This window comes from Streptomyces sp. NPDC005799, from assembly GCF_040630525.1.
Lineage (GTDB): Bacteria > Actinomycetota > Actinomycetes > Streptomycetales > Streptomycetaceae > Streptomyces > Streptomyces griseorubiginosus_B.
In genome coordinates this window covers 113,041-170,035 of record NZ_JBEXXQ010000016.1, presented here as the reverse complement: position 1 = coordinate 170,035, position 56,995 = coordinate 113,041, and the positions used below count along the sequence as shown (strand labels likewise).

50 protein-coding genes (1 of these 50 cut by a window edge) are annotated in these 56,995 nt (G+C 71.7%); 27 read left to right on the top strand and 23 right to left on the bottom strand.

Translation table 11 applies throughout. The annotated features are described in order from the left end of the window. Positions 1-198: 198 nt before the first annotated feature. On the top strand, positions 199-381 hold the full coding sequence (locus ABZ453_RS18220) for a hypothetical protein (protein ID WP_207929857.1): 183 nt from the start codon (positions 199-201) through the stop codon (positions 379-381). 20 nt (positions 382-401) lie between these two features. On the opposite strand, the gene ABZ453_RS18215 is transcribed toward ABZ453_RS18220, so the two are convergent. Continuing rightward, positions 402-2,051 carry a DNA repair helicase XPB gene (locus ABZ453_RS18215; protein WP_359015958.1) on the bottom strand — a complete coding sequence of 550 codons (1,650 nt, stop codon included), beginning with the start codon at positions 2,049-2,051 and terminating at the stop codon, positions 402-404. Positions 2,052-2,244: 193 nt separating this feature from the next. Between ABZ453_RS18215 and fxsA the strand changes: the two genes are divergently transcribed. The 5 genes from fxsA (at position 2,245) to ABZ453_RS18190 (ending at position 10,794) form a co-directional block, all read left to right on the top strand. Continuing rightward, the gene (fxsA, locus tag ABZ453_RS18210; RefSeq protein ID WP_359015957.1) at positions 2,245-2,427 is read left to right on the top strand and encodes an FxSxx-COOH cyclophane-containing RiPP peptide; all 183 of its coding nucleotides are present in this window, start codon (positions 2,245-2,247) and stop codon (positions 2,425-2,427) included. Positions 2,428-2,552: 125 nt separating this feature from the next. Further along, positions 2,553-3,863 carry an FxsC protein gene (fsxC, locus tag ABZ453_RS18205; RefSeq protein ID WP_359015956.1) on the top strand — a complete coding sequence of 437 codons (1,311 nt, stop codon included), beginning with the start codon at positions 2,553-2,555 and terminating at the stop codon, positions 3,861-3,863. Further along, the gene (gene fxsT, locus ABZ453_RS18200; protein WP_359015955.1) at positions 3,853-7,863 is read left to right on the top strand and encodes an FxSxx-COOH system tetratricopeptide repeat protein; all 4,011 of its coding nucleotides are present in this window, start codon (positions 3,853-3,855) and stop codon (positions 7,861-7,863) included. The genes fsxC and fxsT overlap by 11 nt, the downstream gene beginning before the upstream one ends. Positions 7,864-8,007: 144 nt before the next feature. Next, on the top strand, positions 8,008-9,216 hold the full coding sequence (locus ABZ453_RS18195; protein WP_359015954.1) for an FxsB family cyclophane-forming radical SAM/SPASM peptide maturase: 1,209 nt from the start codon (positions 8,008-8,010) through the stop codon (positions 9,214-9,216). 513 nt (positions 9,217-9,729) lie between these two features. Continuing rightward, positions 9,730-10,794 (top strand): HEXXH motif-containing putative peptide modification protein, encoded by a 1,065-nt coding sequence (locus ABZ453_RS18190; RefSeq protein WP_359015953.1) that lies wholly within the window; start codon positions 9,730-9,732, stop codon positions 10,792-10,794. Positions 10,795-10,800: 6 nt separating this feature from the next. On the opposite strand, the gene ABZ453_RS18185 is transcribed toward ABZ453_RS18190, so the two are convergent. Beyond that, positions 10,801-11,700, bottom strand: coding sequence for a UTP--glucose-1-phosphate uridylyltransferase (locus tag ABZ453_RS18185; RefSeq protein WP_359015952.1), 900 nt, complete (start codon positions 11,698-11,700; stop codon positions 10,801-10,803). 151 nt (positions 11,701-11,851) lie between these two features. Beyond that, complete coding sequence (locus tag ABZ453_RS18180; RefSeq protein WP_359015951.1) at positions 11,852-14,386, bottom strand: helicase C-terminal domain-containing protein; 2,535 nt, start codon at positions 14,384-14,386, stop codon at positions 11,852-11,854. A 164-nt stretch (positions 14,387-14,550) separates the two neighbouring features. Between ABZ453_RS18180 and ABZ453_RS18175 the strand changes: the two genes are divergently transcribed. Both ABZ453_RS18175 and ABZ453_RS18170 read left to right on the top strand, forming a co-directional pair. Further along, positions 14,551-15,519: a hypothetical protein gene (locus tag ABZ453_RS18175; RefSeq protein WP_359015950.1), complete on the top strand. Its 969-nt coding sequence runs from the start codon at positions 14,551-14,553 to the stop codon at positions 15,517-15,519. A 73-nt stretch (positions 15,520-15,592) separates the two neighbouring features. Further along, positions 15,593-16,234 carry a haloacid dehalogenase-like hydrolase gene (locus tag ABZ453_RS18170; RefSeq protein WP_359015949.1) on the top strand — a complete coding sequence of 214 codons (642 nt, stop codon included), beginning with the start codon at positions 15,593-15,595 and terminating at the stop codon, positions 16,232-16,234. Here ABZ453_RS18170 and ABZ453_RS18165 read toward each other — a convergent pair. Continuing rightward, complete coding sequence (locus tag ABZ453_RS18165; RefSeq protein WP_133045638.1) at positions 16,213-16,461, bottom strand: hypothetical protein; 249 nt, start codon at positions 16,459-16,461, stop codon at positions 16,213-16,215. The genes ABZ453_RS18170 and ABZ453_RS18165 overlap by 22 nt on opposite strands. A gap of 164 nt (positions 16,462-16,625) precedes the next feature. Here ABZ453_RS18165 and ABZ453_RS18160 point away from each other — a divergent pair, with 164 nt between their 5' ends. Further along, positions 16,626-17,009 carry a cold-shock protein gene (locus ABZ453_RS18160; protein WP_133045637.1) on the top strand — a complete coding sequence of 128 codons (384 nt, stop codon included), beginning with the start codon at positions 16,626-16,628 and terminating at the stop codon, positions 17,007-17,009. 18 nt (positions 17,010-17,027) lie between these two features. Further along, positions 17,028-17,516, top strand: a complete 489-nt coding sequence (locus tag ABZ453_RS18155; RefSeq protein WP_359015948.1) for a hypothetical protein — start codon at positions 17,028-17,030, stop codon at positions 17,514-17,516. 34 nt (positions 17,517-17,550) lie between these two features. Here the strand turns inward: ABZ453_RS18155 and ABZ453_RS18150 are convergent, their stop codons facing one another. The 4 genes from ABZ453_RS18150 to ABZ453_RS18135 all read right to left on the bottom strand — a co-directional run bounded on the left by ABZ453_RS18150 (position 17,551) and on the right by ABZ453_RS18135 (position 21,067). Continuing rightward, a complete protein-coding gene (locus ABZ453_RS18150; RefSeq protein WP_359015947.1) occupies positions 17,551-18,408 on the bottom strand; it encodes a 1,4-dihydroxy-6-naphthoate synthase in 858 nt (285 codons plus the stop codon). Next, the gene (locus ABZ453_RS18145) at positions 18,398-19,099 is read right to left on the bottom strand and encodes a futalosine hydrolase (protein WP_359015946.1); all 702 of its coding nucleotides are present in this window, start codon (positions 19,097-19,099) and stop codon (positions 18,398-18,400) included. Before ABZ453_RS18145 ends, ABZ453_RS18150 begins: the two co-directional genes overlap by 11 nt. Continuing rightward, positions 19,069-19,581: a DUF2771 domain-containing protein gene (locus ABZ453_RS18140; protein WP_359015945.1), complete on the bottom strand. Its 513-nt coding sequence runs from the start codon at positions 19,579-19,581 to the stop codon at positions 19,069-19,071. The genes ABZ453_RS18145 and ABZ453_RS18140 overlap by 31 nt, the downstream gene beginning before the upstream one ends. Positions 19,582-19,642: 61 nt before the next feature. Further along, positions 19,643-21,067, bottom strand: a complete 1,425-nt coding sequence (locus ABZ453_RS18135; RefSeq protein WP_359015944.1) for an MFS transporter — start codon at positions 21,065-21,067, stop codon at positions 19,643-19,645. 279 nt (positions 21,068-21,346) lie between these two features. Between ABZ453_RS18135 and ABZ453_RS18130 the strand changes: the two genes are divergently transcribed. The 5 genes from ABZ453_RS18130 (at position 21,347) to ABZ453_RS18110 (ending at position 28,290) form a co-directional block, all read left to right on the top strand. Beyond that, a complete protein-coding gene (locus tag ABZ453_RS18130) occupies positions 21,347-22,273 on the top strand; it encodes a DUF3027 domain-containing protein (RefSeq protein ID WP_359015943.1) in 927 nt (308 codons plus the stop codon). 19 nt (positions 22,274-22,292) lie between these two features. Next, positions 22,293-22,832: a hypothetical protein gene (locus ABZ453_RS18125; protein ID WP_359015942.1), complete on the top strand. Its 540-nt coding sequence runs from the start codon at positions 22,293-22,295 to the stop codon at positions 22,830-22,832. 106 nt (positions 22,833-22,938) lie between these two features. Then, a complete protein-coding gene (locus tag ABZ453_RS18120; RefSeq protein WP_359015941.1) occupies positions 22,939-26,121 on the top strand; it encodes a molecular chaperone Hsp90 in 3,183 nt (1,060 codons plus the stop codon). 196 nt (positions 26,122-26,317) lie between these two features. Then, positions 26,318-27,235 (top strand): hypothetical protein, encoded by a 918-nt coding sequence (locus tag ABZ453_RS18115; RefSeq protein WP_359015940.1) that lies wholly within the window; start codon positions 26,318-26,320, stop codon positions 27,233-27,235. 182 nt (positions 27,236-27,417) lie between these two features. After that, positions 27,418-28,290 (top strand): hypothetical protein, encoded by an 873-nt coding sequence (locus ABZ453_RS18110; RefSeq protein ID WP_359015939.1) that lies wholly within the window; start codon positions 27,418-27,420, stop codon positions 28,288-28,290. A gap of 96 nt (positions 28,291-28,386) precedes the next feature. Here the strand turns inward: ABZ453_RS18110 and ABZ453_RS18105 are convergent, their stop codons facing one another. Continuing rightward, complete coding sequence (locus ABZ453_RS18105) at positions 28,387-30,780, bottom strand: HAD-IC family P-type ATPase (RefSeq protein ID WP_359015938.1); 2,394 nt, start codon at positions 30,778-30,780, stop codon at positions 28,387-28,389. Positions 30,781-30,901: 121 nt separating this feature from the next. Next, the gene (locus tag ABZ453_RS18100; protein ID WP_356763155.1) at positions 30,902-31,168 is read right to left on the bottom strand and encodes a DUF2530 domain-containing protein; all 267 of its coding nucleotides are present in this window, start codon (positions 31,166-31,168) and stop codon (positions 30,902-30,904) included. 111 nt (positions 31,169-31,279) lie between these two features. Here ABZ453_RS18100 and ABZ453_RS18095 point away from each other — a divergent pair, with 111 nt between their 5' ends. Further along, complete coding sequence (locus ABZ453_RS18095; protein WP_359015937.1) at positions 31,280-32,731, top strand: NCS2 family permease; 1,452 nt, start codon at positions 31,280-31,282, stop codon at positions 32,729-32,731. Here ABZ453_RS18095 and ABZ453_RS18090 read toward each other — a convergent pair. Further along, the gene (locus ABZ453_RS18090; protein WP_359015936.1) at positions 32,724-32,906 is read right to left on the bottom strand and encodes a CopG family antitoxin; all 183 of its coding nucleotides are present in this window, start codon (positions 32,904-32,906) and stop codon (positions 32,724-32,726) included. The genes ABZ453_RS18095 and ABZ453_RS18090 overlap by 8 nt on opposite strands. Before the next feature lie 151 nt (positions 32,907-33,057). Between ABZ453_RS18090 and ABZ453_RS18085 the strand changes: the two genes are divergently transcribed. Next, the gene (locus ABZ453_RS18085) at positions 33,058-33,495 is read left to right on the top strand and encodes a MarR family transcriptional regulator (RefSeq protein WP_208782087.1); all 438 of its coding nucleotides are present in this window, start codon (positions 33,058-33,060) and stop codon (positions 33,493-33,495) included. Between the two features lie 154 nt (positions 33,496-33,649). Continuing rightward, positions 33,650-35,005 carry an MFS transporter gene (locus tag ABZ453_RS18080; protein ID WP_359015935.1) on the top strand — a complete coding sequence of 452 codons (1,356 nt, stop codon included), beginning with the start codon at positions 33,650-33,652 and terminating at the stop codon, positions 35,003-35,005. Positions 35,006-35,014: 9 nt separating this feature from the next. On the opposite strand, the gene ABZ453_RS18075 is transcribed toward ABZ453_RS18080, so the two are convergent. Further along, positions 35,015-35,602, bottom strand: a complete 588-nt coding sequence (locus ABZ453_RS18075) for a Uma2 family endonuclease (RefSeq protein WP_359015934.1) — start codon at positions 35,600-35,602, stop codon at positions 35,015-35,017. A 103-nt stretch (positions 35,603-35,705) separates the two neighbouring features. Between ABZ453_RS18075 and thpR the strand changes: the two genes are divergently transcribed. Further along, complete coding sequence (thpR, locus tag ABZ453_RS18070) at positions 35,706-36,278, top strand: RNA 2',3'-cyclic phosphodiesterase (protein ID WP_359015933.1); 573 nt, start codon at positions 35,706-35,708, stop codon at positions 36,276-36,278. A 135-nt stretch (positions 36,279-36,413) separates the two neighbouring features. Here thpR and ABZ453_RS18065 read toward each other — a convergent pair whose 3' ends face one another. The 4 genes from ABZ453_RS18065 to ABZ453_RS18050 form a co-directional block, all read right to left on the bottom strand. After that, positions 36,414-37,406, bottom strand: coding sequence for an aldo/keto reductase (locus tag ABZ453_RS18065; RefSeq protein ID WP_359015932.1), 993 nt, complete (start codon positions 37,404-37,406; stop codon positions 36,414-36,416). Positions 37,407-37,436: 30 nt separating this feature from the next. Next, positions 37,437-38,090, bottom strand: a complete 654-nt coding sequence (locus tag ABZ453_RS18060; protein ID WP_359015931.1) for a 1,4-alpha-glucan branching protein — start codon at positions 38,088-38,090, stop codon at positions 37,437-37,439. 17 nt (positions 38,091-38,107) lie between these two features. Next, positions 38,108-38,692, bottom strand: a complete 585-nt coding sequence (locus ABZ453_RS18055; RefSeq protein ID WP_359015930.1) for a Uma2 family endonuclease — start codon at positions 38,690-38,692, stop codon at positions 38,108-38,110. 90 nt (positions 38,693-38,782) lie between these two features. Then, positions 38,783-39,457 (bottom strand): GDSL-type esterase/lipase family protein, encoded by a 675-nt coding sequence (locus tag ABZ453_RS18050; protein WP_359015929.1) that lies wholly within the window; start codon positions 39,455-39,457, stop codon positions 38,783-38,785. Between the two features lie 118 nt (positions 39,458-39,575). Between ABZ453_RS18050 and ABZ453_RS18045 the strand changes: the two genes are divergently transcribed. Beyond that, positions 39,576-40,550, top strand: coding sequence for a WD40 repeat domain-containing protein (locus tag ABZ453_RS18045; protein ID WP_359015928.1), 975 nt, complete (start codon positions 39,576-39,578; stop codon positions 40,548-40,550). Between the two features lie 142 nt (positions 40,551-40,692). After that, positions 40,693-42,198 (top strand): cellulase family glycosylhydrolase, encoded by a 1,506-nt coding sequence (locus ABZ453_RS18040; protein ID WP_359015927.1) that lies wholly within the window; start codon positions 40,693-40,695, stop codon positions 42,196-42,198. Positions 42,199-42,250: 52 nt separating this feature from the next. Here ABZ453_RS18040 and ABZ453_RS18035 read toward each other — a convergent pair whose 3' ends face one another. The 7 genes from ABZ453_RS18035 to ABZ453_RS18005 form a co-directional block, all read right to left on the bottom strand. After that, positions 42,251-42,733, bottom strand: a complete 483-nt coding sequence (locus tag ABZ453_RS18035) for a hypothetical protein (RefSeq protein WP_359015926.1) — start codon at positions 42,731-42,733, stop codon at positions 42,251-42,253. A 112-nt stretch (positions 42,734-42,845) separates the two neighbouring features. Beyond that, positions 42,846-43,964, bottom strand: a complete 1,119-nt coding sequence (gene serC / locus ABZ453_RS18030; RefSeq protein ID WP_359015925.1) for a phosphoserine transaminase — start codon at positions 43,962-43,964, stop codon at positions 42,846-42,848. Positions 43,965-44,069: 105 nt separating this feature from the next. After that, complete coding sequence (locus ABZ453_RS18025) at positions 44,070-45,386, bottom strand: cytochrome P450 (RefSeq protein ID WP_359015924.1); 1,317 nt, start codon at positions 45,384-45,386, stop codon at positions 44,070-44,072. Positions 45,387-45,480: 94 nt separating this feature from the next. Continuing rightward, positions 45,481-46,632 (bottom strand): cytochrome P450, encoded by a 1,152-nt coding sequence (locus tag ABZ453_RS18020; RefSeq protein WP_359015976.1) that lies wholly within the window; start codon positions 46,630-46,632, stop codon positions 45,481-45,483. Positions 46,633-46,735: 103 nt separating this feature from the next. Then, positions 46,736-47,083, bottom strand: coding sequence for a DUF742 domain-containing protein (locus ABZ453_RS18015; RefSeq protein WP_359015923.1), 348 nt, complete (start codon positions 47,081-47,083; stop codon positions 46,736-46,738). Beyond that, a complete protein-coding gene (locus tag ABZ453_RS18010; RefSeq protein WP_356763129.1) occupies positions 47,080-47,487 on the bottom strand; it encodes a roadblock/LC7 domain-containing protein in 408 nt (135 codons plus the stop codon). The genes ABZ453_RS18015 and ABZ453_RS18010 overlap by 4 nt, the downstream gene beginning before the upstream one ends. After that, positions 47,484-49,196: an ATP-binding protein gene (locus ABZ453_RS18005; RefSeq protein ID WP_359015922.1), complete on the bottom strand. Its 1,713-nt coding sequence runs from the start codon at positions 49,194-49,196 to the stop codon at positions 47,484-47,486. The genes ABZ453_RS18010 and ABZ453_RS18005 overlap by 4 nt, the downstream gene beginning before the upstream one ends. A 226-nt stretch (positions 49,197-49,422) precedes the next feature. Here ABZ453_RS18005 and ABZ453_RS18000 point away from each other — a divergent pair, with 226 nt between their 5' ends. The 6 genes from ABZ453_RS18000 to ABZ453_RS17975 all read left to right on the top strand — a co-directional run. Next, positions 49,423-52,353, top strand: a complete 2,931-nt coding sequence (locus ABZ453_RS18000) for an FAD-binding and (Fe-S)-binding domain-containing protein (protein WP_359015921.1) — start codon at positions 49,423-49,425, stop codon at positions 52,351-52,353. A 178-nt stretch (positions 52,354-52,531) separates the two neighbouring features. Next, complete coding sequence (locus tag ABZ453_RS17995; protein WP_359015920.1) at positions 52,532-52,666, top strand: hypothetical protein; 135 nt, start codon at positions 52,532-52,534, stop codon at positions 52,664-52,666. A gap of 108 nt (positions 52,667-52,774) precedes the next feature. After that, a complete protein-coding gene (locus ABZ453_RS17990) occupies positions 52,775-54,724 on the top strand; it encodes an ABC transporter ATP-binding protein (RefSeq protein ID WP_359015975.1) in 1,950 nt (649 codons plus the stop codon). A 113-nt stretch (positions 54,725-54,837) separates the two neighbouring features. Next, complete coding sequence (locus ABZ453_RS17985) at positions 54,838-55,770, top strand: EamA family transporter (protein WP_359015919.1); 933 nt, start codon at positions 54,838-54,840, stop codon at positions 55,768-55,770. A 144-nt stretch (positions 55,771-55,914) separates the two neighbouring features. Next, entirely contained in the window at positions 55,915-56,802 is an 888-nt protein-coding gene (locus ABZ453_RS17980) for a hypothetical protein (RefSeq protein ID WP_359015918.1), read from the top strand. Next, positions 56,799-56,995 carry the beginning of a bifunctional serine/threonine-protein kinase/ABC transporter substrate-binding protein gene (locus ABZ453_RS17975; protein WP_359015917.1) on the top strand. Its footprint extends 2,029 nt past the window's final position, so 197 of the gene's 2,226 nt are visible here — the first part of the coding sequence; it begins with the start codon at positions 56,799-56,801; its stop codon lies off the right edge, out of view. The genes ABZ453_RS17980 and ABZ453_RS17975 overlap by 4 nt, the downstream gene beginning before the upstream one ends.

Here is a 56,995-nt window from a genome sequence, read left to right as displayed (position 1 = left end):
TAGGTGAGCGGTGCGCGCCGCTGCCAATGAATTTCCGGCGCCCGGAGCCGCCGTAATCCTCGGGTCCTCGGCCCCCCCTAGGGGATCACCCCTCCATCCCCCGGTGGATGCCTCACCCACAAGGCGTACCCAGGTAGCACAGCGAATGGGGACCTTGGGCCGATGCCCCCTTTATGCCCGAAGAGCCACCATGGAGACATGAGTGCAGCGACCATCAACCCAGCCCCCGGTCGCCCGTCCGGTGCGACCCCGCTCTCCGGAGCCCACCCCACCCACCGCCTGGGCAGTGCCCTGCGCGCGATCCGCGTCTTCGCGGGCGCCGCCTTCGATGTCGTCATCCTCGGCGAGTACGGCGAGGAAGCGGGCGTACGCCGCAAGTGACGCACGATCCGCGGTGACTGTCAGCCCTCCTCGGGCTGCAGGATCTCGTCCGCGTCCACGATCCGGTACGCGTAGCCCTGTTCCGCCAGGAAGCGCTGGCGGTGGGCGGCGAAGTCCTGGTCGATGGTGTCGCGGGCGACGACCGAGTAGAAGTGCGCCTGATGTCCGTCGGCCTTGGGACGCAGGACCCGGCCGAGCCGCTGCGCCTCCTCCTGCCGCGATCCGAAGGTGCCCGACACCTGGATGGCGACCGTCGCCTCCGGCAGGTCGATCGAGAAGTTCGCCACCTTCGACACCACCAGCACGCTGATCTCCCCCTCCCGGAACGCGTCGAAGAGCCTCTCGCGCTGCGCGTTGGAGGTCTCGCCCTTGATCACGGGCGCGTTCAGGTGCTCGCCCAGCTCGTCGAGCTGGTCGATGTACTGGCCGATGACGAGGATCTGCTGACCGGCGAACCGGCGCACCAGAGCCTCCGTCACCTTCCGCTTGGTCGCGGTCGTCGCACAGAAGCGGTACTTCTCCTCCTGCTCGGCCGTGGCGTACGCCAGCCGCTCGGAGTCGGTGAGATTGACCCGTACCTCCACGCAGTCGGCCGGAGCGATGTACCCCTGGGCCTCGATCTCCTTCCACGGAGCGTCGAACCGCTTCGGGCCGATCAGTGAGAACACGTCCGACTCACGGCCGTCCTCGCGCACCAGGGTCGCCGTCAGCCCCAGCCGCCGCCGCGCCTGCAGATCCGCGGTGAACTTGAACACCGGCGCCGGCAGCAGATGCACCTCGTCGTAGACGATCAGACCCCAGTCCCGGGAGTCGAAGAGCTCCAGATGGGGATAGATCCCCTTCCGCTTCGTCGTCAGCACCTGGTAGGTGGCGATGGTGACCGGCCGGATCTCCTTGCGCGTCCCGCTGTACTCACCGATCTCGTCCTCGGTCAGCGAGGTCCGCTTCACCAGCTCGTGCTTCCACTGCCGGGCCGAGACGGTGTTGGTGACGAGGATGAGCGTCGTCGACTGCGCCTGCGCCATCGCGCCCGCGCCGACCAGCGTCTTGCCGGCCCCGCAGGGCAGCACGACGACGCCGCTCCCGCCGTGCCAGAAGTTCTCCACGGCCTGCTTCTGGTACGGCCTGAGGGCCCAGCCGTCCTCGGCGAGCCCGATCGGGTGCGCCTCGCCGTCCACGTACCCGGCGAGGTCCTCGGCCGGCCAGCCCAGCTTCAGCAGCGTCTGCTTGATCTGTCCGCGCTCCGAGGGGTGCACGGCGACGGTGTCCGGGTCGATGCGGGCGCCGACCAGCGGCGCGATCCGCTTGGACCGCAGCACCTCCTCCAGCACCGGCCGGTCGGTGGTCGTCAGCACCAGCCCGTGCGCGGGATGCTTGCTGAGCGTGAGCCTGCCGTAACGGTCCATCGTCTCGGCGACGTCCACGAGCAGGGCGTGCGGCACCGGGTACCGGCTGTACTGCACCAGCGCGTCGACGACCTGCTCGGCGTCGTGCCCGGCCGCGCGCGCGTTCCACAGGCCCAGCGGGGTCACCCGGTAGGTGTGGATGTGCTCCGGCGCCCGCTCCAGCTCCGCGAACGCGGCGATGGCCCGACGGCACGCGTCGGCCTGCTCGTGGTCGACCTCGAGCAGCAGTGTCTTGTCGGACTGGACGATCAGCGGACCATTCACGCGGGCACCCTTTCCCTGCGGCCGACCTCACCGGCCAAACGTCCAGTGTGCCCCATCCGCTCCGGAGCCGGGCCGTGAGCGTAAGCGGAGGGTGCGCGGGTTGTGGTGCCCGCAAACCGAATCCCATAGGGTTCGGCACGTATCGCGTGCCACGGTTCGCCGTCGCATGCATGTGTGCGTGTGAAGGAAGCCGATGGACGCCAGCACCCGGATCGACTCCTGCCTTCTCGATGTCACCGACCTGGGCATGGACACGCTGGACGGGTTGCTCGACGAGCTCCCCGACACGGTGCTGGGCGCGATGCTGCGACGCGTGGTCGACGAGGCCGTCAACCCGGTCGGCGTGCCGTACGCCGCCTTCGACTCCTCGATCTGACCGGGCCGCCGGTCCGCCCGGGCCGTACCGGCGGCTTGAGGCGCCGACGGCGTGGGTATGACCCGGATGCTCCGGCATGGAGGTGTCACACCGTCAGGTCGGCCAGGGAGGTATCGGGGGGCGACTTGGTTCAGGAGCCGTACTTCTTCCTCAGCTATGCGCGGAAGGACGATCGCGACGAGTTCGTGAAGCGGTTCTACGACGATCTCGCGAAGGAGCTCCGCCGGATCGGCGCGGACCCGTCGGCGCAGCCGCCGTTCCGGGACGTCGAGGGGCTGGGGCTGGGCGCGAACTGGGCCCGGGTGCTGGGCAGGGCGGTCGGCCACTGTCGTGCCTTCGTCGCGCTGTACTCGCCGTCGTATCTGAGCAGCGAGTACTGCGGCAAGGAGTGGACGGCGTTCTACGAGCGGCTCGAGCGGTACCGCCAGGAGACCGACATACCCAACGTCCCGGCGCTGGTCCCGGTCGTGTGGATGCCGGTGGAGGGGGAGCTGCCCGACGAGGTGGCCGGCCTGCAGTACAACGAGGCCGGCATGGGCGACGAGTACCTCACGCACGGTCTGCTGCACCTGCTGAAGTCGGACCCGCTGGGGCAGGCGTACCGCACGGTCGTGGAGAGGGTCGCCGCCCGGGTGCGGCTCGCCGCGGACCGGTTCCGGCTGCCGCACACGCCCGGCCTCGACATCAGTGACGTGCACGGCCTGTTCCCGGTGGCCGGGCAGCGCTCCGCCGCGCCGGGCACCGGGCACGTGCAGGTCTTCCTCGCCGCCGGGGTCGCCGACCCGCTGCCGACGGGACGCAACCGGCCGGAGTACTACGGGCGTTCGCCCCGGGAGTGGACGCCGTACCATCCGCCGAAGAACCCGACGGTCGCCCACCGGGCGCAGAAGGTGATCGTGCAGGAGGGGTACACCAGCAACATCGAGGTCGTCGACGACGGGCTGAGCGGCCGCCTCGACGAGACCCTGCAGAACAACCAGACCAGCATCCTGCTGGTCGACCCGTGGGCCGTGCGCACCGGGACCTACCGGGACGCCCTCGCCGACTACGACGCCCAGAACCGCCCCGCCACCGGGGTCCTGGTGCCCTGCCACGCGGCCGACGAGGAGACCGGCGACGAGGCCATCTGGCAGGATCTGAGCCGGGTGCTGTGGCGCAACTGGCGCCGGCACAACGACCCGAACGACCCGCTGTTCCGGGTGAAGGTCGCCGAGGACGAGTTCGACGGCCGGCTCGCCGTGATGCTGGCGGTGGCACAGAACCGGCTGATGGAGATGGAGAGCACCACCCCCTTCCGGCTCCCCGAGGGCCCGCCCCCGCCGCCGCTGCCCTGGTCCGAGCCCCTGGGCGGCGGGCGTGGCGCCGGTGCCGCACAGGAGCCGCCGGGCAGACCCCCCGTGACCCGCGACCAAGGACTCGACGACGATGACCAGTAGGCCTGACGGACCGGGCAAGATCGTCACCTTCTACTCGTACAAGGGCGGCACCGGTCGCACCATGGCGCTGGCCAACGTGGGCTGGATCCTCGCGAGCGCGGGTCACCGGGTGCTGCTGGTGGACTGGGACCTCGAGGCACCCGGTCTGCACCGCTACCTCCACCCCCTGCTGGTCGACCCCGAACTGCGCTCCTCCAACGGCCTGATCAACATGGTGCAGTCCTATGTGCGCACCGTGATCAGCCGCGCGGAGCCTCCGGTGCGCGCGGGCGTCGGCAGCGGCTCCGGGCCACGGGCCGGGGCGGCGGCCGGGACGGAGGGCTGGCTGCGCGACGCCGCCGACCCGGCGCCGTACATCGTGGGACTGATGCTGGAGCAGCCCTCCGGCGGCCGCCTGGACTTCCTGCCCGCCGGACGGCAGTCGGCCGCCTACTCCGCCGCCGTCACCAGCTTCAACTGGCACACGTTCTACAACGAGCGCGGCGGCGGCCACTTCCTGCAGGCCCTGCGGGAGCGGATGATCGCGTCCTACGACTACGTGCTCATCGACAGCAGGACCGGTGTCAGCGACACGAGCGGGATCTGCACGGTCCTGCTGCCCGACATCCTCGTCGACTGCTTCACCATGAGCGCCCAGAGCATCCGCGGCGGCCTGGAGGCGGCGGCCACCGTCAAGAGCAGCTCCGCGCCCCGCCCCATCAAGGTGCTCCCGGTCCCCATGCGCGTCGAGGAGGCCGAGACCGAGCGGCTGGAGGCCGGACGGGACTACTGCCGCAGCGAGTTCGACCCCTTCCTGGACTGGCTGCCGGAGGAGGACCGCACCCGCTACTGGGGTGAGATCGAGGTGCCGTACAAGGCGTTCTACGCCTACGAGGAGATCCCGGCCACCGTCGGCGACCGGCCCCGCCAGGAACGGACGCTGCTCACCGCGTTCGAGCGGCTCACCGAGTGGATCTCGGAGGGCCGGGTACCCCGGTTCACCCCGCTGCCCGCCGACCGGCGCGCCGAACTGCGCACCGCCTACCTGCGCGCCCCGAAGACCCTGCCCACCCAGATCTACGTCAGCTACGCGCCGCTGGGCCGGATGTGGGCGGAGTGGGCCGAGGAGGCCCTGGAGTCGGTTGGCTACCAGGTCTCCCTGCACAGCACGGTCGGCCCCGACGGCGCCGTGCTGCCCGAGGTGGCCGGCACCCTGGGCGGCCTGGGCCGGGTGCTGGCCCTGCTGTCGCCGGAGTACGCCTCCCAGTCGCGGGCCGCCGCCGTCCGCTTCCAGCTGGCCGGACACGAGACGACCGCCGGTCCCGGCCTGGTCGCCGTACGCCTCCAGGAACTCGACCCGCCCGCCACGGAAGCGTACTTCGACAGCGTCGTCGCCGACCTCAGCCGCAGCGGTGCCGCCGAGGCCTTCGACCAGCTCCTCACCGCCCTCGGGCCACCGCCGGGCCGCCGTGCCTCGGACGGCTCCACGCCGGCCCTGGGCACGGCCCTGCCGATCTTCCCCGGCACGATACCGGCGGCCCTTCGACTGCCCTCCCGCCATCTCGGCTTCGTCGGGCGCGGTCCGCTCCTGGAGCGCCTGCGCGACCACTTCACCGCCGGCCCCACCGCCGCCGTGACCAGCCAGGCGCTCTACGGACTCGGCGGCATGGGCAAGACCCAGACCGCCCTGGAGTACGCCCACCGCTACCGGGCCGCCTATGACGTGGTCTGGTGGATGAACGCCGCCCAGCCCGGCCTGATCCGCTCCGCGCTGGCCGACCTCGCCCCCGATCTGGGCCTGGAGCGCGGGGAGGACGTGGGCAGCACCGCCGAGGCCGTGCTGCGCGCCCTCGCCCAGGGCCGGCCGTACGGCCGCTGGTTGCTGGTGTACGACAACGCCGGCAGCCCCACCGAACTCGACGGGCTCATCCCGGAGGGGCCGCCCGGCGGGCATGTGCTGATCACCTCGCGGGACCGGGCCTGGGTCAACAGCGTGGGCCGGGCCGAGGTCGAGGTCTTCACCCGCGCGGAGAGCGTCGAGGTGCTGCTCAGGTCCAACCCGCGGCTGGCCACCGAGGACGCCGAGCAGATCGCCCACGAACTCGGCGACCTGCCGCTCGCGGTCGGACAGGCGGCGGTCTGGCTGAGCCAGAGCAGCATGCCGGTCTCCATCTACCTCACCCGGCTGCGCGACCGCCCCACGGACATCCTCGAACACACCCCCCTGCCGCCCCGGGAGTACCCCAACTCCGCCGCCCGCACCTGGCAGATCTCGGTGGAGGAGTTGCGCGAGAGCAACCGGGCCGCCGTCGAGATGCTGGAGATCTGCTCCTTCTTCGGCTCCGACCCGATCCCGATGCGGCTCCTCTACAGCCGGGCCGTCACCCGGGCCCTCACCATCGACGCCGCCGAACTCGACGTGTCCGTCGCCAAGTTGCTGCGGGCCCTCAACCGCTTCGGACTGGCCGGCTTCGACCAGGGCAGCGAGACCCTGACCGTGCACCGGCTGGTCCAGGCGGTCGTCCGGGACGGCGTCGACGCCCAGCGCTGGAAGGAACTGCGGGGGGTGGTGCACACCGCGCTGGTGGACGCCAACCCCGGCGATCCGGAGGCCCCCGCCAAGTGGGCCGAGTACGACGCGCTCCTGCCTCATCTGGAGCCCTCGCGCGCGGCCGCCGACCCCGCCCCCGAGGTCCGCAGGCTGATCATCGACGCCGTGCGCTACCTGTATCGCCGCAGTCTCTACAGCACCGCTCACGACCTGGCCGTACGCACGCTGGAACGCTGGGGGCGGCCGGACTTCCCGGGCGGCGAGGACGACATGCACACGCTGATGCTGCGTACCCAGCTCGGCAACGTACTGCGCTCACAGGGAAAGCTGGTCGAGGCGTACGAGCTGGACGTGGACGTGCTGCGCCGGTTCACCGCGACCATGGGGGACGACGACTCCGCCACCCTCGCCGCGGCCGGCAACGTCGGCGCCGACCTGCGCGCCCTCGGCCGCTACCAGGAGGCCCGCGAACTGGACCGCAACACCTACCGGATGGCACTCAGCGAGTTGGGCGAGGACCACCAGCGGACCCTGATGTACGCCAACAACCTGGGTGTGTCCGAGTACCTGGCGGGCGACCGCCAGGCCGCCCTGGAGCTGCACCGCGCGGCCTACGAACGGCAGCGGGAGAACCAGGGAGCCACGAAGCCGCGCACCCTCAACCTGGCCAACAACTACGCCCGCGACCTACGTGAGACCGGTCAACTGCGGGCGGCACTGGAGCTGTTGGAGACGACCACGCGTCTCTACCACCAGGTCCTCGGCGACGGGCACAGCGACACCCTGCGGGCCCGCAAGAACCTGGCCGTCGCCCTGCGCCGGGACGGCCGCTACTCCGACGCCCGGGACATCGACCAGGACATCTACGAGCGCTACCGCGACACCCACGGCCGCGACCACTACGACACCCTCGCCGCCGCCTGCAACCTGGCCAGCGACCTCGCCGCGCTCGGGGACACGGCCCGGGCGCTGGAGCTGGCCGAGAAGGCGCTCGGCCGCTACAAGGACTACCTGGGCGAGGAACACCCGGTCACCCTGGTCTGCGCCAGCAACATGGCGGTGTACCTGAGGACGCTGGGCCGCACCGACGAGGCGCTGGCGTCCTCCAGACGCACCATGGGACAGCTGGTCGAGGTTCTCGGGGCGTCCCACCCCTACATCTACAGCTGTGTCGTCAACCACGCCAACGACCTCGTGGCCGCCGGCCGCGCCGAGGAGGCCGCGGAGCAGGAGAGCCGGGCCCGCGAGGGCCTGTTCCCGTCTCTCGGCGCCGACCACTACGACGTCGTCGCCGCCACCTCCAACCTCTCGCTCACCCTGCGCTCCCTCGGCCGTACGGCGGAGGCGGACCGTTTGCACCGGGACGCCCTGGAGCGGGCGAGACGCACCCTGGGGGCGCAGCACCCGACGACGCAGGCGATCGCCACCGGGACCCGGCTGAACTCCGACATCGAACCGCCGACCATCTGAGCGGGCCGGTCGCGTCCGCCACCCGGCGTGCCCGCCGGCTGACGGGCTGTAGGATGCGGCCACCCGCCACGCCCCGATTCCCGGGCCGCCCCGGCCGCAGGCGGGAGCGGCACGGGCACCGGTGCGATCCAGCGAGGCTGGCCCATGGTTCCCTTCCGGCAGTTCCTGCTGAAGATCCACAGCCGCTGCAACCTCGCGTGCGACTACTGCTACGTGTACGAGTCGGCGGACCAGAGCTGGCGCGACCGCCCCCGTGTCATGGATCCCCGCACCGTGCGGCGTACGGCGGCCCTCATCGCCGGGCACGCCCGGGACCACGGTCTGGGCGAGGTGCATGTCGTCCTGCACGGCGGCGAGCCCCTGCTGGTGGGTGCCGCCCGGCTGGACGCGCTGCTCGGTGTGCTCGCCGACGCACTCGACGGGGTGGCGGACCTGCGGCTCACCCTGCAGACCAACGGACTGCGGCTCGTCGAGGACCCGGCGCTGCTGCCGGTGCTGGCCCGGCACGGGGTGCGGATCGGGGTCAGCCTCGACGGCACCGCCGCCACCCACGACCGGCACCGGCGGCGTCCCGACGGGCGGGGCAGCCACGCGGGGGTCGCCCGGGCCCTGCGGCTCCTCGCCGACGGTCCGTACCGCCCGCTGTACGCCGGGCTGCTGTGCACCGTCGACCTGGCCGCCGACCCGGTGGAGACCTACGAGGCCCTGATCGAGTTCGCCCCGCCGCGGCTGGACCTGCTGCTGCCGCACGGCACCTGGCACACCCCGCCGCCCGGACTGGCCGGCCGCACCGTTGTGCCCCCGACGGCGCCCGGAGCCGAGCCGGCGGAGCCGGTGCCGTACGCCCGCTGGCTCCGTGCCGTCTTCGACCGCTGGTACGGCGCGGCCCGCCGGGAGACCGGGATCCGGCTGTTCGAGGAGATCGCGGCCCTGCTGCTCGGCGGCACCGCCCGCAGCGAGGCGGTCGGACTCGCCCCGGTCGACCTGGTCGTGGTCGAGACCGACGGGACCATCGAACAGGCCGACTCCCTGAAGGTCGCCTACGACGGCGCCCCGGCCACCGGCCTGGACGTCTTCACGCACAGCTTCACCGACGCCGCACGCCACGAGGCCTTCCGGGCCCGGCAGCGGGGGCGGGCCGGGCTGGCCCTCGTCTGCGCGGCCTGCCCGCGTTCGGCGGTCTGCGGCGGAGGCCTGTACGCCCACCGCTACCGCCCCGACGCCACGCCGACCCCGTTCGCGGCGCCGTCCGTGTACTGCCCCGACCTGGCCGCCCTGATCGACCACATCACCACCCGCCTGCACCGAGACCTCACCGCACTGACAGCGGCGACCCGACCGGCCCCGAGATGACCCCACCCCCCGCCGCCCACGTTCGTGCCGCGCGTGTCCGTGCCGCGCGTGTTCGTGGCGCGCGTGTCCGTGGCGCGCGTGTCCGTGGCGCGGGTGTCCCCTTCGCCCGCGTCCCCGCCGCCCGCGTTCGTGCCGCCGGTGTTCGTGCCGCCGGTGTTCGTGCCGTCGGTGTCCGTGGCGCGCGTGTTCGTGGCGCGCGTGTCCGTGCCACCCGCGTTCGTGCCGCCCGCGTCCGTGGCGCCCGCGTTGTGCCGCCGGTGTCCGTGCCGCGCGTGTCCGTGGCGCCCGCGTTGTGCCGCCGGTGTCCGTGCCGCCCGCGTTCGTGCCGCCCGTGTCCGTGCCGCCCGCGTTCGTGCCGCCCGCGTCCGTGGCACCCGCGTTGTGCCGCCGGTGTTCGTGCCGCCGGTGTCCGTGGCGCGCGTGTCCGTGCCGCGCGTGTCCGTGGCGCCGGTGTTCGCGGCGCGCGTGTCCGTGCCGCGCGTGTCCGTCCCGTCCGTGAGGAGTGAGCCCGTCGTGCCTGTTCCGCCCGCCGTCCCCACCCCCGACGTGCCGTCCGCCGCCGGCCCCCTCGTCCCGCTCGACCTGGACCCGGACCTGTTCGACGCCCTCGCCCGGGCCCGGGGCGGGGTCGGGGGCGTGGAGGTGCTGCGGCGCGGGCAGCTCAGCAAGCGGACCCTGCTGGCCGTCGCCGTGCGCCGGGCGCTGCCCGACGACGCCGGCTTCCAGGGCGCGTACCGGCGGCTGGCGCGCATGCAGCGGGAGGAGCCGGGGCGGTGGCGGGAGACCATGCTGCATCCCTACCTCGACGAAGGACTGGCCCGCGCGCTCGCCGAGTGCGCCCGCGGCCACCGCCCCGACCTCGCCTGGTTCGGCGAACTCGTCGACGGAGGGCCGGCCGCGCTGTCGGGACCCCGTCTGCTGACCGCCGAGTGCGACGGCGCCGTGCTGCGCCTGCGGCTCGCCGACCGGGGCCCCTTCCGCGCCGTGCACGGCCATCCGCCGGCCGGAGCGCAGAGCGCGGGCGAGGCGGAGGGCTGGCAGCGGTCACTGGACGGCGCCTGGCGGGTGCTGGTCCGCCGCCACCCCTGGCACGCCCGGGCCGTCGCCGCCTGTCTGTCCGCCCTGGTGCCGCTGCACCCCGCCCCCGGCGGCACCTCGGTGAGCTCGGCGGCCCGCCGGGCGCACGGCGCCGTCGCCCTCTCCCCGCCCGGCGACCCGGTGCTCTTCGCGCTGACCCTGGTCCACGAGTTCCTGCACGTCCAGCTCGCCGCCCTGCTCGACCTGGTCCCGCTGTACGGCCCGCCCTCGGCCGCCCGCTACCGGGCCCCCTGGCGTCCCGACCCGCGCCCCCTGGACGCGCTCCTCACCGGCACCTACGCCCACCTGGGTGTCTGCGACTTCTGGCACACCGAGCACACCACCGCCCCGCCCGACCCCCGGGCCGACCGGGAGTACACCACCTGGCACGGACACACCCGCGCCGCCGTCGGCACCCTCCTCGGCAGCGGCGAACTCCTGCCCGCGGGCCGCCGCTTCACCGAGGAGATGGGCCGCGCCCTCGACCGCGCCGACGCCTGAGCGGGCTCAGCCCCGCTCCTCCGTCAGCTCCGCCAGCCGGCGCAGATGCGGGCCGTACTCCGGGTCCGCCAGAGCGGCCGCGAACTGAGCGGTGAGGTAGGCGAGCGGGTTGCCGGTGTCGTACCAGCGGCCCTGGATGACCTGGCCGTACACCGCCTTGGTGGCGGCGTAGGCGTTGATGGCGTCGGTGAGGTAGATCTCGCCGGTGCGGTGCTCGTACCAGGCCCTGGTCTGCTTGCGGAGTTCCTCGACGATGCCCGGGGTGATGACATAGCCGCCGATCGCCGCGTAGGCGGAGGGCGCGTCCTCGGGCTTCGGCTTCTCGACCAGACCGCTGATGCGCAGCAGTCCCTCGCCGAGATCCTCCCGGACCCGGGGCACGCCGTAGCGCTGCGAGTCGGACGGGTCCATCGGCATCAGGGCGAGCACCGGGCAGCTGGTCGCCTCGAAGGCGCGGATCAGCTGCTGGGCGCGGGGGACGTCGGCCACGAAGACGTCGTCGGGCCACAGCACCAGGATCGGCTCGTCACCGGCGTTGCGGGCCGCGTTCAGCACGGGCGTGCCGTTGCCGTACGGGCCGTGCTGGTCGAGGTAGGTGATGTGGCCGAGCCGGGACAGCTCGCCGACCTCCTCCACCGCGTCCGCGTAGGCGGTCTTGCCGTCGGCGCGCAGCTGGGCGACGAGGGCCGGATTCGGCCGGAAGTGGTCCTGGATCAGGCCCTTGCCGCCCGAGACGACGATCGTGATGTCCGTGATGCCGGACGCCACCAGCTCCCGCACGGTGTGCTCGACGACGGGCTTGTCCCCGACCGGCAGCATCTCCTTCGGGATGGCCTTGGTCAGCGGCAGCAGACGGGACCCCAGCCCGGCTGCGGGGATGACTGCGCGGCGGATCGTCGTGGCCATGGGGCCCCTTTCGTCGAAAGGCCGGTCCCGTCGTCGGAAAGCCGGACCCGGTTCCTGTCCCGTTCAGCAAACGCTGCCCGCGAGCCCGGGCCGGAAGCCCCGGGTGAACAGTTCCGGACATGCCGGTGGGGCCATGGCGAAGAGGCCCGCCTCACGCCTCCTCGGCCAGTTCCGCCACTCCCGTCACCCGGTGCAGCGGGTATGTCCGCACCTCGTCCGCCGTGTGGTCGTACGCCGTCACGAAGCCGCCCTCGACCCGGATCGGGGCGATCACGCGCTGGCTCGCGGCGCCCTCCGCGTTGACGTACCCGATCCACAGTGCCTCCCCGGTCAGGACGGCGGCCTGCATGGTGGCCAGGGTCTCGGCGGAGCTGGTGCGCGGCAGGGCGCCGCCCGCCGCGGCCGAGGGGGGCTGTTTGCGCGGGGCCGTGGAGGCCACGTCACCGGCCCTGATCGCCCGGATCGCCGCCGACAGCAGCGTCGCGTCCGGCGTCGGCGGGCCGTCAGGGACCGGCTCGGGCGCGGTGCGCGGCGGGGTGCGGTGGGCGTCGGCGCGGGTGATCAGGACGTCGCCCTCGGCGGACTCGGCGGCCGGCGCGAAACCCATCGCGCGCAGCCCCTCCAGCAGGGTCGCCGGGTCGGCCTGGGTGGCCAGCACGGTGGGCGCGAGGCGGCGCAGGCGCAGTCCGGCGGCCCGCTTGTCGGCCATGATCTCGTTCAGCAGGGCGTCGTCGTCGCAGCGCACGTACGCCGAGGCCGCGCCCACCCGCAGGTGCCCGTGCCGACGGGCCACGTCGTCGATCAGGTAGGCGAGCGGCTGCGGAACCGGTGTCCGGGAGTGCGCCGCGAGGAAGGCGTGCAGGTCGGAGGCGGTCTTCCCGGCGTCGAGCGCCCGCCGCACCGACCCCGGAGTGAACCGGTAGACGGTCGCCCCGCCCTTCGACTCCACGTCCGCCAGCACCCCCAGCATGTCGGCGAGCGGCCGCTGCAACGGCCCGGGCGCCACCGCCGTCAGGTCGGCCTGCAGCAGCACGTGGTCCAGCGGCTCGGGCAGCAGCGGCGCGAGCAGCCGGGCGGCCGCGGCGGAGGCGGTGGCCTGCTCGACGGGGGAGAGGGGCTCCACGGCGACGGGCGTGTGATGGACGGGGAGCTTGTCGCCGGGGCCCCCGGACTCCGCCTCGGCCGCCTTCCTCGCGCGCGTCGACGACGCGGGCGCCGGCGCCCCCAGCAGCGCCCGCCCATGAGCCGACAGCGCGCCCCGCCCCGTCACGCCCAGCATCTCCGCCTCCGACAGCGTCCAGCGGGCCAGCCGGGCGCGCAGGTCGTCGTCCTGCTGGGGCCCGCGCAGGGGCCGCTCCCAGCGCAGCCGGTCCAGCACGGACTCGGCGGACGGCGCGGTGCCCTCCGGCAACCCGGCCAGCAGCGTCAGCACCCGGTGCCGTACCTCCGGCGCGGCGGACCGGTCGAGGCCGGGCCCGAGCGCCGACAACGTACGGTCCTTCGCGTCCCGCCCGCCGACCAGTCCCGCCGTCCGGGTCGCCGTCAGCCACCTCTCCGCGAGCCGCGCCCAGCGCACGCCCGCGGGCTGCTCCAGCCACTCGTCGTACGCCGGGGTCGCCGCGAACCGCTCGTCCGCCTCCCCGTCGGACGCGAGCAGGCCCGCCGCGTAGGCGAGTTCGACCCAGAAGGCGGCGACCGGCTCGGCCACGTCCAGCGCGACCGCCGTCCGCTTCAGGTCGCGCACGCTCAGCCCACCTGCCCGCAGCACGGCGGGCCCGCCCTCGTGCCAGTCCTTCAGCAGCTCCTCGATCGTCGCCAGCGCGGTGTACGCCTGCCCGGCCGCCGTGGTGTCCACAACCTGTGGACGGTGCGTGGCCGCGGACTCCAGGGCGGGCGGCAGCGGCTCCAGCGCGCGGTGCGCCCGCCCGCCGCGCAGATGCAGGGCCACCTCCCGCGGCAGTACGACCGTGCCGGGCGCCGTCGGCAGCAGCAGCCCGCGGTCCAGCAACTGCCGCAGATGCGCCGCGGGATCCGAGGTGACCTGCCCGTACGGCGGCCCCCACACCAGCCTGGCGAGCACCTCCCGCGACTCCTGCGGCAGCCCGGCGAGCAGCGCGGCCATCCGCTCGCGGTCACCGAACAGCGCGGTGAGCGAGCCCACCGCCGACACCGAGTCGTGCGTCGAGGGCAGCCCGGCCGCCGTCACGAGCTCCTGCACCCGGCCCGGCGACATGCCCGCCGTGGCCTCCTGCACGGTCGGACCGAGCCCGGTCGGGGACGGGTGCTGCGGGGACGGCGCCAGCAGCTCACGGGCCGTGCGCACCAGCCGCAGCCGCTCGTCGTCACCCCACACCAGCGCCTGCTCCCGCAGGGTGCCGAGAGCACGCGGAAGAGCCGCGGCGACCACCGGATCGCCCTCGTCGCCGGTCATCAGCCCCAGCAGCTCCCCGTACGACGCCGGGTCCGCCGCGACCGCCAGCGCCTCCGCCGTCTGCAGCGCGAACCGGTCCAGCCGCTCCAGCGCCCGCACCACGCTGGCCCGGGTACCGGCGCGGGTGGCGAGCTGGGTGAGGTCGGTGGGGACGGGGGTGATGAGATCGGGGCGAGCGCGCAGCAGTGCGGCGAGGGAGACGTCGTCCCTCGCTCGGAGTGCCTCTGCGAGTGAACGCGGGGCCGGGGTGCTCATCCGACTCACGGTACCGGGTGGGCGGGCGTCCCTGGAGGCTGCGCCCTCCGACCCCCGTCGGCCCGAAGGGCCCCGTCCTCGGACGCCGGACGGGCTGTTCGATGCTGACCTGCGATACCTTCGTACCGCGGGCCATCCAACGCAGCCGCCCCGGAGGGGACTTCGTGGGGATCGAGAGCGACCAGGTCGTCTACGAGTATCTGAGCCGTGTCGGCGACGTGGCGCAGCAGCGGCAGCTGCCGTCGGCCACACGCATGCGCCTGGTGTCGGAGCTGCGGAACGAGATCGACCGGCGCCGCGCCACGGGCACCGCCGACAGCCCCGCGGCCGTCCGCCGGATCATCTCCCGGCTCGGCACCCCGGACGAGGTCGTGGACGCGGCCGGCGGCGCACCCGACGCGCCCCCGGCCACCCCCACCCACCTGCCCGTGCAGCGTGACGACGAGCCCGAGGACACCGGCCGGCTGCCCAAGAGCCTGCGGCGCCGCGCCGTACCGGGTCCGCGGCCGGAGCAGCCCGCACAGGCCGAGCGGCCCGCCCGGCCCGCGCCCTCCGACGACCCCGCCTCCGCCGGTGAGCCGGACTGGTGGCGGGTGGACAGCACGCCACTCGCCGAGAGCGTGCCGGGATTCGTGGGCGGCGTGGAGATCCCCAGCCTGGTCAAGCCGCCCCGGCCGAGGACGCCCGAGTCGGCCCCGCCCGCCGCGCCCGCCACGGAGAGGACGGTGGAGGCGGAGGAGGAGACCGTACCCGAGGCTTCCCCCGCCCGGCGCCGCCGTCTCTCCCTCCCCGTCTCCCGCTGGAGCAACCCCCTGCTCCTGATCGCCGCCGGTCTGCTCGTCGTCGGCGCGATCCTCGGGAACTGGTTCGCCCTGCTGCTCGGCTGGCTCATCGCCTACGCCTCCCGGCGCCTGACGCAGAACGAGTCGAAGTGGGCGGTCATCGGGATGCCGTCGGTGGCGGTCGCGGCCGGGATCGTCTGGCTCTGGGGCCGCAACCAGGGCCGCTGGGGCGATCCCATCGCCCAGGGCCACATGAACGACGCGATCGCCCAGACCTGGCCGTGGGTGGTGCGGGGCGCGGCCGTGCTGTCGGCGCTGTTCGTGGTCTGGCGCTCCCAGCGGAAGATGTAGGCGGGGGCGAACCGGCGAGAGTAGGTGTACGTCACACCGGCCCGCCGTCTCCCCGCCACCCGGGCTGGGCACAATGGCCCATATGGCCCTCACCTCCGCACCCGCCCTGACCGTCGGCTTCGACCTCGACATGACCCTCATCGACTCCCGCCCCGGCATCCGCGCCTGCTACCAGGCGCTGTCCGAGCGGACGGGGACCTACATCGACGCCGACCTCGCGGTCACGCGGCTCGGACCGCCGCTCGCGGAAGAGCTGATCAACTGGTTCCCCGAGGACGAGATCACGGCCATGGGCGACCTGTACCGCTCGATGTACCCGGCCATCGCCATCACCGCGACCCCCGCGATGACCGGGGCGCGGGAGGCGATCGACGCCGTACGCGCGGCCGGCGGGCGGGCGATCGTGGTGACCGCGAAGTACGAGCCCAACGCCAAGCTGCACCTGGAGCACCTGGGCATCCACCCGGACGAGGTCGTCGGCAACCTGTGGGCCGAGCAGAAGGCGGAGGCCCTGCGCGAGCACGGGGCGGGGGTGTACGTCGGCGACCACATCGGCGATGTGCGCGGCGCCCGCAGGGCCGACGCCCTGTCGGTGGCCGTGGCGACCGGGCCGTGCAGCGCCGAGGAGCTGACGGCGGCCGGGGCGGACGTGGTCCTCGGCGACCTCACCGAGTTCCCGGGCTGGCTCGCCGGCTACCGTCCCGCGCGCGCCTGACGTCGGCCGGCCGCGATCGACCGCAGCACTCCGGCGGCGGCGATCAGGAAGCCGACCCCCATGAGCATGCTCAGTCCGAACATGTAGGTGGGAAATGGCTTCGCGTGCAGGAACAGCGGAGCCACTGTGACGAGTGTGGCCACGGCACCGAGGAAGAACACGATGGCACCGGCACGGATCAGTCGGTCACCGGGCCCGGCGGAATTCGTTTGGGTTTTGTCACGCACCGGACCAGGGTAGTTCCCAGCGCGAAGGAACAACCCGGCGACGTCTTGTCACCGGCCTGAAGACCATTAGCCTTGGTACCGGCGGGTCCGTGACGACCCGCCCAAGTGCTATCAAGAGCCGTTTCCGAAGCAGTTTTCCGACGAGTACGAGGACGAGGACAGACGTGCCCACCGGCAAGGTCAAGTGGTTCAACAGTGAGAAGGGCTTCGGCTTTCTCTCCCGGGACGACGGCGGCGACGTCTTCGTCCATTCCTCGGTCCTCCCCGCCGGAGTAGACACACTCAAGCCGGGACAGCGAGTTGAGTTCGGGGTGGTCGCCGGACAGCGCGGCGACCAGGCGCTTTCGGTCACCATTCTCGACCCGACGCCCTCGGTGGCGGCCGCGACCCGTAAGAAGCCGGACGAACTGGCCTCGATCGTCCAGGATTTGACGACCCTGCTCGAGAACATCACACCGATGCTCGAGAGGGGCCGTTACCCCGAGAAGACCGCGGGCAAGAAAATCGCGGGGCTGCTGCGCGCGGTCGCCGACCAGCTCGACGTGTAATCCCGTGGAACGGCCGACGTGAGCGACATAAGCACCCAAGCCGGTGGCGGGGCCCCGACCCGGGCCCCGTCCGCCGAACTGCTGGAGCGGATCCGGCGGCAGCGCCGGCACACTCTGGAACTGCTCACCGTGTCCGCCGTCGGCCTCGTCCCGTGGACCGTCCTGCTGTGGTTCACGCTGCCGACCGGATACGCGGTCCGTCAGTGGCGTACGGCCTGGGTGGGGTTCGACGTCCTGCTGGTGGTGTCGATGGCGTCCACCGCCCTGCTCGGCTGGCGGCGGCACCGGGCCGTCCTCGTCGCGGCCACGACGACGGCGGCCCTGCTGGTCTGCGACGCGTGGTTCGACGTGTCGCTCGCCCTCGGGACCCCGGGTGTGTGGCTGTCGGCGGCGCTCGCGGTGTGCGTGGAGCTGCCCCTGGCCGTCTACCTCATCACGAAGGTCCGGGGGATGCTCTCGCTGGCCCAGTGGCCGCCGCGTGTCCCGCTGGGCGAGGACGACCCCTGATCGGCCGACCGGCACGGCTGAGCCGACCGGTGGCTCAGGGGAACGCCAGCGCCTCCGGCCCCAGCGCCGGCACGAGCCCCTCCGCCGCCGCTCGCGTCAACAGCCCCCGGATCGCCGCGTACCCGTCCTCGCCGAGATCCGCGGTGAACTCGTTGACGTACAGCCCGATGTGCTGGTCGGCGACCGCGGGATCCATCTCCTGCGCGTGCTCCATGACATAGGGCCGGGACACCTCGGGTTCGTCCCAGGCCGCTTTCACGGACGTACGGACCGCCTCGGCCAGTCCCGTCAGCGTCCGGGAACCCAGCGACCGCTTCGCGATGATCGCCCCCAGCGGAATCGGCAGCCCGGTCGTCCTCTCCCAGTGCTCACCCATGTCCGCAAGCTTGTGCAGCCCGTAGTTCTGGTAGGTGAACCGTGCCTCGTGGATGACGAGTCCCGCGTCGACCTTCCCGTCCCGCACGGCCGGCATGATCTCGTGGAACGGCATGACGACGATCTCGCCGACACCGGCAGGCACCGTGTCGGCCGCCCACAGCCGGAACAGCAGATACGCCGTCGACTTCTCGGACGGGACGGCGACCGTACGGCCCCGGAGGTCGGCCCCGGGCTCGCGGGTGAGCACCAGCGGCCCGCAGCCCCGGCCCAGCGCACCCCCGCACGGCAGCAGGGCGTACTCGTCGAGGACGTACGGCAGCACGGCGTACGACACCTTCAGCACGTCGAACTCGCCGCGCTCGGCCATGCCGTTGGTGACGTCGATGTCCGCGAAGGTCACGTCCAGCGCGGGGGCGCCGGGGACGCGGCCGTGGGCGAGGGCGTCGAAGACGAACGTGTCGTTCGGGCAGGGCGAATACGCGATCCGCAGGGGCTGTACCGGCTCACTGGTCATGCTGTTTCCAACTCTCCAGGACGGGCGCGAGCTTCCCGAAGCCCTCGGCCAGGGCCGTGAGGGCGTCACCGATGCGCCAGGCGGCGCGGTCGCGCGGCCCGACGGGGTTGGAGACCGCGCGGATCTCCAGGACGGGGAGACGGTGGAGCGCGGCCGCCTCCGCCACCCCGAAGCCCTCCATGCCCTCGGCGAGGGCACGCGGATGCCGGGCCCGCAGCTCGGCGGCGCGCTCGGCGGTGCCGGTCACCGTGGAGACGGTGAGTACGGCTCCGGTGCGCGCGCCGGTCGCGTGCGCGATGTCTCGTACGAGTGATTGCGGCGGACGGTGGCTGACGGTCCCGAAGCCGAGTTCCGTGACGGGGACGAATCCGTCGGCGGTCTCGGCGCCCAGATCGGCCACGGTGATCTCGTCGGCGACGACGAGTGAGCCGAGCGGCGCCTCGGGCTGGAAGCCACCGCCGATGCCGGCCGACACGACCAGGTCGTAGGGGGCGCCTTCGAGGGCGGCCGAGGTGAGGGTGGTGGCGGTGGCGGCGGCCGCGAGCGCGGGGCCGACGCCGACGGCGGTCACCGTCAGGGCCTCGCCGGTGAACGCGCGGGCCACCGCGTCCCGTTCGGCCGGGACCGCGGTGGCCACGAGGACCCGTACCGAGGACGTGGTCAGTCCGCCTTCTTCAGCTTGAAGGACCACAGGCCGGTCACCGTGTTGCTGCTCTTCTTGCCGTCGCCGGCCTTGATGGAGACCAGCGTGGAGTTGCCCTGCGCGCCGTACTGGGCGTTGAAGAAGACGCTGCCCGGGATGGTGCGGTACGTCTTGTCGCTGTCCTCGGTGAGCGGCTGGCCGTTCATCAGGATCGTCCAGCGCTTGTCGGCGATGGCCGGGTCGACGCCGATCCGGACCGTGTCGTCGGGGTCGACCTTGATGGACTGGATGTCCGTGTCCTTCAGGCACTTCGTGAGGTCCGCGGTCTGCAGGGACTTGCCCTCACCACCGCACGTGGCCTCCTCGCTGACGGAGGAGCGGCCGACGGTGATCGTGGAACGCGGGGTCGGCTTGTCGCAGGCCGACAGGACGAGCAGTCCGGCGGAAACGGCGCCGACGACGGCGACGGCGCGGCGCCGTCGCACAGCGGCGTAGACATCTGCGGCTCCGCCGCGTGGCATCGAGGTCATGCCAGAAGGCTATAGGGCGTGTCCTGCACGCTCTTTACGCGGGGGCCGGTGTGGCTGTGTGTTACGCCACGCGGGGCTTGGCCGCGCCGCCGTGCCGGGCCGAGCCGATCAGCGCCCGGGACGTCGTCACCCAGCCGAGGGCGAGGACCGCGGCGGCCAGGCACAGCCCCGCCGTGCCGTTCAGCGGCATCACGATGCCGATCGCGCCGCCCAGGACCCAGGCCATCTGCAGCATGGTCTCCGAGCGGGCGAAGGCCGAGGTGCGTACCAGCTCGGGCACGTCCCGCTGGATCAGCGCGTCCAGTGACAGCTTGGCCAGCGCCAGACAGAAGCCGGTGGTCGCCGTGAGACACGCCACCAGGAACGCGCCGAAGAAGATCGCGGCCGTGACCGCCGCGCCCAGCACGATCGCCAGGACCGTCACGATGATGATCTCCGGCGCCCGGGAGCGCAGCCAGGCCCCGGCCGCCGTACCGAGCGCGTTGCCCGCGCCCGCCGAGACGGCGACCAGGCCGAGGGAGACGGCGGCGCTCTCGCCGGTCAGCGGGTGCTCGCGCAGGAGGAACGCGAGGAAGAAGGTGAGGAATCCGGACAGCCAGCGCAGCGCGGCGTTCGCGCCGAGGGCGTGGGTGACCGCGGTGCCCACGGTCCGCAGTCCCGGGCGTTTGGCCGTCTTGCGGTGCGGGCCGTGCAGATGGGCCTCGTCGGCGGCGAGCAGGGCCACGTCCTCGCCCTTGGCCGAGTCGACCTTCGGGGCCAGGGTGAAGGACAGGAACATGCCCCAGATGTAGATCAGGAAGGCGCCGTACAGCGGCCAGCGCGGCCCGATGGCGTGCAGGCCGGCCCCGACGGGCGCGGCGACGCCGGTGGCGAGCAGGCCGCCGAGGGTGACCCGTGAGTTGGCCTTCACCAGGGAGAAGCCCGGCGGCAGCAGCCGGGGTACGACGGCACTTCGGACCACGCCGTACGCCTTCGACGCGACCAGCACGCCGAGGGCCGCCGGATACAGCTCCAGGCTGCCGGTGGTGACGGCGCCGGCGATGATCAGCGCGAGCAGGGCGCGGGCGAGCATCGAAGCGGCCATCGCGGCGCGGCGGCCGTGCGGGAGCCGGTCCAGGAGCGGCCCGATGACGGGGGCGAGGACCGTGAACGGGGCCATTGTGATGGCGAGGTAGAGCGCGACGCGGCCGCGCGCCTCGTCGGTCGGCACGGAGAAGAAGACGGTGGAGGCGAGGGCGATGGTGATCATCAGGTCGCCGGCGCCGTTGACCGCGTGGAGTTCGATCAGCTTGCCCAGGCCGGACTCGCCGGCGCCGTGCGCGTGCGTGGCCTTTCTGATCCCGCGGGCGGTTCCGGTGACCGGGAAGTGCAGGGCACGGCCGACGGCGCGGACGGACCCGACGAACCGGCCCGAACCGCCATCACGTCTGCTGCCCCTGATCCCACCGACCTTGGTGGCTCCCTGGGGCGTCCTTGCGGCTGCCACGACGTTCATAGTGCCCCCAGAACGTCCCGGGTAGTGCGGTTACCGCGCGTATGAGGCCGACTGGTTCGCAGCCGAGGACCTTTTCCGACCCGTCGGTGTAGGCCGGGAGCACGGGAGAAGGTAGCGTGCGTATCTCAGCCATCCATCAGAATGGATGGAGAGGTGCGCCCCGCGCGAGCGGGCGCGAACGTCGACGCGGTCCTCCGGTCCGCTCCGTCCGCACCCGCCGCCTTCAGGGGCGGCGCACCCGAGTGACGGCGTAGGAGAGAAGCGATACCTGTGAGCGCAGCGACAACGCGAAGCCGCACCCCCGACCGCCTGTGTGCCGAGGCCGTCGACCTCGCCCGCGCCGCAGCCGAGGAGGCCGCCGCGCCCGGTGTGGTCGGTGAGCATGCGGGCGTGCAGAGCGAGGGCGACCGCGTTGTCACGCACTTCTTCGAGTGCAAGGAACTCGGGTACCGGGGCTGGCGCTGGGCCGTGACGGTCGCCCGCGCGTCCCGCGCCAAGATCGTGACCCTGGACGAGGTGGTGCTCCTCCCGGGCCCGGACGCCCTCCTCGCCCCGGAGTGGGTGCCGTGGAGTGAACGCCTGCGCCCCGGCGACATGGGCCCCGGCGACCTGCTCCCCACCGACGCGGAGGACCTCCGTCTGGAGCCGGGGTACGCCGGTGAGGACGAGCCGATGCCGAACGCCGCCGTCTCGGAGGAGATGGCCGAGCTGGTCGAGGCGGAGGACGCGGAGGTCACGGCCGGGACTCCCGCGAACCTGCCCGCCGCACCGACCCGGGGCTCCATCGCCGCCGTCGCGGAGGAACTGGGCATGCGCCGGGCCCGGGTGCTGTCCCGCTACGGCCTGCACATCGCCGCGGACCGCTGGGAGGAGTCGTACGGCGCCAAGACGCCCATGGCGCAGGCGGCCCCGGCGACCTGCGTCAGCTGCGGCTTCCTCCAGCCGATCGGCGGCTCCCTGGGCCAGGCCTTCGGCGTCTGCGCCAACGAGTTCTCCCCGGCGGACGGCCATGTGGTGTCCCTGGCGTACGGCTGCGGGGGCCACTCGGAGGCGGCCGTCATGCCCAGGCCGCCCCAGCCGGCACCTCCGGTGATCGACGAGACGCGGGTCGACCCTTTCCCGCTGCGCCCGGCGGCGGACTCGGGCTCGGTCCCGATCGTCTCCGACGAGGACACGGCGGAGCTGGGGCACTCCTAGCCTCCGCGCGGGCACTCAGATGGCACGGCTCTGGCTGCGCGGCGGATTGGATCCGGAGGCCCCGGAAGCGGTCGTGGTCGCCGTGGTGGTGGATCCGGCGGGGACCGCGGAGGAACGGGCTGTCGCCGCGCTCTTCTCCTACGCGTACGAGGGCGACGGCACCTTCCTGCTCGTGCGGACGGACGGCTGGGCCGCGCGGCGGGTGGACGGTGACGTCCTGACCGTCGAGATCGTCGTCCACCGGGCCGTACTGGAGGTGCTGGGGATCGACGGGGCCGGATTCCCCGAGTGCCCGCGCGTCCGGCCGGACGCGGTCCGGCTGCTGCGGGTGAGCGCGCCCGTCGCCGGGGGCCGGTACGACCAGGCACTCGAGGGGACGGCCGTGCTGTCGGCACCGGCCGGGGCGAGGCCCGAGCAGATCGTGGCCGACCTTCAGTCCGGCGAGGCATGGCCGCTGATCCTGGCCCCGCCGCCCGCCTCCGGCGCCGTCACCCTCGACAGCGCCGACACCCCATCGGTCGACCCGGATCCCGGCCGGTATCCGCCGACGTCCGGTTGACCAGGGGGACTCCGGGCTCCGGCTGGGTCACCGGCCGACCGGCCCCCGGCGCGGAGCCGGGCCGTACGGCGGTACCTTCGTGCTCACGTCGACGAGGAGAGTGAACGTGAGCAAGTTCGTGCGGCCGGCCCCCGAGGGGGCGGACCCCTTCGGCACCGCCCGTCTGCGCCGCGGTGTGCTCGACGCCTGGGCCACCAGTCCCGCCCGTTTCCGTGAGGACGCCAACGCCGAGGAGGACCTCGTCCTCGGCGGCTACCGGGACCGTCTCGTCGTCGAGCTCGCCCAGAACGCGGCCGACGCGGCGGCCCGCGCCGGTGTGCCCGGCCGCCTCCGGCTGACGCTGCGCGACGGCGTCCTCGTCGCCGCCAACACCGGCGCCCCGCTCGACGCGGCCGGCGTCGAGTCCCTCGCCACCCTCCGCGCCTCCGCCAAGCGGGACACCGGGCAGGGCGCCGTCGGCCGGTTCGGTGTCGGCTTCGCGGCCGTCCTCGCCGTCACCGACGAGCCCGCGGTCGTCGGCCGGCACGGCGGTGTGCGCTGGTCGCTGGCCGAGGCGCGCGAGCTGGCCGCCGACACCGCACGCCACAGCCCCGGGCTCGGCGACGAGATCCGGCGCCGGGACGGGCACGTACCGCTGCTGCGGCTCCCGTTCGCCGCCGAGGGCTCGGCCCCCCACTCGTACGACACGGTGGTCATCCTGCCGTTGCGCGACCCCGCCGCCGCCGACCTCGCGGAGCGGCTGCTCGACGCCGTCGACGACGCTCTCCTGCTCGCCCTTCCCGGCCTGGCGGAGGTCGTCGTAGAGACGGACACCGTCCGCACGCTGCGGCGCGGCACCGACGGGCCGTTCACGGTCGTGGAGGACTCGCGGGGCGGTAAGACCCGTTGGCGCACCGTCGCCGCGCACGGCACCCTCACCCCGGACCTCCTCGTCGACCGGCCCGTGGAGGAGCGGCTGCGTCCCCACTGGTCGGTCACCTGGGCCGTACCGGCCGACGCGGACGGCAGCCCGGCCCGCCCGCGCACCAGCCCCGTCGTCCACGCGCCGACCCCGAGCGACGAGCCCCTCGGCGTTCCCGCCCTCCTCATCGCATCCTTCCCCCTCGACACCACCCGCCGCCACGCCGCGCCCGGCCCGCTGACCGACTTCCTCGTCCAGCGCGCCGCCGACTCCTACACCGAACTCCTCGCCGCCTGGCGGCCGGTGACCGAGGGCATCATCGGCCTCGTCCCCGGCCCGCTCGGCAAGGGCGAGCTGGACGGCGCCCTGCGCGCGGCCATCCTGGAGCGGCTCCCGCGGACGTCCTTCCTGCCCCCGGCGCTGGTCTCCGCCGAGGACGACTCCGACCTGTCCGGCGCCCTGCGGTCCCGGACCGGCGAGCCCGGCGAGGACCAGGCACCCGACCTCGATCTCCCCGGCTCGCTGCGCCCCCGGGACGCCGAGATCGTCGAGGGCGCCGGGGCCGACACCGTGCGGGTGCTGGCCGAGGTGCTGCCCACCCTGCTGCCCGCCGGGCTCGAACGGCGGGCGGAGCTGCGGACCTTGGGTGTCGCCCGGGTGCCGCTGACGGACGCCGTGGACCGGCTCGCCGGGCTGGAGAAGGAGCCCGGCTGGTGGCGCCGGCTCTACGACAGCCTCGCCGGGGTCGACCCGGACCGGCTGTCCGGGCTGCCCGTACCGCTCGCCGACGGCCGTACGACGATCGGCCCCCGCCAGGTGCTGCTGCCCACCGCGGACGCGTCCCGGACCGACCCGGAGGTGCTGGCCCGGCTCGGACTGAAGGTCGCCCACCCGGACGCGGCGCACCCCCTGCTGGAGAAGCTGGGCGCGCTGCCCGCGACGCCCCGCGCGGTGCTCACCACGCCCCAGGTCCGGGCGGCCGTCGCCGCCTCCCTGGACGACGAGGGCGGGCTGGACTGGGAGCAGGAGACGCCGGACGCGGAGGAGTTGGCGGACACCGTGCTCGGGCTGGTGCGGGACGCCGGTCTGGAGCCCGGGGACGAGCCGTGGCTCGGCGCCCTCGCCCTCCCCGACGAGGACGGGGAGTTGGCCCCGGCCGGTGAACTGGTCTTCCCCGGCAGCCCCTTCCACCAGGTGATCCGCGAGGGCGAACTCGCCACGGTGGACGCCGAACTGGCCGACAAGTGGGGTCAGGAGCCGCTCGCCGCCTGTGGCGTGCTGGCCGACTTCGCCCTCGTCCGGGCCACCGACGTGGTCCTCGACCCCGACGAACTGGAGCCGCGCGAAGGCGACTTCGCCGAACCCGACGACGCGGGTCTGCTGGACGCCGTGGACGTGTGGAGCGAGGACGTCCTCGACCGCTTCCCGGACACCCCGGTACCGCCCGTCGCCACCGAGCTGATCGCCGTACGGGACCTGGACCTGGTGGACGACGACAAGTGGCCCCAGGCACTGGCCCTGCTCGCCCAGCCGCCCCTGCGTGACGCGCTCACCCAGCCGGTCCGCGTCCTCCTCCCCGACGGCACGCACGAGGTCGTACGGCCGTACACGGCATGGTGGCTGCGCGGTCACCCCGTGCTGGACGGCCGCCGCCCGGCGGGCCTGCTGGCGGCCGGCGGAGACCCGCTGCTGCGCGGGCTGTACGACGAGGCGGACGCGACGGGCTTCGAGGACGAGCAGGTGCTGCGGGCGCTGGGCGTACGGACGTCCGTCTCGGCGCTCCTGGAAGAACCGGGCGGCGCCGCGGAGCTGCTGGACCGCCTTGCCGACCCGGACCGCCGGGTCACCGCGGCCCAACTGCACGCCCTGTACGGAGCGTTGGCGGATCTGGACCCCGACCGGGTGACCCTCCCCGACGAGCTGCGAGCCGTGGTGGACGGCCGGGTGACGGTCGTGGACGCCTCCGGCGCGGTGGTCGTCGACTCCCCGGACCTGCTGCCCTTCACCGAGGGCGTCCCCCTGCTCCCGGTCCGCCCCTCCCGCGCCGCCGAACTGGCCGAACTCTTCCAGGTGCGGCGCCTGAGCGAGTCGGTGCCGGGCTCGGTGGACTCGGAGGGCACGGAACACGACGTACCGGACTCGGTACGGGTCCTGCTGGGCCCCCGCACTCCCTCGACGTACGTCGAACACGACGAACTCCTCGTCGACGGCACCGAACTGGACTGGCGCCTCACCACCGACGGCACCCTCCACGCGGCCACCCTGGAGGGCGTGGCGGCAGGCCTCGCCTGGGCAGCGGGCCAGTGGCCCCGCCGCTTCGAGGTGGCGGCCCTACTGGAGGACCCGTCGCGAACGGAGGAACTGGCGCGGGACCGCTGGTTCGACTGAGCGGACGAACCAGGCGGCTGTGTGCGGGTGTTGATCCATGATCTGAAAAATTTCCGCACACATTGTTCACCTCCGTACAACCATTCCCATCCCCTGCTGGTCACATCACGTGAGTCAACAGACTCCCTGATCATTTCGGGCCCCTGACGGGACGGGGGACGTCACCGTCGGGGCCCCTCTCCCACATGGGGAACGCATGCTTATTCGTGCCACCGTGGCCGCCGTCACCGGCGCCATGGCCCTTTCCGCCTTCGTCGCGCCCGCCGCTCTCGCCGCCGACGGACCGAAGGTTCCCGCGGGTGTCGCCGCGGCCAACAAGGCCGCTCACTTCGCCACGTCCGGCAAGGCCGCCTTCAGCTCCGCCGCCGACACCGGTACGCCGTACGCCCTGGACGCCACCTTCTCCAACGTGAAGGTCAACAAGGGCAAGAACATCGTTGTCGGCACCACCGCCATCGTGAAGGCGCCGGTCTCCTTCACGCTGACCCACGGCGCGGACGTCGACATCCACGCCTCCGACTTCGTCTCGGCCGTCGAGCTGTACCGCGGCGCTGACTTCGCGAACGAGGACGAGTGGATCGACAGCACGAACGCGAAGTGCACCGACACCTCGGCCACCGCCGCCAACTGCACCGCCACCATCGAGATCGACCCGGCGTGGCTGCTGAACACGGACGCCGGCAGCTGGAAGGCCGGCGCCTTCGCGGTCGCGTTCAACGGTGAGGACCCGCAGAACCCGAACCTGGACAACGTCGGCGTCGCGACGAAGGACAACGTCACCACCGCCAAGATCCAGCGCCGCTCCACCCTCACGGTCAACGCCGCACCGGAGCCGGTGAAGAAGGGCAAGACCATCACCGTCACCGGCAAGCTCTCCCGCGCCAACTGGGAGGACGGCCACTACCACGGCTACACCAACCAGCCGGTGAAGCTGCAGTTCCGCAAGAAGGGCTCCAGCACCTACACCACGCTGAAGACCATCAAGACCAACTCCACCGGCAACCTGAAGACCACCACCAAGGCCACGGTCGACGGTTACTTCCGCTACTCCTTCGCGGGCACCACGACGACCCCGGCGGTCAGCGCCACGGGTGACTTCGTCGACGTGAAGTAGCACCTCACAGGGACACGGCGGCGCCGGACGGGGACCCCGGGCCGCCGTGTCTCTGCGTTTCGCAAGCTCTTCGTAATCCCCGCCCAAAATCCGCCGCGGACGTACAACTTCCCCCAGGTGTCACGGATCTGATCATGCGAGCCAACAGGCTCCTACGATCTCTTTCTCCCCATGGGGAACACATGCGCATACGTGCCACTGTGGCCGCCGTCTCCGGCGCCCTGGCCATCTCCGCCTTCGCCCTGCCCGCCGCGCACGCCGCGGGCTCCGCCCCGTCGTACCGGACGGAGGCCGCGAAGCTCTTCGCCGCGCACGGCGACAGGACCGCGTTCAGCAGCACCAACGGCACCGCAGCGACCGACCTGGGTGTCTCCTTCTCCAACCTCAAGATCGCCAAGGCGATCAAGGTCGGCCCCACGGGCCATGTCTCCACCACGGTCACCTACACGCTGACCCACGGGGCGAACTACGACCTCACGTCGGACGACTTCGACAGTGGCCCGGTCATCTACAAGGCCAGCTCGATCACCAACGCCGACCTGCTCGGTGGCGTGAACCCCGCGACCTGCACGGCCACGTCGAGCACGACCGCCAACTGCAGCGGGAAGATCGACATCAACCCGGCGGACGACCTGATCAACTCCGACGCGGGCAAGTGGTCGGCCGGCGCGCTCGCGCTCCAGTACAGCACGGGCAACCGCTCCCTGCAGGGCAACCTCGGCACCACGCTCGTGCAACGCAACTCCCAGCTGACGGTCGACGCCTCGCCGGAGCCGGTGCAGAAGGGCAAGACCATCACGGTCACCGGCAAGCTCTCCCGGGCCAACTGGGAGGACGGCCACTACCACGGCTACGCCGGCCAGCCGGTGAAGCTGCAGTTCCGTAAGAAGGGCTCCAGCACCTACACCACCCTCAAGACCATCACCACGAGCTCGACGGGCACCCTGAAGACCACCACCAAGGCCACCGTCGACGGCTACTTCCGGTACGTCTTCGCCGGTACCGCGACCACCCCGGCGGTCAACGCCACGGGTGACTTCGTCGACGTGCGCTGAGGCCCGCGCCCCGAAGGGGCGCGGGGAACTGCGCGACCAGCCACAGCCGGTCCGCAGCCGAAACGCCACACCAGCGCTCCCGGCCAGAGCCGAGCGCTAAGCGGGAACGCGGCGGTCCACCCACCTCCACAGCACCTCCAGGGTGGCCGCCGCCACCACCGCGATGCCCACCGCGATCCACGGCATCGTCACGCCCACCAGTTTCAGTGCGAAGAAGTGCTGGAGCCAGGGGACGATCAGGACGAACAGGAAGGCCACGCCCATCGCGGCGACCAGGGCCACGCGCCACCAGGTGTAGGGGCGGGCGATGATCGCCAGGACCCACATGGAGATCAGGAAGAGGGTCAGGGTCGCCGCGCTCGTCTCCGCGTCCAACTGGCCCGCACCCGTGTAGTGGTGACGGGCGATCAGGTACGTGACGAAGGTGGCCACCGCCGCCACCGCCCCGCCCGGGATCGAGTACCGCATGACCCTGCGCACGAAGTGCGGTTTCGCGCGCTCCTTGTTGGGGGCCAGGGCGAGGAAGAAGGCCGGGATGCCGATGGTCAGCGTGGACAGCAGGGTCAAGTGGCGGGGGAGGAAGGGGTACTCGACCCGCCAGCAGACCACCATGACCGCCAGCAGGACCGAGTAGACCGTCTTCACGAGGAAGAGGGTCGCCACCCGGGTGATGTTGCCGATCACCCTGCGGCCCTCCGCCACCACCGACGGCAGCGTCGCGAAGCTGTTGTTCAACAGGACGATCTGCGCCACCGCCCGGGTGGCCTCCGAGCCCGAGCCCATCGAGACGCCGATGTCCGCGTCCTTCAGCGCCAGTACGTCGTTCACGCCGTCCCCGGTCATCGCGACCGTGTGTCCCCGGGACTTCAGCGCCCCCACCATGTCGCGCTTCTGCTGCGGGGTGACCCGGCCGAAGACCGTGCCCTCGTCCAGCGCCTTCGCCATCTCCTCCTGCTCGGAGGGGAGGCGGCGGGCGTCCACCGTCGTGCCGCTGAGGCCCACCTTCGCCGCCACCGCGCCCACCGACACCGCGTTGTCACCGGAGATGACCTTGGCGTGGACGTCCTGCTCGGCGAAGTAGCGCAGGGTGTCGGCCGCGTCCGGGCGCAGCCGCTGCTCCAGCACGACCAGGGCGGTGGGGCGGGCGCCCCGGGCCGGCTCGGCGTCGTCCAGGTCGTGGGAGGAGCGGGCCAGCAGCAGGACCCGTAGGCCCTGCTCGTTGAGGCGTTCGGTCTCCAGGAGGGCGGGATCGTCCGCGCCGAGCAGGACGTCCGGCGCCCCCAGCAGCCACGTACTGGTCTCGCCGTCGCCTTCGTCGAAGGTGGCGCCGCTGTACTTGCGAGCGGAGGAAAAGGGCAGTGCCTCGGTGCAGCGCCAGTCCTCGACGTCCGGGTAGGCGTCGATGATCGCCTGCAGGGAGGCGTTGGGCCGCGGGTCCGCTTCGCCGAGGGCGCCGAGCACCTTGCGGACGTACGACTCGTCCGCCCCCTGCAGCGGCCTGAGCTCGGTGACGTCCATGCCGCCCTCGGTGAGGGTGCCGGTCTTGTCGAGGCAGACGGTGTCGATGCGGGCGAGGCCCTCGATGGCGGGGAGTTCCTGCACCAGGCACTGTTTCCGGCCAAGGCGGATCACGCCTATCGCGAAGGCCACGGAGGTCAGCAGGACCAGGCCCTCGGGGACCATCGGGACGATGCCGCCGACCGTGCGCGCGATCGAGTCCTTGAGGCCGTGCTGCTTGACGAACAGCTGGCTGATCACCAGGCCGATCGCGGTCGGGATCATCATCCATGTGACGTACTTGAGGATGGTGGAGATGCCGGAGCGCAGTTCGGAGTGGACGAGGGTGAAGCGCGAGGCCTCCTCGGCGAGTTGGGCGGCGTAGGCCTCGCGGCCCACCTTGGTCGCCTGGAACGCGCCACCGCCGGCGACGACGAAACTGCCCGACATGATGCGGTCGCCGGGCCGCTTGACCACCGGGTCGGCCTCACCGGTCAGCAAAGACTCGTCGATCTCCAGCCCGTCGGCCTCGACACACACTCCGTCGACCACGGCCTTGTCGCCGGGTCCGATCTCGATCAGGTCGTCCAGCACGATCTGCGCCGTGCCGACCTCGGCGGCCACCCCGTCCCGTCGTACCGTCGGCCGGGCCTCCCCGATCACCGCGAGCGAGTCCAGGGTCCGCTTGGCCCGCCACTCCTGGATGATCCCGATCCCGGTGTTGGCGAGGATCACGTACCCGAACAGGCTGTCCTGGAAGGGCGCGACGAACAGCATGATCAGCCAGAGCGCACCGATGATCGCGTTGAACCGGGTGAAGACGTTCGCCCGGACGATCTCGCCCATCGACCGGCTGCTGCGCACCGGCACGTCGTTGACCTGCCCGCGCGCCACCCGCTCGGCGACCTCGGCCGCGGTCAGTCCGCGGGTCGCCACCGGCAGGGGTACGGGGTGCACAGGATCGAGTTCGGCGCCCGCGTCGATGTGTGCCATGCATTCGACGGTACGTGCGGTTTTGGGCCTTCACCCGCCGAGTGACCGAAAGATCCGACCACGGGAGGAGCTGACTCGTGCGGTGGTTGTACGGCCCGGCCGCCCACCCCTTCCGCAGGGTCTAGTCGGCCGGCCCCGCCTTCGGTGCCGCCGAGCGCTTGATCGCCGCGTCCCGCTTCCGGACGAACCAGACGCCGTACAGCCCGAGGACCCCTCCGGTGAGGCAGGTCCACAGCCACCAGGTGTGCCCGTGGTCGTCGAACCAGCCGTAGAACGGCAGCTGCACCAGGAAGAGGACGAACCAGAGGATCGTGCCGCCGGTGATGGTGGCGACGACGGGGCCCTCCAGGGGCTCCGGCGCCTCGTGCTGCGGGGTCCACTTCGCCATGGGGCCCAGCTTACGAGGTGATCAGATCTACGCGCGGAGATAGCGTCCCCACCTTCATATGTTCATACTGAAACGGTTTCCGTCTGTCCGTATCTGCTCGTAGGAACCTCCATGTCCAGCACGGCCCCCACCAAGGTCCCCGCCCCCGACCAGCCCGGGGCCCGGCCCGCGTCCGGTGCGCTCGACCGCTACTTCAAGATCTCCGAACGGGGCAGCACGCTCGCCCGGGAGATCCGTGGCGGCTTCGCCACCTTCTTCGCGATGGCCTACATCATCGTGCTCAACCCGATCATCCTGGGCAGCGCGAAGGACATGTACGGGCACCACCTGGACAACGGCCAGCTGGTGACGGCCACGGCGGTGACGGCGGCGTTCACCACGCTGCTGATGGGCGTCATCGGCAATGTGCCGATCGCCCTCGCGGCCGGCCTCGGTGTGAACTCGGTCGTCGCGCTCCAGCTCGCGCCCCGGATGTCCTGGCCGGACGCGATGGGCATGGTCGTCCTCGCCGGTTTCGTGGTGATGCTGCTCGTCGCCACCGGCCTGCGCGAGCGCGTGATGAACGCCGTGCCCTACAGCCTGCGCAAGGCGATCTCCATCGGTATCGGCCTGTTCATCATGCTGATCGGGCTCGTCGACTCCGGTTTCGTCACCCGTATCCCGGACGCCGCCCAGACCACCGTCCCGCTCCAGCTCGGCGCCGACGGTCACCTCAACGGCTGGCCGGTGCTGGTCTTCGTCCTCGGCGCGCTGCTGACCCTCGCGCTGATCGTCCGCAAGGTCTCCGGCGCGATCCTGATCTCCATCGTCACGATGACCGTCCTCGCGGTGATCATCAATGCGGTCGCGAAGGTCCCGTCCTGGGGCCTGACCACCCCCAAGTGGCCCGGCAACCCCGTCGCCACCCCGGACTTCGGCCTGATCGGCAAGGTCAGCCTCTTCGGCGGCTTCTCCCACGTGGGTGTGCTGACCGGTGTGCTGTTCGTCTTCACCGTGCTGCTGTCGTGCTTCTTCGACGCGATGGGCACGATCATGGGTGTCAGCGACGAGGCCAAGCTGACCAACGCCAAGGGCGAGATGCCCGGCATCAACAAGGTGCTGTTCGTGGACGGCATCGCGGTCGCCGCCGGCGGCGCCAGCTCCTCCTCGGCCACCACCTGCTTCGTGGAGTCTACGGCCGGCGTCGGCGAAGGGGCCCGTACCGGCTTCGCGAACGTCGTCACCGGCGCGCTGTTCGCCGTGGCGCTGTTCCTGACCCCCGTCGCCACCATGGTCCCCTCCCAGGCGGCCACCCCGGCGCTGCTCGCGGTCGGCTTCCTGATCCTGGCCGGGTCGGTCAAGGAGATCGACTGGGCCGACTACACCCTCGCCATCCCGGCCTTCGTGACGATGGTGATGATGCCGTTCACCTACTCGATCACCAACGGCATCGGCATGGGCTTCATCACCTTCGCCGTCCTGCGGCTGGCGGCCGGCCGGGGCCGGGAGGTCCCGGTGCCGATGTACGTCGTCGCGGCGGTGTTCGGCTTCTACTACCTGATGCCGGCCCTGGGGCTCACGTGACCCCGTAGAACCTCTCGGTCTCCTCGACGGCGGTCTGGAACCGCTCGTCGAAGTCATCACGCATGAGCGTCCGGACGACATAGTCCTGGACGCTCATTCCCCTTTTGGACGCGTGGTCCCTGAGCCGCTCCAGCAGCTCCCGGTCTATTCGCAGGCTGAGCACTTCTGTCCCCATGGGACGAGGGTCGCTGGCGGGTTCCGTCGAGCGGTCACTTTCCGGCGTGGTCTCACTCGTACGGGTGAAGCTCTCGTTTCAGTGGCCAGGGTCACGGGAATCTGCCTGCGCGCCAGCTTGTTTAGCGAGAGTAATGAGTTACGCTAAAGAGATGCCGGACCTCACCCATGGCGACGACGCTGCCGCCGTGAACGCCCTTCGCTCCGCCGTCATGCGGCTGTCCCGTCGACTCAAGCACCAGCGCGTCGACGAGTCGCTGAGCCCCACCGAGATGTCGGTGCTGGGCACCCTGTCGAACTGCGGCAGTGCCACGCCGGGCGAGCTCGCCCGCAAGGAGCACGTGCAGCCGCCGTCGATGACCCGCATCGTCGCGCTGCTGGAGGCCAAGGGACTGGTCCGGCTGGAGCCGCACCCCGAGGACCGGCGCCAGAAGGTCGTCACCAAGACCGAGCAGGCCGAGGCCATGCTCGCGGAGAGCCGCGCCAAGCGGAACGCGTTCCTGGCGGGCCTCGTCGAGGGCCTGGACGAGGACGAGTGGGCCAAACTGCGCGCCGCCGCCCCCGTGCTGGAGAAGCTCGCACATCTGTAAGCAGCAGTACGTCGCACGCGAGTGAGCCGGAGGGGAGCGCCGGTGTCGGGAGGACGAACACGCGGAGGCCCGAAGGGCTGAGCACGATCGCCCTCCCGACACCGACCGGAGCTCCCCGGCGGCGAACGAGCAACGAAAAGAGGAGGCGAACCCTTTGAGTACGGGACCCGGAGCAGAATCCGCCCCCGCACCGACCACCCCCCACACCTCCCCGCCCGCCCCCGTATCCCCCCGCACGTCCTCGATGTTCAGCTCGCTGAAGATCCGCAACTACCGGCTCTTCTTCGCCGGCCAGGTCGTCTCGAACATCGGTACCTGGATGCAGCGCATCGCCCAGGACTGGCTGGTCCTCAGTCTCACCGGCTCCGCGACCGCCGTCGGCGTCACCACCGCCCTGCAGTTCCTGCCGATGCTGCTCTTCGGTCTCTACGGCGGCGTCCTCGTCGACCGGCTGCCCAAGCGCCCCGCGCTGCTGTTCACCCAGTCCGCGATGGCCCTGACCGGCATCGCGCTGGCGCTGCTCACGCTCTCCGGCCATGTCCAGGTCTGGCACGTCTACCTCGCCGCGTTCGCCGTCGGTCTCGCCACGGTCGTCGACAACCCGGCCCGGCAGTCCTTCGTCTCCGAGATGGTCGGCCCGGACCAGCTGCAGAACGCGGTCAGCCTGAACTCCGCGAACTTCCAGTCCGCGCGCCTCGTCGGCCCCGCCGTCGCCGGCGTGATGATCACCGGAGTGGGTACCGGCTGGGCGTTCCTCTTCAACGGGCTGTCGTTCGCCGCGCCGATCGCGGGCCTGCTGATGATGCGGGCGCGCGAGCTGCACACCGTCCAGCGCGCCCCGCGCGGGAAGGGCCAGCTGCGGGAGGGTCTGCGGTACGTGGCCGGGCGTCCCGACCTGATCTGGACCATCGTCCTGATCGGGTTCATCGGCACCTTCGGCTTCAACTTCCCGGTGTACCTGTCGGCCTTCGCGGACGACGTCTTCCACGCCGGAGCCGGTTCCTACAGCGCCTTCAACACGCTGATGGCGGTCGGCTCCCTGGTCGGCGCCCTGCTCGCGGCCCGGCGCGGCACCGCCCGGATGCGGGTGATGATCGCGGCGGCGGTGGCCTTCGGCGCGCTGGAGCTGGTGGCGGCCGTGGCGCCGTCCCTGTGGCTCTTCGCCCTGATCATGGTCCCGATCGGCATGTTCGGCATGACGGTCAACGTCACCGCCAACACCACGGTCCAGATGGGCACCGATCCGGCCATGCGCGGCCGGGTGATGTCGCTCTACATGATGGTGTTCATGGGCGGCACCCCGATCGGCGCGCCCATCGCCGGCTGGATCACCGACACCTACGGCGTCCGGGCGGGTCTGGCGGTCGGCGGCGCGATCGCGGCGGGCGCGGCGCTCGTCGTCGGCCTGGTCCTGGCCCGCGTCGGCAACCTCCGCCTCACCCTCGGCTGGCACCGGGGCCACCCGGTCGTCCGGTTCGTGCCGCGGGAGGAGCTGGCGGCGGCCGCGTGAGGTGCGGGGTCAGTCGCGGGGGAACTCGTCGGTCTTGAGGACTACGCCGACCGCTGTGCCGGTCAGGTCGATGTCGTCGCCGAAGTCGAGACTGACCTCGCCCCGGTACTCGCCGTCTTTCGGCAGGGTGTGCAGGTGCCATGTTCCGGTGGAGGGATCCACGATCAGGTACACCGGTACGTCCGCAAGGGCATAGGTGGCCTTCTTGGGGCCGTAGTCGTTGGCGGCAGTGTCCTTGGAGATCACTTCGGCGACGAATTCGACGTCCTTGTAGTGCCAGCGGCCCTTGTCGTCCAACTGCGCGTCCTCGGCGATCAGCGTGACGTCGGTGGCGAATCCGTTGAGGCGGCCGGGGTAGTCGATGCGGACGTCCGACATCAGACGCTTCCTGGGATACCGGCTGCGCAACTGGTCGAGGATGTCGAAGGTGATCTGCCAATGAGTGCGGCGCTGCGGCGACATACAGATCTGACCCCCGACGATCTCGGTCTTGTATCCCTCGGGGATGGGCATCTTCTCAAGCCACTCGAACATCGTGTCGAGTGTGAGCTCGTCACCGCTGTCGGCCATCTCGATCCTGTCTTCCAGGACGGTCATCGTGGCGCTCCTCCCCGCTGCGTCCCGGACAAACGCAGCCGCGCAGTACAACGATACGTACGGTGACCGGGTCAGGCAGGGACATGGCGGCGAGACTGGCCCCATGAGACTCTTCGCCGCCGTGCTGCCCCCCGAGGACGTGACCGGTGAACTGGCCGCCGCGGTGGACGAGTTGCGGAAGCTGCCGGGCGGAGAAGGCCTGCGCTGGACCGGGCGGCCGGGGTGGCACTTCACCCTGGCCTTCTACGGCGAGGTCGACGACGACGTCGTACCGGACCTGTCGGACCGGCTGGAGAGGGCGGCCCGGCGGTCGGCCGCCTTCGCGCTGGCGCTGCGGGGCGGCGGGCAGTTCGGGCACGGGCGCGTGCTGTGGGCGGGGGCCGAGGGCCAGACACAGGAGCTGCGGCTGCTGGCGGACCGGGCGGAGGCTGCCGGGCGCAAGGCCGGAGTGGACATCGGGGAGCACCGGCGCTACAAGCCCCATCTGACGGTCGCGCGGGGCCGGGACGCGAGGGACGTACGGCCGTATCTGACGGCCCTGTCGGACTTCACGAGCCGCACCTGGACGGTCTTGGAACTCGTGCTGGTGCGCAGCAACCTGCCGAAGTCCGGGGTGCCGGGCGAGCAGCCCCGTTATGAGACGGTCGCCCGCTGGGCGCTCGGAGGGGCCGGTTAGGCTCGGGTACGTGGACCCGAAGACCCGGAACCGGATCATGGCCGGTGTGCTCGTGCTGTTGTTCGTGGTGGTGGCGTTGGCGGCGGCGCTCGGGAAGTAGCCGAGCCGACCGCCGCCGCCACACCGCCGTGCCGCCTACCAGGCGAAGGCCTCCGGGGAGGGGCCCGGGCCGGGGAAGATCTCGTCGAGGCCGGCCAGCAGCTCCTCGCTCAGCTCCAGCTCGACCGCACGCAGGGCGGACTCCAGTTGCTGCGCCGTGCGCGGGCCGATGATCGGGCCGGTCACCCCGGGGCGGGTGAGCAGCCAGGCGAGAGCGGTCTCACCCGGCTCGACGCCGTGCTTGTCCAGCAGGTCCTCGTACGCCTGGATCTGCGCGCGGATGGTGGTGTTGGCGAGGGAGTCCGCGGCCCGGCCGCTCGCCCGCCGTCCGCCCTCGACCTCCTTCTTGATGACACCGCCCAGCAGACCGCCGTGCAGCGGCGACCAGGGGATGACCCCGAGGCCGTACTCCTGCGCGGCCGGGATGACCTCCATCTCGGCGCGGCGCTCGGCGAGGTTGTAGAGGCACTGCTCGCTGACGAGGCCGATGGTGCCGCCGCGCCGGGCGGCGATCTCGTTGGCCTGGGCGATCTTGTAGCCGGGGAAGTTCGAGGACCCGACGTAGAGGATCTTGCCCTGGGTGACCAGGGTGTCGATCGCCTGCCAGATCTCCTCGAAGGGGGTGGCGCGGTCGACGTGGTGGAACTGGTAGACGTCGATGTAGTCCGTCTGGAGCCGCTTGAGGCTCGCGTCCACCGCCCGCCGGATGTTGACGGCGGAGAGCTTGTCGTGGTTGGGCCACGACTCGCCGTCGGCGGCCATGTTGCCGTACACCTTGGTGGCGAGGACGACCTTGTCGCGCCGCTCGCCGCCCTTGGCGAACCACTTGCCGATGATCGATTCGGTACGGCCCTTGTTCTCGCCCCAGCCGTACACGTTCGCCGTGTCGAAGAAGTTGATGCCGGCGTCCAGCGCCGCGTCCATGATCGCGTGGCTGTCGGCCTCGTCCGTCTGCGGTCCGAAGTTCATGGTGCCGAGGACGAGTCGGCTGACCTTGAGTCCCGTGCGTCCGAGCTGCGTGTACTTCATGACCACCTAGCCAACGGCGTGGAGTGCGCTCTAGGCAAGGGGCCTCTGGGAGACCGGCTTCAGGAACGCGAACACGGCTCGGGCGCGGGTGCCGTCCGGGGGCTGCCAGGCGCCGATGACATGACCGGTGGCTCCCGCGGGGGCGGTGTCCGGGGCGGCGGGACGCAGGACCCGGCGGAGGTGGAGGGCTTCGCCGAGGATGGTGCCGTCCTGATCGTCGGTGACGGTGACGGGCCAGTCGGGGGAGGGGCGGCCGGCGCCCGTGAAGGAGCGGGTGACCTCGTGGTCGGGGGTGTCGGTGACGCTCTGGGCCTGGGCCTGGACGCGGCCCTCGATCAGCGCGAGGAGCTGGGCGTACAGCACCGGGTCGTGACAGCCGTCGTAGGCCCAGCGGGGGCCCAGGACGCCGTGCTCCATGGTGCCGACGAGGGCGTCCTCGGCGCCGGGGAGAGGGGCGCCTCGGTAGGTGAGGGGCACGTGGTAGGCGGTCGGCTCGGGGCCGGAGGAGTCGACCACCACCATGAACTCGATCCCGACCTCACCCTCCGGATCGTCCAGCCGGAACCCGCCGGCCTTGCTCAGCTCCGGATTCCCGTTTCCCACGTACCACGGCCGGGTCGGCAGCCAGTCGGTGAGCAGTTCCAGCTTGGTGGGCTTGACGGTGGTGTTGTGGATGATCGCCATGGACCGGATTCTGTCAGTCAGTCGCGGGGGAACTCATCCGTTTTCAGGGTGAGGCCGAGGTCCGTGAGGGTGAGGTCGACATCGCCTCCGAAGCTGACTGTCGTCTCCGTCATGTAGTCGTCGTCCTTGGGCTGGGTGAACAAGTGACACTTGCCCTGGTAGGGGTCGGCGATGAGGTAGACGGGGACTTCGGCGCGGGCGTAGGCCGCCTTCTTGGGCCCGTAGTCGTTCTGCGCCGTCCCTTTGGAGATGACCTCGGCGACGAATTCGACGTCCTGGCAGAGCCAGAGGCCCTTCTCGTTCTTCTCGGCGCCCTCGGCCACGAGCGTCACGTCGGTGGCGAAGCCGTTCAGATGACCCGGGTAGTCGATCCGGACATCGGACTTCACGCGCCTGCGCGGGTACTTGGTGCGCAGTTGCTCGTAGATGTCGGCAATGATCTCCCAGTGCGTGTCCCGCTGCGGCGACATGAAGATGGCCCCCTCGACGATCTCGACCTTGTAGCCCTCGGGGGTGGTCCGCTCAAGCGACTCGAACAGTTCGTCCAGAGTCAACTCACCGCTGTCGTCGGCCATCTCGATCCTGTCTTCAAGGACGGTCATCGTGGCGCTCCTCCCCGGCTGCCCCATGGACGAGTACAGCCACGCAGTACAACGATACGCACGGTGACCGCGTCACGGTCCCGGTCGACGCTACGCCGCGTAGGGGTCTCCTATGTCCCACGCCTGGTGCATGGCGTCGGCGAAGGCCGCCGCGATCTTGTGTTCGCCGCTCGCGTTCGGGTGGGTGCCGTCGTAGGTGTCGAGGTGGATGTCGTACGAGGGCGGGGGCGAGACCAGCAGGAGGGGGGAGCGGGGTTCGTCCAGGTCCGCGAGGGTCTTGGCCAGCAGCTCGTTGAAGAGGGTCACCTGGGCCGCGAACGGCTCGTCGGCGGTCGCGCGGATGTTCGGGATCACCGGCAGGACGGCCATGCGGACACGGGGCCCGGCCGACCTCGCCTCCTCCACGAAGGCCCGTACGTTGTCCGCCGTCTGCTCCGCGTTCGTGTAGAAGCCCAGGTCGATCAGGCCGAGCGAGACCAGCAGCACATCCGCCCGGTGCGTGCGGACCGCCTCGCCGATCAGCGGAGCCATGTGCACCCAGCCCTCACCCCAGCCGGCCAGGTGGGCGCGCGGGAAGTCGGGGTCCGCGTACTCGTACGACGTCGGCGCGTCCGTCGCCTTGTCGTGCAGCGTCTCGCGCGGACCGACCACGGCGAACGGGCCGCCGTACGTCTCGCGCAGGTGCTGCCACATGCGGTACCGCCAGGTGTGTTCGCCCGCGCTCCCGATCGTCATGGAGTCGCCGACCGGCATGAACCTAAGCATCCGCTCATGATGGACGATCAGGGAGGGATCAAGCGGACGGCCGGGATGTGAGGCCCGCCACGGTGGGCACGGGGGGCGTCCCCCGTGAACCGGCCCCCGGGATGGCAGGCTTGGGCACATGCGCCGACCGTTCGCTCTACTCGCCGGGGTCCTGCTCGTGGGCGTCTTCGCCATGCCCGCCTCCGCCGCCGACGGCAAGGGGGACAAGGGGTTCACGATCACGGACCCGCGCATCAAGGAGTCCAGCGGGCTCGCCGCCTCCCATCTCCACCCAGGGATCTACTGGACCCACAACGACAGCAGTGACGGGCCGTACATCTACGCCGTCGACAGCGCGACCGGCAGGACGGTCGCCCGGATCACCCTCAGCGGTGTCGGCCGGCCGCGTGACGTCGAGGCCATCTCCATCGGGCCGAACAACGAGATCTACGTCGGCGACATCGGGGACAACCTGGGCGGCAAGTGGCCTTACGTGTGGATCTACCGGCTGCCCGAGCCGAAGAAGCTCGTCGACCAGACGATCAAGGCCACGCAGTACGTGGTGAAGTACTCGGACGGGGCGCGCAACGCCGAGTCGCTGGTCGTCGACCCGAAGACCGGCCGCCCGTACATCATCGACAAGAACGAGAACGGCGGCCATCTCTACGAGGGCCCCGCCAAGCTCTCCTCCTCGGGCAGCAACATCTTCCGGCCCGTCGCCCCCGTCGACCTCTGGGCCACCGACGCGGCCATCTCCCCCAACGGCAGACAGCTCGCCGTGCGCGGCTACTTCGGCGGGATCTACTACGCCTGGAACGGTGGGAAGATCAAGCGCGAGGGGCGGCTGGACGTGCCGTTGCAGGGCCAGGGCGAGTCCGTCAGCTACTCCCCGGACGGCACCAAGCTCCTGTACGGCAGCGAGGGCGAGGACAGCCCCGTGCAGGCCGAGGACGTACCGGGCGACGACTCCAAGTCGTCGGCTGCGGGCGGGAGTTCGGACGCGTCCGGGTCGAGCGGCGGGGGCATCGGCGGCAACGTCAAGATCGGCGCGCTCGCGGTGGTGGTCGCGGCGGCGGCCGTGTTCGGGATCCGGCGGCTGGGCCGGCGTCGCTAGGACGCGCCGGGTTCCGGCGTGCGGGCCGTGCCGCCCTCTCTATTGACGCGAGCATGACCTATCGGTTTGCTGGGTGGTGCGCGGGATGTGGGAGCGCTCCCACGGGTTCCGGGTCCGCGCCCACCCGAAAGGAACCAGGCACATGTTCCGCAAGCTGCGAAGAGTGCTGTGCGCCGTCGCCACGGCGCTGGTGCTGCCGCTGGCCGGCGTCCACACGGCGGACGCGGCCGACGCGCCCGGGGCCGGCTACTGGCACACCAGCGGCCGGCAGATCCTCGACGCCGCCGGGCAGCCCGTCCGGATCGCCGGCATCAACTGGTTCGGCTTCGAGACCGGCAACCACGTCGTCCACGGCCTGTGGTCCCGCGACTACAAGTCCATGATCGACCAGATGAGGTCGCTGGGATACAACACCATCCGGCTGCCCTACAGCGACGAGATCCTGAAGAGCGGGACCGTTCCGAACAGCATCGACTTCAGCGGCGGGAAGAACGCCGACCTGCAGGGACTCGACTCACTCCAGATCATGGACCGGATCGTGGCGTACGCCGGCCAGGACGGCCTCAAGGTGATCCTCGACCGCCACCGGCCCGACTCGGGAGGGCAGTCGGCGCTCTGGTACACCTCGTCCGTCCCGGAGTCGACGTGGATCGCCGACCTGAAGGCCCTTGCGGCCCGTTACCGGGGCCAGGACACCGTCATCGGCATCGACCTGCACAACGAGCCGCACGATCCGGCCTGTTGGGGCTGCGGCGACACGACGGTCGACTGGCGGCTGGCCGCGGAGCGGGCCGGGAACGCCGTGTTGTCCGTCAACCCGGACCTGCTGGTCTTCGTCGAGGGCGTGCAGACGTACAACGGGGTCTCCGGCTGGTGGGGCGGCAACCTGATGGGGGTGGCCCAGTACCCGGTGCGGCTGAACGTCGCGAACCGGGTCGTGTACTCCGCCCACGACTACGCCACCAGCGTCGCCCAGCAGCCCTGGTTCAGCGACCCCGCCTTCCCCGCCAACATGCCGGGCGTCTGGGACAAGTACTGGGGTTACCTCTTCAAGCAGAACATCGCGCCCGTGTGGGTGGGTGAGTTCGGCACGACGCTCGCCTCGGCGACGGACCAGAAGTGGCTGGCGGCGCTGGTGAGTTACCTGCGGCCGACGTCCACGTACGGGGCGGACAGCATCTCGTGGACCTTCTGGTCGTGGAACCCCAACTCCGGTGACACGGGCGGGATCCTGAAGGACGACTGGCAGACGGTCGACACCGTGAAGGACGGATACCTGGCGAGCATCAAGGCGCCGCTGTTTCCGGGCACGGGTGGGGGAAGTGGCGGCGGTGGTGGCGGCAGTACGGCTTCCTGCTCGGCCGCCTACACCGTCAGCAGTGACTGGGGCGGCGGGTTCAACGCCGAGGTGACCGTGACCAACACCGGTGCCAAGGCGATCGGTTCATGGAAAGTGACCTGGACCTGGAGCGGTTCCCAGCAGGTCACGTCCATGTGGAACGCGTCGTACGCCCAGAGCGGGGCGACGGTGACTGCGGTGAACGCCGCTCACAACGGGGGTGTGCCGGTGGGGGGTTCGGTGAGCTTCGGGTTCGGCGGTGCGCCGGGTGGGGGTGCGGTGCCGAGTGTGAGCTGTACGGCGGCCTGAGCAAGGGGCGCCCGGTCCGATCGCCGGGCGCCCTCGACGGCGATTACGACGGTCAGTTCCGCACCGGCCTGAGCCCGTGGAGGCGGCGTGGTTTGGGGGCGTCGAGGAGGCTGACGCCGTTGTAGGCGCGCCCTTGGATGAAGAAGACGGGTGCGGACACGAACGAGACGGCGATCGCGACGACGCTGACGGGGAACAGGGTCGGCAGCGACTGGCCTTCAGGCAGTGTCCTGCCGCCCTCGTGGACGGCGTAGGCGAAGGCCGCGAAGAAGACGATCACGCAGATCGCGAACAGGACGCGCAGGATGGTGCGGGTCCTGAGGGTGCGGGCCTCGGTGCGGACCTCGGCGAGCAGGGACGCGTCGCAGACGGGGCAGGTGAGCTCGACGGACTGCTTGCCCGACTGCGGGCGGCGTACCCGGAAGATGCTGTCCTTCCAGGTGATGTGTCGGGTGCGGACGAGGAAGCCCGTGACCTTGTCGCTGAGGATGTGGCGCACGGCTACCTCGACGGTGCCCGGTATCGGTCTGTTCATGCCACGGCCGTACCCAACAGCGAGGGCCCTGTCACCGACAGGGCCCTGCAACAAGCTGCGCCCCTAAGGGGGTTGACCAGAGAGTTACAGCTTCTCGATCACTGCTTCTCGATCACAGCTTTTCGATTACGTAGTCGACGCACTTCGTGAGCGCCTCGACGTCTGCCGGGTCGATCGCCGGGAACATCGCGACGCGCAGCTGGTTGCGGCCCAGCTTGCGGTAGGGCTCGGTGTCGACGATGCCGTTGGCGCGCAGCACCTTGGCGACGGCGGCCGCGTCGATCTCGTCCGCGAAGTCGATCGTGCCGATGACCTGGGAGCGCTTGGCCGGGTCGGCGACGAACGGGGTCGCGAACTTCACGTCCTCGGCCCAGCCGTACAGCGTGCGCGCGGAGGTGGCCGTGCGGCGCACCGCCCAGTCCAGACCGCCCTGACCGTTGATCCACTCCAGCTGCTGGTTGAGCAGGAAGAGAGTCGCGAGCGCCGGGGTGTTGTACGTCTGGTTCTTGCGGGAGTTGTCGATCGCCGTCGGCAGGCTGAAGAACTCCGGGACGTGACGGCCGGAGGCGTGGATCCGCTCGGCGCGCTCGATCGCGGCCGGGGAGAAGACGCCGATCCACAGGCCGCCGTCGGAGGCGAAGGACTTCTGCGGGGCGAAGTAGTAGACGTCCGTCTCGCTGACGTCCACCGGCAGACCGCCGGCGCCGGAGGTGGCGTCGACCAGGACCAGGGCGCCCTCGTCGGCGCCGGCCACGTGCTGGATGGGCATGGCGACACCGGTGGAGGTCTCGTTGTGCGTGAAGGCGTAGACGTCGACGCCCGCCTCGGCGACCGGCTCCGGGTGCGTGCCCGGGTCGCTGCTGACCACGGTCGGCTCGGCCAGCCACGGGGCCAGCTTGGACGCCTTGGCGAACTTCGAGCTGAACTCGCCGAAGGTGAGGTGCTGGGACTTGTTCTCGATCAGTCCGTGGGTCGCGATGTCCCAGAACGCCGTCGAGCCGCCGTTGCCGAGGACGACCTCGTAGCCGTCCGGGAGCGAGAACAGCTGGGAGATCCCCTCGCGCACCTTGCCGACCAGGTTCTTCACCGGAGCCTGGCGGTGGGAGGTGCCGAGGAGGGAGGTACCGGTGGCGGCCAGCGCGTCCAGCGCGTCCGTCCGCACCTTGGAGGGGCCCGCGCCGAATCGACCGTCGGCGGGCTTGATGTCAGCGGGAATCTGGATCTCAGCCACGAGCCGGAGGGTATCTCTTCGGCGAAACCGGACGGAAACGTGTCCGTTCGATGAGACGGCTCCTGCGGCCCGTGGACTTGTCGGAACGCACCAAGAACGACGAGGTCAGCTCTTCGAGGTCAGGCGGACCGGGAGGGCGAAGAGGTCGTTCTGGGTCACCACGGGCTTGTGGCGGAGTTCGGTGGGCGGGACCGCCAGGTCCAGGTCCGGGAAGCGGGCGTACAGGGCCGGGAGGGCCACGCCGGCCTCGAGACGGGAGAGGGCGGCGCCCGGGCAGACGTGGGGACCGTGGCCGAAGGAGATGTGGCGGTTGGCGGAGGCGCGGGTGATGTCGAACTCGCCCGCCGTCGGGCCGTGCGCCTGCTCGTCGCGGCCGATGGCGGCGTACGACACGATCAGCGCGTCGCCCGCCGGCAGCACCCGGTCGCCGACCCGGACGTCCTCGGTCGCGAAGCGGATCAGGACGTGGGAGGTGGGGGTGGAGTGGCGCAGGGTCTCCTCGATCACCTGCGACCAGTCGGCCTCCCCGGACAGCACCAGGGATCGCTGGTCCGGGTGGAGTGACAGGTTGAGCACCGCGTTGACGATGAGGGAGATCGTCGTCTCGTGGCCCGCCGCGACCATCAGCTGCAGCGTGGAGACGATCTCCTCGTCGGTGAGGTGGTCGCCGTTCTCGGAGGCCAGGATCAGGGCGGAGGTGAGGTCGTCGCCGGGCTCGGCGCGCTTGGCGGCGACGGTGGCCGCCATGATGCCCGCGAGTTCGGTGAGGGTGGCGATGACCTCCTCGGGCGGGGTCTGGGTCGAGAAGAACTTCTCGAACAGCTCCTTCAGGCGGGGCAGCCGGGTCTCGTCGATGCCCATGAGGTCGGCGATGACGTACATGGGCAGGGGGTAGGCGAAGGCCGCCTTCAGGTCGACCACGTCAGCCGTGCGGCCGTCGCGGTGGTCCTCGCGGTGGTCGCCGCTGTGGTCTTCGCGGTGGTCGTCGCGCAGGGCGGCGTCGAGGCCGTCCAGGAGTTTTTCGGTCAGCTCGGTGATCCGGTCGCGCATCTCCTCCACCCGGCGCGGGGTGAGCGCCTGGGCCACCAGGGTGCGCATACGGCGGTGGTCGGCGCCGTCCACGGTGAGCATGGAGCGGCCGGGGTTGGCGAGGCCGATCAGCGGCCAGTCCGGGGGGATCTCGCCCCGCTGCCAGGCGCCCCAGACGTTGATGTCCTTCACCAGACGCGGGTCGGTGAGCAGCTGCTTGGCCTCGGCGTGGTGGGTGACCGCCCAGACCGGGACGCCGCCGGGGAGTTCCACGGCGGCCAGCGGGCCCGCCGCGCGGAGCCTCGCGCTCTCCGCCTCGAGGTTGCCGACGAAGGGGTCCAGCGCGATGCGGGTCTCTTGCGTACGGCTGCCTTCGGTACCGGTCGTCGTCATGAGGGTGCCTCCCAGGGCGGTCGCGGGGTAGCGGGGCGCGGATGGGCCGGGGCGTGGGTGTGCGCGGCGCGTCAGAGCACGGGTACGGGAGTCGTCACAGCACGGGTACGGGGGTGAAGTGGACCGGCAGGCCCGTCAGGCCGCGTAGCCAGGGCGAGGGGCGGCGGGTGAGGGACCGGGGTGGGACGGCCAGGTCGATGTCGGGCAGGCGGTCCAGTACGACCTCGATGGCCGTGCGCGCGATGACCTCGGCGACCTCCTGCGCCGGGAACGGGCAGCGGTGCTCGCCGTGTCCGAAGGAGAAGTGCGCGCCGTTGCCGCCGGTGAGTTCGGAGCCGTTGGTGCGGACCTGCGGGTCGCAGTTGGCGCCCTGCAGACCGAGCAGCAGCAGATCACCGGCCCGGATGCGGCGGCCGCCGAGTTGGGTGTCCCGCGAGGCCCAGCGGCCGGCCACGTTCTGTGTGGGCGCGTCCTCCCACAGCACCTCGTTCATGGCGTCGGCGACGCTGTTGCGGCCGCCGAAGAGGGAGGCCGCGAACCGGTCGTCGGTCAGCATCAGCCGCAGGGAGTTGCCGATCCAGTCGGCGGTCGGCTGATGGCCCGCCGCCATCATCACCATGAGGTCCTGGATGATCTCCTCGTCGGTGAATCCGCCGCGGTCGGCGAGCATGCGTGACACGACGTCGTCGGCGGGCGCGGCCCGTCTCTGGGCCACCAACCGGGCCATGGAGGTGGCCAGGTGGGTCTGCCCGGCGATCGCCCGCTCCCGGCCGTCGATCATGTCGTTGAGCGCGGCCACCAGGCCCGGTCCCTGCTCGTCCGGGAAGCCGAAGAGTCGGGCCAGGACCCGCACCGGGAGCAGCATGGCGTACTCCGCGACGAGGTCCGCCCGGCCCTTGGAGCACAGGGCGTCGATCAGCTGGTCGGCGAACCTCTCGGCGTAACCGCGCAGTTCGGCGGGGTCGGCCGACTCCAGGGCGTTGCTGATCATCGCGGCGCGTTCGCGGTGGCGTTCGCCGACGGTGTAGAGGATCGACGGCTGCCTGCGGCCGATCATCGGGAGCAGGGGCCAGTCGTCGGGGATGCGGTCCCACTGGTTCCACAGGTCGGAGTCGCGGCTGAACAGCACGGGGTCGCCGGTGACCTGGTGGAGCTCGCGGTAGCCGAGCACCAGCCATGCCGGTACGTCGCCGTCGAGCAGGACCGGGGTCACGGCGCCGTGCTCGCGTCGCATCTGCCGGTACAGCTCGGCCGGTTCGGTCTGGAATCCGGAGCCGGTGAGGGGGACGGGGGGTAGGGGGGCGGGAGGGGGAGTGGGGGTGGTTGTCGGGGTGGGGGTGGTGCGGGGGTCAGAGGTTGCGGAGTCCAAGGAGCACCTGTTCCAGGACGTCGGGGTCGATGACCGCGGCCTTGTTCGGGTGGCGGGCCCTGACGTGGCCCGCCGCGAGGAGGTCGGACAGCAGGATCTTGGTGATGCTCACCGGGAGTTTCATCTTGGCGGCCAACTCCACGAGGGGGGTGGGGCGTTGGGTGATCTGCAGGATCCGTGCGTGCTCCGACTGCATGCCGGGGGTCGGGGCGGACTCGGCGATGACGAGCGTCACCAGGTCGAAGGGGCTGTCCGGAGCGGAGTGGGCGCGGCCTCCGGTGAGGGTGTACAGGCGGTCGGGTGAGTCGTCCCTGCCGGGGCGGCTCATGAGGTCCGGGGCCGCGCGGACAGGTGTTCGCCGAGCTGTTCCACGAGTTCGCTCATGTTGTGGCCGACCAGGCCCGCGTCCGCGTCCTCGGCGGTGATCACGGCCAGGTGAGCGCCGTCGCCCGCCTCCACGATGAACAGGACGCCGCCGTAGAACTCCGTCATCGCCGAGCGCACGCCTCCGCTGCCGTCGCCGAACTCCATGGAGGCGCCGTGCGACAGGGACTGGATGCCGGCGGCGATCGCCGCGAGCTGGTCGGCCTGGTCGACGGTCAGTTCCGGTGTGCGGCACAGCTTCAGGCCGTCCCGTGACAGGACGAGGGCGTGCCGCGCGCCGGGGGTGCGCTCCAGTAGGGCCTCGATGAGCCAGGTGAGCTTCTCGTCGGCGGTGCTCGTGCCGGTCATGAGGTGGGGGAGCCTTTCGCGTTCGAGGGCTGGTCGTGTGGTGCCGAGTGCGGGTGCGGATGTGGGTGCGTGGGGGTTTCCCGCGCCCCTGGGGTGCGTCGTGGGTCGGGGTCGTGGCGGTACGGCGAGCCCGCCGCCGACGGATTTGACGCCTGCTGGTCAGGTTCGGGGGATCCAGGACGCGTAAGCGGCGGGCTGCGCCGCACCGCCACGACCTGCTCCTGCGCGTCTGCGGCCGCGGGTTCGTCGTCGGTACCTCCCAGGTCGGAGAGAGAGCCTCGGACGGCTCGGCGGAAGCTGCTGAAGCGGGCGGCCCGGGTCAGCGGGTCGTCCAGGGGGACGGGGGCGGCGGGGTCCGGTGCGGTGGCACGTGCGCCGTCGCGTTCGGCCTTGGCCAGTGCCTGGCCTCGGCGGCGTCTTGGGAGGCCGTCGGGGAAGGTGGTGTCCCGGGTGCGGGTGGGGGCGGGGTCCGGTTCGGCGGTGGGCTGGTGGGGTTCGCTGGTGGATGGCCACGGCTTCCCGTCCGCCGGCATCCCTGGGTGGGGCTGGGGGCTGGTCTCGGTGGGCTCCGTGAGGTTGTTCGCGGGTGCGTGGAGGATGTCCTGGGGGACGAGCAGGAGGACGCCCGTGCCGCCGCGGGCGGAGGGGCGGTAGGAGATCTTGAGGCCGTGCTTGCGGGACAGGCGGCCCACCACCGCGAGGCCCAGGCGTGTGCCCGAGAGGCCGCCGAGGCCCTCCGTGTCGCCGGAGACCGCCTTTTCGGCTCGGCGTAGCTGCACCTCGCTCATGACCAGGCCGCTGTCCTCGACGGACACGATGACGCCGGCCGGGACCTCCTCGACGTAGACGTGCACCTCGGCGGTCGGAGGGGAGAAATTGGCCGCGTTGTCGAGGAGTTCGGCGAGCGCGTGCATCACGCCCTCGGCGGCGTGTCCGGCGACCGCGGCCTCGCTGGCGGAGTGCACGCGCACGCGTTGGTAGCCGCTGATCCGGCCCATCGCGCCGCGCAGGATCGACTCCATGGCGATCGGGCGGGCCCAGCGGCGGCCGGAGCGGGCGCCCGCCAGGACCGCGACGGAGTCGGCGAGCCGTCCCGCCTGCGCGGTGCGGTGGTCGAGGTGGAGCAGGTCGGCGAGGACGTCCTCGTCGGAGTGGCGTTCCTCCATGGCGCGGAGATCGGCGAGCGTGCTTGTGGCCAGGGCCTGCATCCGGCTCGCCGCGTTGGCGGTGGCCGCGAGGGCGGCGGCCCGGTCGTGCTCGGCCCGGTGCGCCTGTTCGGCCAGGCGTTCGTTCTCGGCGGCCAGGCGAGCGCGGTCGTGGGTGAACTCAGCGGCCAGTCGGGCCCGTTCCTGGGCGATGTCGGCGGCCACCCGGGCCCGTTCACGGGTGAGTTCCTCGGTGAGCCGTACCCGCTCCTGGTCGAACTCCGCGCTCTGCCGGATCCGGTCCTGCAGCAGGCGTCCGGTGTCCGCGGTGAGGGCCTCCAGCCGGCGCCGGGTCAGGCGGGCCGTCTGGACCGCGTGGGCGGCCACGGCCACGGCCACGACGAGCAGGACCGCGCCCGCACCCGCGCCGACGGCGACCGGGACACGCTCGGACTCCCGTACGCGGGCGACCGCGCCGGCCACCGCGAGCGCGGCCAGCAGGGCGGTGAGCAGCGGGGCGGGTGCGACACGGCGCAGGGTGGGGCGCTCGGTGGGGGCGGTCATGAATCGGGTCCTCGGTCGGGGTGCTCGGTCGTTCCGGTCGTGCTGGTCGTGCCGGTCGTTCCGGTCGTGTCCCTGGGCGAGTAGCGACACCAGATGCTCAACTGGCGGTCACTATATGGGAGTTCGTGATCGAATTGGGAAGGTTCTGGAGGCGTTCACGGATTCCCCCGAAGTTCGGGTCGGCGGAGCCGTCGTCACTGTCAGTGGTGGGATGCATGCTGGGTGCATGACGGATCTCGAGGCGGGGCTGCGCGCGGCCGTCCGGGGTGAGGTCGGCTTCGACGTCACGTCCCGGGCGCTGGTCACCATGGACGCGTCCAACTACCGGCGGGTGCCGCTCGGCGTGGTGGCTCCCCGGGACGCCGAGGACGTGGCGGCGGTGCTGGCGGTGTGCCGGGAGCACGGGGTGCCGGTGGTGGCGCGCGGCGGGGGCACGTCGATCGCCGGGCAGGCCACGGGTGCGGGTGTGGTGCTGGACTTCACCCGGCACATGAACCGGCTGGTGTCGATCGATCCCGAGGCGCGTACGGCCGTCGTGCAGCCGGGGCTCGTGCTGGACCGTCTGCAGGAGGCCGCCGGCGCGTACGGGCTGCGTTTCGGACCGGATCCGTCGACGCACAGCCGGTGCACGCTCGGCGGGATGATCGGGAACAACTCCTGCGGCTCGCACTCGGTGGCCTGGGGGACGACGGCGGACAGTGTGCGGGAGTTGGACGTGGTCACCGCGCGCGGGGAGCGGCTGACGCTCGGGGGCGGGTGGGCGGGTGCTCCGGAGGGGCTGCGGGCGCTGGTGGAGGGGGAGTTGGCGTTGTTGCGGACCGGTTTTCCGGAGCTGCCCCGTCGTATCTCCGGCTACGCGCTGGACGCCCTGCTGCCGGAGAAGGGCGCCGACGTCGCCCGCTCGTTCTGCGGCAGCGAGGGCACCCTGGGGGTGCTCACGGAGGCGGTCGTACGGCTGGTCGAGGCACCCCGCGCGCGTGCGCTCGCCGTGCTGGCGTACGGCGACGAGAGCGCGGCGGCCGAGGCGGCGGCGGGTCTGTTGCCGTACGGGCCACTCACCGTGGAGGGGATGGCGGCCGATCTGGTGCCGAGGACGGTTGGTCTGCCGAGGGGCGGGGCCTGGCTGTTCGTGGAGACGGGCGGGGAGTCGGAGGCGGAGGCACGTGCGCGTGCGGAGGCGATCGTGCGGGCCGCCGACGTCGTGGACGCGTTGGTCGTCACCGGGCTCGCGGAGCAGCGGGCGCTGTGGCGGATCCGGGAGGACGCGAGCGGTACGGCCACGCGGCTGCCGGACGGCAGCGAGGCCTGGCCCGGGTGGGAGGACTGCGCGGTGCCGCCCGCGCGACTGGGGGAGTATCTGCGGGACTTCCGTGTCCTGCTGTCCTCCCATGGGTTGCGCGGCACTCCGTACGGTCACTTCGGCGACGGCTGCATCCACGTCCGCATCGACTTCGACCTGCTCACCGAGTCCGGAGTCGGCCGCTTCCGGCGCTTCTCGGAGGAACTGGCCGACCTGGTGGTGGCACACGGCGGTTCGCTGTCCGGGGAGCACGGCGACGGGCTGGCGCGGGCCGAACTGCTGCCGAGGATGTACGGCCCCGAACTGGTCGCCCTCTTCGAGCGCGCGAAGGGCGTCTGGGACCCGGACGACCTGCTCAATCCCGGCGTCCTGGTCCGTCCCGCACCGCTGGACGCCAACCTCCGCTTCTCCGTCCTGCCCGGCGAGCCGGTCGACGTGGCCTTCGGCTACCCGGCGGACGGAGGCGACTTCTCGGCGGCGGTACGGCGCTGCGTCGGAGTCGCCAAGTGCCGTACGACCGCTGCGGCCGGCGCGTCCGTGATGTGCCCGTCCTTCCGCGCGACCGGCGAGGAGGAGCACTCCACCCGCGGGCGTGCCCGGCTGCTGCACGAGATGCTCGCCGGTGAACTGGTCACCGACGGCTGGCGGTCCACGGAGGTCCGGGACGCGCTGGACCTGTGCCTGTCCTGCAAGGGCTGCCGCTCCGACTGTCCGGTCGAGGTCGACATGGCCACGTACAAGGCGGAGTTCCTCCACCACCACTACGAGGGCCGACGCCGTCCGGCCGCGCACTACAGCATGGGGTGGCTGCCGTTGTGGCTGCGCTGGGTGACGCGGACGAGGACGGCGTGGCTGGTCAACTCCCTGGCTGCCGTACGGCCGCTCGCCGTTCTGGCCAAGCGGCTGGGCGGGATCGCGCCCGAGCGGGAGCTGCCCCGGGTCGCGTCGGAGACGTTCACCCGGTGGTACGGACGCCGGGCCAGGGCGCGGGTGCGGCGCATGATCCGGGAGGTGGGGCTGGAGTACGAGGAGGAGTCTTCGGGCAAGCCCGTGCTGCTGTGGCCCGACACCTTCACCGAGCACCTCTCGCCGGACGTGGGGAAGGCCGCCGTGCGGGTCCTGGAGGCGGCCGGGCTGACGCCGGTGCCGATCCCGAGGATGCCGAGAAACGTCAGGGAGACGGTGGAGGAGGACGGCGCCACGTCCTACACCCTCGCCTTCCGGCCGGTCCGACGCGAGCGCCCCTGCTGTGGGCTGACGTACCTCACCACCGGCCAACTCGACCTCGCCCGTGGGGTGTTGCGTCGCACGCTCGATATGCTCGACCCCTTTCTCTCGCTGGAGCCCGAGGACAAGGCGCCCTTCGTCGTCCTGGAACCCAGCTGCGTCGCGGCCCTGCGCACCGATCTGCCCGAGCTGCTGCACGACGACCCGCGCGCCGCCCGTCTCGCCGCCTCGGTGCTGACCTTCGCGGAGGCGCTGGAGAAGTATGCCCCCGCCTGGACCCCGCCCCGCCTGGACCGCCCGGTCACCGGCCAGACGCACTGCCACCAGCACGCGGTCCTCGGTGACGGCCCCGACCGCCGACTGCGCGCGGCGGCGGGCCTCACCGGCGAGCTGACCGGCGGCTGCTGCGGTCTCGCCGGCAACTTCGGCTTCGAGAAGGGGCACTTCGAGGTGTCGTCGGCCTGTGCGGAGGAGCGGTTGTTGCCCGCGGTGCGGCAGGCACCCGAGGAGGCGGTGGTCCTCGCGGACGGCTTCTCCTGCCGCGCCCAGCTGGAGCAGCTCGCCGGAGTTCGGGGCCGGCATCTGGCGGAGGTGCTGGCGGAGGCGCTTGGCCCGCTCTCAGGTTCATAAGAGAACTCTCAGGTTCGGCGGGCGGTCTCAGGAATTTCCAAGGTATTCACAGCGCCTGCTTGCCGTCAGCTCGCCGAATTTGCCGTTCCTTGAGTTGCGTGGCGTGTAGGTTCATTGGTGTCGGGAGCCGGACGCGGAATTCCCGAATCCCTTGACTGCGAAACACCAGGAGTCGTGAATGAGCCTCAAGAAGCTTGCCCCGCTGCCCCCGAAGCCCAAGTCGAAGCAGCTTCCCCCGCCGCCCCCGCCGAAGCCCAGGAAGAAGCACCCCAAGCCGCCGGTTCCCAAGCCGATCCCCGGCGACGACAACTGAGTGAGGTCTGAGAGGGCCGACGGGATTCCGTCGGTCCTCTCTGCTCACTAAATTCAGGAATTCCTCGCCATGGAAGACGGCGGAATGCGGAGGGAACGTGAAATGGATATGGATGAGGATGACGAGGAATACGAGTACGGCACTCCCACCATTCCGGCCCGCATCGCCTTCCGCCGTTTCTGGCCGCTGACCCGTGGGCTGCGCCGCTGGCTGGTCCTCGTCTGGGTGTGCACGGTGCTCGCCGCGCTCGCCGAGACCGAGGCGATCCTGGTCTTCAGCGACCTCACCGACCACGCGCTGCAGAAGGGCTCACTGGCCGCGTTCTGGGAGCCCGCGGCGAAGTGGCTCGGCGTGGCGGTGCTGGGCGCGGTCGTCGCGTACGCCGGCAACTCCCTCGCCGCCTGGGTCACCGAACGCTTCGTGATGAGACTGCGCGAGCATGTCTTCGACCACGTACAGCAGTTGCCCCCGCACTTCTTCCAACGACACCGGCAGGGCGACTTGTTGTCCCGGCTGACGAGCGATGTCGAGGCGATCGAGACGATGGTCGTGTCGGGGCTGGTCGGCGCCGCCTCCGCCCTCTTCTCCGCCCTCTTCTACGCGGTCGCCGCGTTCTGGCTGCGCTGGGACCTGGCCGCCGCGACCTTCGTGCTGGCCCCGCTCTTCTGGCTGGCGGCCCGCCGTTTCTCCGGTTCCATCAAGGACGTCTCCCGCGCGGGCCGGGTCGCCGACGGCGCGATCACCTCCGTCGTGGAGGAGTCCCTGTCCAACATCGTGCTCACCCAGGCCTACGACCGCCGGGACGCCGAACGCCGGCGGCTGCGCGAGGAGGCGGGCGCCTGGTTCCGCGCCTCGGTCCGCTCCACCCGCCTGAACGAGGCGTACGAACAGCTGGTGGCCGTCATCGAGACGGTGTGCGTGCTCGCGGTGATCGGCATCGGCGCCTGGGAGATCTCCACCGGCCGGATGACCCTCGGCCAGCTCCTCGCCTTCGCCGCCTTCCTCGGCTACCTCTACCCGCCGGTCCGCGGCCTCGCCCAGCTGGGCCTCACCGTGACCGCGGCGACCGCGGGCGCCGAGCGGCTCATCGAGGTCCTTGACGTCGAGCCCTCGGTCACCGACCCCCGCCGGGGCGCCGAGCCCGGCCGTCCGGACGGCACGGTCGAGGTCCGGGGCGTCTCCTTCAGCTACCCGGGCGCCGACACCGCGGCCCTCACGGACCTCTCCTTCACGGTTCGTCCCGGCGAACTCGTGATCGTCACCGGTCCGAGCGGCGCCGGCAAGTCCACCGTCTCCAAGCTCCTCCTGCGCTTCTACGACCCCGACGCGGGCGACCTCCTCCTCGACAGCGTTCCCCTGCGGGACTTCCCGCTCGCCCGCCTGCGCGAGTACGTCACCCTGCTCCCGCAGGAGACGCTCGTGCTGCACGACACCGTCCGCGCCAACATCGCCTGCGGCCGCCCCGGCGCCAGCCACCAGGCCGTCGAGGAGGCGGCGCGGGCGGCGGACGCGCACGACTTCATCGTCCGGCTGCCCGAGGGCTACGACACCCGGGTCGACCCCAACTCCGCCCGCCTGTCCGGCGGGCAGCTCCAGCGCCTCGCCATCGCCCGCGCGATCCTGCGCGACGCGCCGGTCCTGGTCCTGGACGAGCCGACGACCGGCCTCGACGCGATGGCCGCCCGCCGGGTGGTCAAGCCGTTGCGCCGCCTGATGACCGGCCGTACGACGATCATGATCACCCACGATCTCAACCTCGCCCCCGACGCCGACCGCATCCTGGTCGTCGACCGCGGCCGGATCGTGGAGACGGGCCGGCACGAGGAACTGCTGGCGCGCGGCGGCGCGTACGCGCGTCTGCACCGCTCGCAGAACAACGCCGTGATGGACACGGGTGAGCTGCGGCTGCCGCTGGACCACGGCTACGCCGAGCAGCCCGCGTATGCCCAGTACACCCCGTACGCGCCGCAGCCGGTGTGGCAGGCGCCGCCGTACCAGGACCAGTACGCCGATGACGCCCAGTACGCCCAGTACCCCCAGCACACCCAGTGGTTCTGAGTCCACCATGCGGGACAGTTGCAAAACGGGTTCACACGCCTGACCGAGTCTATTACCGTAGACCTTGCAGTGCAGCACGCTGAACGAACCCGAGCCGATCACCTGGACCGCCCGTGACCACGCCCAGCACGACGACTTCCTCGCCGACGACGTCCGCCTCCGCGGCCCCGCGCGGCCGGGGTTCGCTCGGCCCGATCGGCCTGGTGCTCTCGGGCGGCATCTCCGTGCAGTTCGGCGCGGCGCTGGCGGTGAACCTGATGCCGAGGGCGGGCGCGCTGGGTGTGGTGACCCTCCGCCTGCTCGCCGCGGCCGTGATCCTGCTGCTGGTCTGCCGTCCCCGGCTGCGCGGCCACTCGCGCACCGACTGGGGCACGGTGCTCGCCTTCGGTGTCACCCTGGGCGCCATGAACGGCCTGTTCTACCAGGCCGTCGACCGCATCCCGCTCGGCGCGGCGGTCACCCTGGAGGTCCTCGGCCCGCTCGCCCTCTCCGTCCTCGCCTCCCGCCGCCTGATCAACGCCGTGTGGGCCGCGCTCGCCCTCGCGGGCGTGTTCCTGCTCGGCGGCGGTGACTTCGGCGCCCTCGACCCGGTGGGCGTCGCCTTCGCGCTGGGCGCGGGGGCCATGTGGGCGGCGTACATCGTCTTCAGCGCCCGCACGGGCCGCCGCTTCCCGCAGGCGGACGGGCTGGCGCTGGCGATGGGTGTGGGGGCGCTGCTGATGCTGCCGCTGGGGATCGCCGAGTCCGGTACGAAGCTGGCGGACCCGGTGACGATCGCGCTGGGCTCCGCGGTGGCGATCATGTCGTCGGTCCTGCCGTACACCCTGGAGCTCCTGGCCCTGCGCCGCCTGCCCGCGCCCACCTTCGCGATCCTCATGAGCCTGGAGCCGGCCCTCGCGGCGACGGCCGGTTTCCTCATCCTCGGCCAGACCCTGAGCCCCGTCCAGGCGGCGGCGATCGCCCTGGTCATCGGCGCGAGCATGGGGGCGGTCAGGACGCAGGTGGGGCGGGGGAAGGCGGCGCTGCCCGAGGCGACGGTCTCCTGAGGTCCCGCCACACCGTCCCCACACGCCTCCCGGAGGGGCGTGTATGTGCCAACTCCGTTCCAGGTAGCCCCAGTTGGTGTCGGCATATGCCTTGGTGGGTCACACTGCCTCCAAGGGGAACAGCCATACGGACGGGGAGCTGGGATGGCGGAGTGGAGACCGGTCCTGGCCGTGGTGGCGGGGACGCTGCTGCTGGCGGGATGCACGGGTGGGGCGGCCGGGAACGCATCGGCCGGCGGGACGCCGAAAGCGGGGCGGATCACGGGCGCCGAGGCCGGTCCGGGGCCGTCCTCCTCGGCTTCCGCCCCCGCCACCGACGAGCCCTACACGGTGGCCGAGGGCCGGGCACCCCGGACCCGCGCGGAGGCGATCGCCTTCGTGCGCGGGATCACCGTGCGGCCTGACTACTTCGGCATCGGGTTCCGCAAGGACGAGCCGTACGAGAGCGATCCCGCCGAGTGGGCCGTGCTCGGACAGGACTGCGTGTGGCACCGCCGGCCGTTGCCCGCCACCGCACTGGCCAGTCTCACCAGGAGGTTCGTCCTCCCCGCGCACGGCGGCAAGGGGCCGGTGCACGTGTCGTTGACCGTCACCGTGCACAGGGACACCGTCTCGGCACGCCGTGACATGGCCGTGTCCCTGGAGGAGGCGCTGCGCTGTCCGCAGCAGCAGCTGAACGACACCGAGCGGGTGCGCGGCCTGTACTCGCGTGCCGATCCCTTCTCCGAGGCGCGCAACTCCATCGCCGACGACGACCTGACGGAGAGCGGGGAGTATTTCGTGGACGGCGAGAAAGGGGCCCTTCCCTTCGACTGGTACAAGTACCGGCTCGGTCCGGTCACGGTGGCCGCCACCGACCGCCTCGGCGCGGGCCGCGGCAAGGACGAGAACACCGAGGTCTCCGGGAACGTGGGGCAGGGGGTGGGCCTGACCGCCGCCGGGATCGACCGCCGGTACGGGAACCACGCGGGCGCGACGGCGGGCGCGGGCGCCTCCGCGGCGGCCGGCGTCGGTACGGAGGGCACGCGATGAGCGAACCGCTGAGGCCCTCCGACCCCTCCCGCATCGCCGGGTACCGGCTGCTGCGACGGCTCGGCGCGGGCGGTATGGGCGTCGTCTACCTGGGCCGCGACGAGGCCGGGACGCTCGCCGCGGTCAAGGTGATCCGGGGCGGGAGTGCCGGGGACCCCGCCTTCCGGGCCCGCTTCGCGCGGGAGGCCGAGCT

Excerpts from the sequence above, each read along its gene's own strand:
- ABZ453_RS18220 (WP_207929857.1), top strand. The coding sequence starts at position 199 with ATGAGTGCAGCGACCATCAACCCAGCCCCCGGTCGCCCGTCCGGTGCG.
- fxsA (WP_359015957.1), top strand. The coding sequence starts at position 2,245 with ATGGACGCCAGCACCCGGATCGACTCCTGCCTTCTCGATGTCACCGAC.
- fxsT (WP_359015955.1), top strand. The coding sequence starts at position 3,853 with ATGACCAGTAGGCCTGACGGACCGGGCAAGATCGTCACCTTCTACTCG.
- ABZ453_RS18195 (WP_359015954.1), top strand. The coding sequence starts at position 8,008 with ATGGTTCCCTTCCGGCAGTTCCTGCTGAAGATCCACAGCCGCTGCAAC.
- ABZ453_RS18185 (WP_359015952.1), bottom strand. The coding sequence starts at position 11,700 with ATGGCCACGACGATCCGCCGCGCAGTCATCCCCGCAGCCGGGCTGGGG.
- ABZ453_RS18180 (WP_359015951.1), bottom strand. The coding sequence starts at position 14,386 with ATGAGCACCCCGGCCCCGCGTTCACTCGCAGAGGCACTCCGAGCGAGG.
- ABZ453_RS18170 (WP_359015949.1), top strand. The coding sequence starts at position 15,593 with ATGGCCCATATGGCCCTCACCTCCGCACCCGCCCTGACCGTCGGCTTC.
- ABZ453_RS18150 (WP_359015947.1), bottom strand. The coding sequence starts at position 18,408 with ATGACCAGTGAGCCGGTACAGCCCCTGCGGATCGCGTATTCGCCCTGC.
- ABZ453_RS18140 (WP_359015945.1), bottom strand. The coding sequence starts at position 19,581 with ATGACCTCGATGCCACGCGGCGGAGCCGCAGATGTCTACGCCGCTGTG.
- ABZ453_RS18125 (WP_359015942.1), top strand. The coding sequence starts at position 22,293 with ATGGCACGGCTCTGGCTGCGCGGCGGATTGGATCCGGAGGCCCCGGAA.
- ABZ453_RS18115 (WP_359015940.1), top strand. The coding sequence starts at position 26,318 with ATGCTTATTCGTGCCACCGTGGCCGCCGTCACCGGCGCCATGGCCCTT.
- ABZ453_RS18110 (WP_359015939.1), top strand. The coding sequence starts at position 27,418 with ATGCGCATACGTGCCACTGTGGCCGCCGTCTCCGGCGCCCTGGCCATC.
- ABZ453_RS18105 (WP_359015938.1), bottom strand. The coding sequence starts at position 30,780 with ATGGCACACATCGACGCGGGCGCCGAACTCGATCCTGTGCACCCCGTA.
- ABZ453_RS18100 (WP_356763155.1), bottom strand. The coding sequence starts at position 31,168 with ATGGCGAAGTGGACCCCGCAGCACGAGGCGCCGGAGCCCCTGGAGGGC.
- ABZ453_RS18095 (WP_359015937.1), top strand. The coding sequence starts at position 31,280 with ATGTCCAGCACGGCCCCCACCAAGGTCCCCGCCCCCGACCAGCCCGGG.
- ABZ453_RS18090 (WP_359015936.1), bottom strand. The coding sequence starts at position 32,906 with ATGGGGACAGAAGTGCTCAGCCTGCGAATAGACCGGGAGCTGCTGGAG.
- ABZ453_RS18085 (WP_208782087.1), top strand. The coding sequence starts at position 33,058 with ATGCCGGACCTCACCCATGGCGACGACGCTGCCGCCGTGAACGCCCTT.
- ABZ453_RS18075 (WP_359015934.1), bottom strand. The coding sequence starts at position 35,602 with ATGACCGTCCTGGAAGACAGGATCGAGATGGCCGACAGCGGTGACGAG.
- thpR (WP_359015933.1), top strand. The coding sequence starts at position 35,706 with ATGAGACTCTTCGCCGCCGTGCTGCCCCCCGAGGACGTGACCGGTGAA.
- ABZ453_RS18065 (WP_359015932.1), bottom strand. The coding sequence starts at position 37,406 with ATGAAGTACACGCAGCTCGGACGCACGGGACTCAAGGTCAGCCGACTC.
- ABZ453_RS18060 (WP_359015931.1), bottom strand. The coding sequence starts at position 38,090 with ATGGCGATCATCCACAACACCACCGTCAAGCCCACCAAGCTGGAACTG.
- ABZ453_RS18055 (WP_359015930.1), bottom strand. The coding sequence starts at position 38,692 with ATGACCGTCCTTGAAGACAGGATCGAGATGGCCGACGACAGCGGTGAG.
- ABZ453_RS18050 (WP_359015929.1), bottom strand. The coding sequence starts at position 39,457 with ATGCTTAGGTTCATGCCGGTCGGCGACTCCATGACGATCGGGAGCGCG.
- ABZ453_RS18045 (WP_359015928.1), top strand. The coding sequence starts at position 39,576 with ATGCGCCGACCGTTCGCTCTACTCGCCGGGGTCCTGCTCGTGGGCGTC.
- ABZ453_RS18040 (WP_359015927.1), top strand. The coding sequence starts at position 40,693 with ATGTTCCGCAAGCTGCGAAGAGTGCTGTGCGCCGTCGCCACGGCGCTG.
- ABZ453_RS18035 (WP_359015926.1), bottom strand. The coding sequence starts at position 42,733 with ATGAACAGACCGATACCGGGCACCGTCGAGGTAGCCGTGCGCCACATC.
- ABZ453_RS18025 (WP_359015924.1), bottom strand. The coding sequence starts at position 45,386 with ATGACGACGACCGGTACCGAAGGCAGCCGTACGCAAGAGACCCGCATC.
- ABZ453_RS18015 (WP_359015923.1), bottom strand. The coding sequence starts at position 47,083 with ATGAGCCGCCCCGGCAGGGACGACTCACCCGACCGCCTGTACACCCTC.
- ABZ453_RS18010 (WP_356763129.1), bottom strand. The coding sequence starts at position 47,487 with ATGACCGGCACGAGCACCGCCGACGAGAAGCTCACCTGGCTCATCGAG.
- ABZ453_RS18005 (WP_359015922.1), bottom strand. The coding sequence starts at position 49,196 with ATGACCGCCCCCACCGAGCGCCCCACCCTGCGCCGTGTCGCACCCGCC.
- ABZ453_RS18000 (WP_359015921.1), top strand. The coding sequence starts at position 49,423 with ATGACGGATCTCGAGGCGGGGCTGCGCGCGGCCGTCCGGGGTGAGGTC.
- ABZ453_RS17995 (WP_359015920.1), top strand. The coding sequence starts at position 52,532 with ATGAGCCTCAAGAAGCTTGCCCCGCTGCCCCCGAAGCCCAAGTCGAAG.
- ABZ453_RS17990 (WP_359015975.1), top strand. The coding sequence starts at position 52,775 with ATGGATGAGGATGACGAGGAATACGAGTACGGCACTCCCACCATTCCG.
- ABZ453_RS17980 (WP_359015918.1), top strand. The coding sequence starts at position 55,915 with ATGGCGGAGTGGAGACCGGTCCTGGCCGTGGTGGCGGGGACGCTGCTG.